The sequence below is a fragment of the Streptomyces virginiae genome (assembly GCF_000720455.1).
In the GTDB taxonomy this organism is placed as follows: domain Bacteria; phylum Actinomycetota; class Actinomycetes; order Streptomycetales; family Streptomycetaceae; genus Streptomyces; species Streptomyces virginiae.
The window spans coordinates 447841-503798 of sequence record NZ_JOAK01000003.1 but is presented as its reverse complement, the minus strand read 5'-3'; the positions used below and the strand labels follow the sequence as shown (position 1 = coordinate 503798).

The 55958-nt window shown below is 72.6% G+C and carries 51 protein-coding genes (2 of these 51 only partly in view); 18 read left to right on the top strand and 33 right to left on the bottom strand.

What is annotated here, in order from left to right; genetic code table 11:
- On the bottom strand, positions 1-693 hold the 5' portion of the coding sequence (locus tag IG86_RS0107665) for a L,D-transpeptidase (RefSeq protein WP_234349128.1). The gene continues 768 nt to the left of window position 1, outside the view; 693 of the gene's 1461 nt are visible here — the first part of the coding sequence; the start codon lies at positions 691-693; the stop codon falls past the left edge of the window.
- A gap of 159 nt (positions 694-852) precedes the next feature.
- On the opposite strand from IG86_RS0107665, the gene IG86_RS0107660 reads away from it, so the two are divergent.
- Positions 853-1359, top strand: coding sequence for a GNAT family N-acetyltransferase (locus IG86_RS0107660; protein ID WP_030817917.1), 507 nt, complete (start codon positions 853-855; stop codon positions 1357-1359).
- Positions 1360-1437: 78 nt separating this feature from the next.
- Positions 1438-2427 carry an NAD-dependent epimerase/dehydratase family protein gene (locus tag IG86_RS0107655; protein ID WP_030895736.1) on the top strand — a complete coding sequence of 330 codons (990 nt, stop codon included), beginning with the start codon at positions 1438-1440 and terminating at the stop codon, positions 2425-2427.
- A 24-nt stretch (positions 2428-2451) separates the two neighbouring features.
- Here IG86_RS0107655 and IG86_RS0107650 read toward each other — a convergent pair whose 3' ends face one another.
- From IG86_RS0107650 to IG86_RS0107620, 7 genes are all read right to left on the bottom strand, one after another.
- Positions 2452-3237 carry a class I SAM-dependent methyltransferase gene (locus IG86_RS0107650; protein WP_030817924.1) on the bottom strand — a complete coding sequence of 262 codons (786 nt, stop codon included), beginning with the start codon at positions 3235-3237 and terminating at the stop codon, positions 2452-2454.
- A 174-nt stretch (positions 3238-3411) separates the two neighbouring features.
- Positions 3412-4260, bottom strand: a complete 849-nt coding sequence (locus tag IG86_RS0107645; RefSeq protein ID WP_030895733.1) for an ABC transporter ATP-binding protein — start codon at positions 4258-4260, stop codon at positions 3412-3414.
- Positions 4257-5276, bottom strand: coding sequence for an ABC transporter ATP-binding protein (locus IG86_RS0107640; RefSeq protein WP_045936804.1), 1020 nt, complete (start codon positions 5274-5276; stop codon positions 4257-4259). Before IG86_RS0107640 ends, IG86_RS0107645 begins: the two co-directional genes overlap by 4 nt.
- Positions 5276-6154: an ABC transporter permease gene (locus IG86_RS0107635; RefSeq protein WP_030817933.1), complete on the bottom strand. Its 879-nt coding sequence runs from the start codon at positions 6152-6154 to the stop codon at positions 5276-5278. The genes IG86_RS0107640 and IG86_RS0107635 overlap by 1 nt, the downstream gene beginning before the upstream one ends.
- Positions 6151-7119, bottom strand: coding sequence for an ABC transporter permease (locus tag IG86_RS0107630; protein ID WP_030817935.1), 969 nt, complete (start codon positions 7117-7119; stop codon positions 6151-6153). Before IG86_RS0107630 ends, IG86_RS0107635 begins: the two co-directional genes overlap by 4 nt.
- Positions 7116-8792 (bottom strand): ABC transporter substrate-binding protein, encoded by a 1677-nt coding sequence (locus IG86_RS0107625; RefSeq protein WP_078905829.1) that lies wholly within the window; start codon positions 8790-8792, stop codon positions 7116-7118. The genes IG86_RS0107630 and IG86_RS0107625 overlap by 4 nt, the downstream gene beginning before the upstream one ends.
- 91 nt (positions 8793-8883) lie before the next feature.
- Entirely contained in the window at positions 8884-10566 is a 1683-nt protein-coding gene (locus IG86_RS0107620; protein ID WP_030817941.1) for an amidohydrolase, read from the bottom strand.
- A gap of 128 nt (positions 10567-10694) precedes the next feature.
- Here IG86_RS0107620 and IG86_RS0107615 point away from each other — a divergent pair, with 128 nt between their 5' ends.
- The 3 genes from IG86_RS0107615 to IG86_RS0107605 all read left to right on the top strand — a co-directional run bounded on the left by IG86_RS0107615 (position 10695) and on the right by IG86_RS0107605 (position 14787).
- Positions 10695-11390: a TetR/AcrR family transcriptional regulator gene (locus tag IG86_RS0107615; protein WP_030743921.1), complete on the top strand. Its 696-nt coding sequence runs from the start codon at positions 10695-10697 to the stop codon at positions 11388-11390.
- A 138-nt stretch (positions 11391-11528) separates the two neighbouring features.
- A complete protein-coding gene (locus tag IG86_RS0107610; protein WP_030895728.1) occupies positions 11529-13379 on the top strand; it encodes a glycoside hydrolase family 15 protein in 1851 nt (616 codons plus the stop codon).
- Positions 13372-14787 carry an MFS transporter gene (locus tag IG86_RS0107605; protein WP_037941989.1) on the top strand — a complete coding sequence of 472 codons (1416 nt, stop codon included), beginning with the start codon at positions 13372-13374 and terminating at the stop codon, positions 14785-14787. The genes IG86_RS0107610 and IG86_RS0107605 overlap by 8 nt, the downstream gene beginning before the upstream one ends.
- A gap of 39 nt (positions 14788-14826) precedes the next feature.
- On the opposite strand, the gene IG86_RS0107600 is transcribed toward IG86_RS0107605, so the two are convergent.
- Positions 14827-16851 (bottom strand): prolyl oligopeptidase family serine peptidase, encoded by a 2025-nt coding sequence (locus tag IG86_RS0107600; protein ID WP_030895722.1) that lies wholly within the window; start codon positions 16849-16851, stop codon positions 14827-14829.
- Complete coding sequence (locus IG86_RS0107595; RefSeq protein ID WP_030817956.1) at positions 16841-17908, bottom strand: AI-2E family transporter; 1068 nt, start codon at positions 17906-17908, stop codon at positions 16841-16843. Before IG86_RS0107595 ends, IG86_RS0107600 begins: the two co-directional genes overlap by 11 nt.
- Positions 17909-18087: 179 nt before the next feature.
- Between IG86_RS0107595 and IG86_RS0107590 the strand changes: the two genes are divergently transcribed.
- Entirely contained in the window at positions 18088-19368 is a 1281-nt protein-coding gene (locus tag IG86_RS0107590) for an MFS transporter (RefSeq protein WP_030895717.1), read from the top strand.
- Between the two features lie 209 nt (positions 19369-19577).
- On the opposite strand, the gene IG86_RS42895 is transcribed toward IG86_RS0107590, so the two are convergent.
- The 4 genes from IG86_RS42895 to IG86_RS0107570 form a co-directional block, all read right to left on the bottom strand.
- Positions 19578-19751 (bottom strand): hypothetical protein, encoded by a 174-nt coding sequence (locus tag IG86_RS42895; RefSeq protein WP_157854783.1) that lies wholly within the window; start codon positions 19749-19751, stop codon positions 19578-19580.
- Positions 19752-19984: 233 nt separating this feature from the next.
- The gene (locus IG86_RS0107580; RefSeq protein ID WP_030817962.1) at positions 19985-20791 is read right to left on the bottom strand and encodes an MBL fold metallo-hydrolase; all 807 of its coding nucleotides are present in this window, start codon (positions 20789-20791) and stop codon (positions 19985-19987) included.
- A gap of 109 nt (positions 20792-20900) precedes the next feature.
- Positions 20901-22412 carry an alpha/beta hydrolase gene (locus IG86_RS0107575; RefSeq protein WP_030895714.1) on the bottom strand — a complete coding sequence of 504 codons (1512 nt, stop codon included), beginning with the start codon at positions 22410-22412 and terminating at the stop codon, positions 20901-20903.
- A 124-nt stretch (positions 22413-22536) separates the two neighbouring features.
- Positions 22537-23478, bottom strand: coding sequence for an aldo/keto reductase (locus tag IG86_RS0107570; RefSeq protein ID WP_030895711.1), 942 nt, complete (start codon positions 23476-23478; stop codon positions 22537-22539).
- 82 nt (positions 23479-23560) lie between these two features.
- Between IG86_RS0107570 and IG86_RS0107565 the strand changes: the two genes are divergently transcribed.
- The 4 genes from IG86_RS0107565 (at position 23561) to IG86_RS0107550 (ending at position 27470) form a co-directional block, all read left to right on the top strand.
- Positions 23561-24523: a MerR family transcriptional regulator gene (locus IG86_RS0107565; RefSeq protein WP_030895709.1), complete on the top strand. Its 963-nt coding sequence runs from the start codon at positions 23561-23563 to the stop codon at positions 24521-24523.
- Positions 24520-24855 carry a hypothetical protein gene (locus IG86_RS0107560; protein ID WP_030817973.1) on the top strand — a complete coding sequence of 112 codons (336 nt, stop codon included), beginning with the start codon at positions 24520-24522 and terminating at the stop codon, positions 24853-24855. Before IG86_RS0107565 ends, IG86_RS0107560 begins: the two co-directional genes overlap by 4 nt.
- A gap of 191 nt (positions 24856-25046) precedes the next feature.
- Entirely contained in the window at positions 25047-26447 is a 1401-nt protein-coding gene (locus IG86_RS0107555; protein ID WP_037941984.1) for an AMP-binding protein, read from the top strand.
- 63 nt (positions 26448-26510) lie between these two features.
- Positions 26511-27470 carry an endonuclease/exonuclease/phosphatase family protein gene (locus IG86_RS0107550; protein ID WP_051785017.1) on the top strand — a complete coding sequence of 320 codons (960 nt, stop codon included), beginning with the start codon at positions 26511-26513 and terminating at the stop codon, positions 27468-27470.
- On the opposite strand, the gene IG86_RS0107545 is transcribed toward IG86_RS0107550, so the two are convergent.
- From IG86_RS0107545 to IG86_RS0107535, 3 genes are all read right to left on the bottom strand, one after another.
- Positions 27454-28956 carry an Ig-like domain-containing protein gene (locus tag IG86_RS0107545; protein ID WP_030817982.1) on the bottom strand — a complete coding sequence of 501 codons (1503 nt, stop codon included), beginning with the start codon at positions 28954-28956 and terminating at the stop codon, positions 27454-27456. The genes IG86_RS0107550 and IG86_RS0107545 overlap by 17 nt on opposite strands.
- Entirely contained in the window at positions 28949-32833 is a 3885-nt protein-coding gene (locus IG86_RS0107540) for a bifunctional glycosyltransferase/CDP-glycerol:glycerophosphate glycerophosphotransferase (protein ID WP_078848345.1), read from the bottom strand. Before IG86_RS0107540 ends, IG86_RS0107545 begins: the two co-directional genes overlap by 8 nt.
- 357 nt (positions 32834-33190) lie before the next feature.
- A complete protein-coding gene (locus IG86_RS0107535) occupies positions 33191-34345 on the bottom strand; it encodes a hypothetical protein (RefSeq protein WP_051785016.1) in 1155 nt (384 codons plus the stop codon).
- 287 nt (positions 34346-34632) lie between these two features.
- On the opposite strand from IG86_RS0107535, the gene IG86_RS0107530 reads away from it, so the two are divergent.
- From IG86_RS0107530 to IG86_RS0107520, 3 genes are all read left to right on the top strand, one after another.
- Positions 34633-35838, top strand: coding sequence for a sensor histidine kinase (locus tag IG86_RS0107530; protein WP_037941982.1), 1206 nt, complete (start codon positions 34633-34635; stop codon positions 35836-35838).
- Complete coding sequence (locus IG86_RS0107525) at positions 35835-36500, top strand: response regulator (protein ID WP_030817992.1); 666 nt, start codon at positions 35835-35837, stop codon at positions 36498-36500. The genes IG86_RS0107530 and IG86_RS0107525 overlap by 4 nt, the downstream gene beginning before the upstream one ends.
- Before the next feature lie 157 nt (positions 36501-36657).
- Complete coding sequence (locus IG86_RS0107520; protein ID WP_030817995.1) at positions 36658-36948, top strand: SHOCT domain-containing protein; 291 nt, start codon at positions 36658-36660, stop codon at positions 36946-36948.
- 11 nt (positions 36949-36959) lie between these two features.
- On the opposite strand, the gene IG86_RS0107515 is transcribed toward IG86_RS0107520, so the two are convergent.
- From IG86_RS0107515 to IG86_RS0107505, 3 genes are all read right to left on the bottom strand, one after another.
- Entirely contained in the window at positions 36960-37466 is a 507-nt protein-coding gene (locus IG86_RS0107515; protein ID WP_051785015.1) for an SRPBCC family protein, read from the bottom strand.
- Between the two features lie 72 nt (positions 37467-37538).
- Positions 37539-37787, bottom strand: coding sequence for a hypothetical protein (locus IG86_RS0107510; RefSeq protein ID WP_030818001.1), 249 nt, complete (start codon positions 37785-37787; stop codon positions 37539-37541).
- A 43-nt stretch (positions 37788-37830) separates the two neighbouring features.
- Positions 37831-38343: a hypothetical protein gene (locus IG86_RS0107505; RefSeq protein ID WP_030818004.1), complete on the bottom strand. Its 513-nt coding sequence runs from the start codon at positions 38341-38343 to the stop codon at positions 37831-37833.
- Between the two features lie 184 nt (positions 38344-38527).
- Here IG86_RS0107505 and IG86_RS0107500 point away from each other — a divergent pair, with 184 nt between their 5' ends.
- A complete protein-coding gene (locus IG86_RS0107500) occupies positions 38528-38902 on the top strand; it encodes a hypothetical protein (protein ID WP_030029734.1) in 375 nt (124 codons plus the stop codon).
- A 27-nt stretch (positions 38903-38929) separates the two neighbouring features.
- Here the strand turns inward: IG86_RS0107500 and IG86_RS0107495 are convergent, their stop codons facing one another.
- From IG86_RS0107495 to IG86_RS0107450, 10 genes are all read right to left on the bottom strand, one after another.
- Positions 38930-39301 (bottom strand): hypothetical protein, encoded by a 372-nt coding sequence (locus tag IG86_RS0107495; RefSeq protein ID WP_234316126.1) that lies wholly within the window; start codon positions 39299-39301, stop codon positions 38930-38932.
- A gap of 353 nt (positions 39302-39654) precedes the next feature.
- Entirely contained in the window at positions 39655-40575 is a 921-nt protein-coding gene (locus tag IG86_RS0107490; protein WP_030654469.1) for a MurR/RpiR family transcriptional regulator, read from the bottom strand.
- A gap of 64 nt (positions 40576-40639) precedes the next feature.
- The gene (locus IG86_RS0107485; RefSeq protein ID WP_078905827.1) at positions 40640-41347 is read right to left on the bottom strand and encodes an NADPH-dependent FMN reductase; all 708 of its coding nucleotides are present in this window, start codon (positions 41345-41347) and stop codon (positions 40640-40642) included.
- 137 nt (positions 41348-41484) lie between these two features.
- Complete coding sequence (locus IG86_RS0107480) at positions 41485-41826, bottom strand: TcmI family type II polyketide cyclase (RefSeq protein WP_030818014.1); 342 nt, start codon at positions 41824-41826, stop codon at positions 41485-41487.
- A 38-nt stretch (positions 41827-41864) separates the two neighbouring features.
- Positions 41865-42344: an SRPBCC family protein gene (locus IG86_RS0107475; protein WP_030818017.1), complete on the bottom strand. Its 480-nt coding sequence runs from the start codon at positions 42342-42344 to the stop codon at positions 41865-41867.
- Between the two features lies 1 nt (position 42345).
- Positions 42346-42600 carry an acyl carrier protein gene (locus tag IG86_RS0107470; protein ID WP_030654461.1) on the bottom strand — a complete coding sequence of 85 codons (255 nt, stop codon included), beginning with the start codon at positions 42598-42600 and terminating at the stop codon, positions 42346-42348.
- A gap of 43 nt (positions 42601-42643) precedes the next feature.
- Positions 42644-43882, bottom strand: coding sequence for a beta-ketoacyl synthase N-terminal-like domain-containing protein (locus tag IG86_RS0107465; RefSeq protein WP_030895697.1), 1239 nt, complete (start codon positions 43880-43882; stop codon positions 42644-42646).
- Positions 43879-45150 carry a beta-ketoacyl-[acyl-carrier-protein] synthase family protein gene (locus IG86_RS0107460; RefSeq protein WP_030818022.1) on the bottom strand — a complete coding sequence of 424 codons (1272 nt, stop codon included), beginning with the start codon at positions 45148-45150 and terminating at the stop codon, positions 43879-43881. The genes IG86_RS0107465 and IG86_RS0107460 overlap by 4 nt, the downstream gene beginning before the upstream one ends.
- Complete coding sequence (locus IG86_RS0107455) at positions 45147-45590, bottom strand: cupin domain-containing protein (RefSeq protein ID WP_030654455.1); 444 nt, start codon at positions 45588-45590, stop codon at positions 45147-45149. Before IG86_RS0107455 ends, IG86_RS0107460 begins: the two co-directional genes overlap by 4 nt.
- A gap of 117 nt (positions 45591-45707) precedes the next feature.
- Positions 45708-46805 (bottom strand): SchA/CurD-like domain-containing protein, encoded by a 1098-nt coding sequence (locus IG86_RS0107450; RefSeq protein ID WP_030818025.1) that lies wholly within the window; start codon positions 46803-46805, stop codon positions 45708-45710.
- 273 nt (positions 46806-47078) lie between these two features.
- Between IG86_RS0107450 and IG86_RS0107445 the strand changes: the two genes are divergently transcribed.
- Positions 47079-48713, top strand: coding sequence for an FAD-dependent oxidoreductase (locus IG86_RS0107445; protein WP_030895688.1), 1635 nt, complete (start codon positions 47079-47081; stop codon positions 48711-48713).
- A gap of 50 nt (positions 48714-48763) precedes the next feature.
- Here IG86_RS0107445 and IG86_RS42890 read toward each other — a convergent pair whose 3' ends face one another.
- The gene (locus tag IG86_RS42890) at positions 48764-49009 is read right to left on the bottom strand and encodes an acyl-CoA carboxylase epsilon subunit (protein ID WP_157854782.1); all 246 of its coding nucleotides are present in this window, start codon (positions 49007-49009) and stop codon (positions 48764-48766) included.
- A gap of 239 nt (positions 49010-49248) precedes the next feature.
- Between IG86_RS42890 and IG86_RS42885 the strand changes: the two genes are divergently transcribed.
- A complete protein-coding gene (locus IG86_RS42885) occupies positions 49249-49467 on the top strand; it encodes a hypothetical protein (RefSeq protein WP_030818030.1) in 219 nt (72 codons plus the stop codon).
- Positions 49468-49781: 314 nt separating this feature from the next.
- On the opposite strand, the gene IG86_RS0107430 is transcribed toward IG86_RS42885, so the two are convergent.
- Complete coding sequence (locus IG86_RS0107430; protein WP_234350413.1) at positions 49782-50312, bottom strand: GNAT family N-acetyltransferase; 531 nt, start codon at positions 50310-50312, stop codon at positions 49782-49784.
- Positions 50313-50444: 132 nt separating this feature from the next.
- Entirely contained in the window at positions 50445-50990 is a 546-nt protein-coding gene (locus IG86_RS0107425) for a MepB family protein (protein ID WP_234348984.1), read from the bottom strand.
- A 214-nt stretch (positions 50991-51204) separates the two neighbouring features.
- Between IG86_RS0107425 and IG86_RS39745 the strand changes: the two genes are divergently transcribed.
- Together IG86_RS39745 and IG86_RS0107415 are read left to right on the top strand one after the other, a co-directional pair.
- Entirely contained in the window at positions 51205-54513 is a 3309-nt protein-coding gene (locus IG86_RS39745) for a hypothetical protein (protein ID WP_030895681.1), read from the top strand.
- 212 nt (positions 54514-54725) lie between these two features.
- Positions 54726-55958: the 5' portion of a glycoside hydrolase family 16 protein gene (locus IG86_RS0107415; protein WP_030895679.1), read on the top strand. Its footprint extends 189 nt past the window's final position; only the first 1233 of its 1422 coding nucleotides appear in the window; it begins with the start codon at positions 54726-54728; its stop codon lies off the right edge, out of view.

Sequence of the window (55958 nt, the reverse complement as noted above, 5' to 3'; positions counted from 1 at the left end):
CGGAACGGGCCTGCTGAGGGCGGCCGTCACGATCTCGCCGGCTCCGTACGTGCCGGGGCCCGGCCCGAACTCGACGGTCAGCCTGCCCCCGTCCGCGGGCGGCGCGGTCCGGAACGCCATGGTCACGCCGACCGGGCTGCCGGCCGCGTCCTGCGCGCCGACCTGCACGGTGTACGTCTCCCCCGCGCGCAGCGACTCGGTGTTCAGCCAGCGGTCGCCGTGCGGTCCGAGCGCCCCGGCCAGGTGGCGGCCGCGCCCGTCGCGGACGGTCACGTCCGTGATGCGGCCCGGTTCGGTGAGGGTGATTTCGAGGGGCCCGCCGGAGTCGGTGGCCAGTACCTGCGCCCGGGCGTCGCGGGCGGCGCGGGCGGCGTCGGCGAGGGCCGGCTCCTTCAGTACGGATCCCACCCCGCCCGTGGTGGCCCGTACCCGCTGCTCCTGCCAGCCGCTGCACAGCCCGGGCCGGAACACCCGGGCCGCGCACCGGCCTTCGCCGGCGCCGTGGGCCCCTTCCAGCACTCGGCCCACCAGCAGGGTGAGCGCCGCTTCCCGCGGCGGCCCCGCGGATTTCGCGTCCGCGGAGGTCTCGTCGGGCGCCCGGCCCGGTGCTGCGGCGACGACCAGCATGGCCCCCGTCACCGCGGCCAGGGCGCCCCACGCCTTGGTCGGTCGTGTCCGTCGCATTCGTGGCATAGCCGTATCAAACCGATGGATCGCCAACATGATGATCATGCGCTCGGCGCTGGGGCCGAACGGGCACCCGAAGTGAACTCGGACGGAGCACAGAGCGCGGCGGCCGGGCCGCGGAAAAACCCGCGTGCCCCGGACGGCTTCGCGGCGGACAATGCCGCCATGCCTGTACGCGCGGTACACCCCGACGAACTGACGGTCCTCCAGGACATCGAGAGGGCGGCCGGGCGCTGCTTCCGGGACATCGGCATGCCGGAGATCGCCGACGACGAGCCGCTGACGCTCGACGAGCTCGCCCCCTACCGGGAGGCCGGGCTCGCCTGGGTGGCGGTGGACGGCGCCGACGCCCCGGTCGCCTACCTGATCGCCGAGCGCGTCGAGGGCAGCCTCCACGTGGAGCAGGTGTCCGTGCACCCGGACCACGCCCGCCGGGGCGTCGGCCGGTCCCTGCTGGAGCACCTGGCGCAGGTCGCCGTACGTGAGGGCGCGCCCGCGCTGACGCTCACCACTTTCACGGAGGTGCCGTGGAACGCCCCGTACTACGCCCGTTGCGGCTTCCGCCGCCTCGGCGAGGACGCGCTCACTCCCGGCCTGCGGGAGATCCGCGCGCGCGAGGCGGCACACGGCCTGGACCGGTGGCCGCGCGTGTGCATGCGGCGGGACCTCTGAGGCCGGAGCGGATGCCCTTCCCTTCGCCGACCGCGAACCGGGGTCCCGTTCGCGTCGGCGGTGTGCTGAGGTGGGCTGATGGATCTTCTGATACTGGGCGGAACCGCGTGGCTGGGCCGTGAGATCACCCGGCAGGCGGTGGAGCTCGGGCACGCGGTGACGTGCCTGGCGCGCGGTGAGAGTGGCGAAGTCGCCCCCGGTGCAAGGCTGGTGGCGGCGGACCGAAGGGACGCGGACGCCTACGCCGGGCTCCTCGACCGCGACTGGGACGCGGTGGTGGAGGTGTCGTGGCAGCCGGCGTTCGTCCGCGACGCGCTCGTGGCGCTGGCGGAGCGGACCCGGCACTGGACGTACGTCTCGTCGGTGAGCGCCTACGCCGATCACGGCACGGCCGGCGCCGACGAGTCGGCGGCGCTCCTGGCGCCCACGGAGCAGCAGTACGTGGGGCGGGAGGAGTACGGGCAGGCCAAGGTCGCCTGTGAGGCGGCCGTGCGCGCGGCCGTCGGGGACCGTCTCGCGATCGCGCGGGCCGGCCTGATCGGCGGCCCCGGAGACCACTCCGGGCGCTCGGGGTACTGGGTGGCCCGCGCCGCCCGCACGGTGGACCAGCCCATGCTCGTACCGCACTCCCCCGGCCTGCCGACGCAGGTGGTGGACGTACGGGATCTCGCGGGCTGGCTGCTGGACCTCGCGCGGGAGGGCACGTCCGGGACCTTCGACGCCGTGGGGCCCGTCGTGCCGTTCGACGAGTGGGTCGAGCTGTCGCGACGCGTGGCGGGCCACACCGGGGAGGTCGCGGCGGCGGACCCGAAGTGGGTCCTGGACCAGGGGGTCGGGCCGTTCATGGGCCCGGAGTCGATGGCCATGTGGATGCCGGAGCCGGGCTGGGAGGGCTTCTGCGCCCGCAGCGGAGCCGCGGCGCGTGCGGCCGGGCTGCGGCACCGGCCGCGTACGGAGCTGCTGGCGGACCTGCTGGAGTGGGAGCGCGCCGAGGGCGTGGACCGCTCCCGCCGGGCCGGCCTGAGCACCGCGCGCGAACGCGAACTGCTCACCGCGCTCGGCGGCTGAGGTCCCCGGCGCGGCCGGGTGCGGTCAGCGTCGCGGCCTCGTCGCGACGGCGGCCCCGATCCGCAGGGTCCGGTCGTAGGTGCCCCGGGAGTCGTGGTCGAGCAGGGCCCGGCGCAGTTGCGCCGCGAAGGCGGTCATGCGCTCGCCCAGCACGGCCGGGCTGGTGGCGGGGAGGGAGAGCTGCAGGCCGATCACCTCGTCCACGGTGTGGCGGACGGGCTGGTCCCACCGGTGGGTCTCGACGCGGGAGAGCGGTGACTTCGCGAGGCGCTCGACCAGATCGTCCCAGTCGGCCCCCTCGTCCGCCGGACGCGCCCCGGGCCCGAGGAATCGGTCGCGCACCTCCTCGACGACGGTCAGCCAGGCCGGCCGCGGATCACCCGGCCGGTGCAGGGAGGTGACGACGGCGACGCCGCCCCGTGGCGCGAGCACCTCGTCCAGGTCGGCCGGCACCCGCCCGCGGTCCATCCGGTGGAAGGCCCTGCCGATGACGCACAGGTCGATCCGGGGCAGGCACAGCCGGGTGACGGCGGTGTCGTCGCCGCGCAGCCACGAGATGTTCGTGAGGCCGCGCTCCTCGGCCAGCCGGGCCCCCTCGGCGAGCATCGCCGGCTCCGGGTCGACGGCGTACACGTGGTCGGCCAGGGGGGCCAGGGGCAGGCTGAGCGTGCCGGGGCCGGCGCCGAGGTCCAGGACGGTCTGGGAGCCGTCGAGCGCGAAGCGGTCCGCGAGCAGGGTGTGGAACTCCCGCGGGTACGGGGGCCGGTAGCGGGCGTAGTAGGGGGCGGCGGACGCGAACGGGGTGCTCATGGGGTCCTCCCTCCGGTGGTGCACCCGCCGATCGTGGAGCACGGAAGCGGATTCGGCGGCGACTGGCGCCCCGAATCCCCCGAACGGATGTCTGCGCGGCGCCCCCGGGACGCCTTTCTCCCGTCATCCGGTGTTTCCTTGGTGTTCGTTCGTCGTTTGCCCCGCGCGGGACTCCTACGCCGGGAGGCCCTTCGGGTCCAGGCTCCGCCGGCGCGAGCTGATCGAGTCGGGGTCCCAGCCCGGACGGGGTACGGACGCCAGCAGCAGCCGGGTGTAGGGGTCCCGGGGCGCCGCGAGGAGCTCGGCGACGGGGCGGTGCTCCAGAGTCCGCCCCCGGTACAGGACCAGCGCCTCGTCGCAGACGTAGCGGACCACCGCCAGGTCGTGGCTGACGAAGACCAGCCCGATGCCGGTGTCGCGCCGGATGTCCGACAGCAGGTTGAGGACCTGTGCCTGCACGGACACGTCGAGGGCGGACACCGCCTCGTCGAGCACCAGGACGGCGGGTTCGACCGCGAGCGCCCGGGCGATGGCGGCGCGCTGGCGCTGCCCGCCGGAGAGGTGGCGGGGCAGGGCGGCCGCCTCCCGGTCGCCCAGGCCCACTTGGGCCAGCAGCTCCCGAACCCGAGCCGCCCGGGCGGCCGGGTCGCGGAGGCCGTGCAGCCTCAGTGCGCCGTCGATCGTCGCGCCGATGCCCATCCGGGCGTCCAGGGAGAGGTAGGGGTCCTGGAAGACGATCTGGACGGCCTTGGCCCGGGCCAGCCGCGCCGCCCTCCCGCGTACGAAGTCGGCCAACGGCTCGCCCTGTACGAGGATCCGGCCGGCGTCGGGGCGTTCCAGACCGATGAGCATCCGGGCGGTGGTGGTCTTGCCGGACCCGGATTCGCCGACGATGCCGAGGGCGGCGCCGGGCCGCAGGGTGAAGGAGAGGTCGTCGACCGCGACGACCTCGGCGCCTCCCGTGCGGTAGGTCTTGCGCAGGCCGCTGACCTGGAGCAGTGCGGGGGTGGGGTCGGTGGTCAACTGTCCTCCTTGCCGGACGCGTGGAAGGCCGCGGGCGCCGGTGCGTTCGCCGCCGGCGCGGTCAGTTCGGCGGTGCGGTGGCAGGCGACCTCGGCGGGGCCGTGCCGCTCCGGCGGGGGCGGGGACTGGTCGCAGCGTCCCGGCTCGGCGAAGTGGCAGCGGGGTGCGAAGGCGCAGCCGGGGGCGGACTCCAGGAGGCCCATGGGGGCGCCGGGTATGGGGGTGAGGCGGGCGAGCGGGCCGTGCAGGGGCGGAGAGGAGCCGAGCAGGCCGGCGGTGTACGGGTGGCGGGGTGCGGCGAAGAGATCCGCGACGGGTGCCGCTTCGACGATGCGGCCCGCGTACATGACGTGGATCCGGTCGCTGACGGCGGCCGCGAGTTCGATGTCGTGGGTGATCAGGAGGAGGCCGAGGCCGCGCTCGCGCTGGAGGCGGCCCAGGACGGCGAGGATCTCGGCCTGGGTGCTGACGTCGAGGGCTGTGGTGGGTTCGTCGCAGAGCAGCAGCCGTGGTTCGGTGGTGAGGGCTGCGGCGATCACCACGCGTTGGAGCATGCCGCCGGACAGCTCGTGCGGGTACTGGTTCAGGTGCCGGCCGGGGTCGGGCAGGCCGACCGCGGCGAGCAGCTCGGCCGCCCGGGCCGCGGCCCGGTTCCTGGACCAGCCGTGGGCCAGCCGCAGCGGCTCGGTGAGGAAGTCCCCCACGCGGCGTACGGGGTTGAGGGCGGCGCGGGGGTCCTGGTAGATCATCGCGGCCCTGTTGGTGCGTACGTCGCGCAGGCTCGCGGCGTCGGCGCCGACGAGGCCGGTGCCGGCGACGCGGACCTGGCCGGTGATGTCGGCGCCCGCGGGGAACAGGCCGAGGGCGGCTCGGGCGGTGACCGACTTGCCGGAGCCGGACTCGCCGACGAGGGCGACGACCTCGCCGGCGCCGACGTGCAGGTCGATGCCGTCCAGGATCGGCCGGGCCGTGCCGGGCAGGGTGACGCCGAGCGCGTCGTATTCGAGCAGCGGCATCAGGAGTCCCTCCCGGCGAGCCGGTCGCCGAGGCTCTCCCCGACGACGTTGAAGGCGACGACCACCAGGACGACCGCGACGGCCGGGGCGATCGCGGACAGCGGCTGCCCCTGGAGCACGGCGGCCTGCCCTTGGTTGATCATGGCGCCCCAGTCGGGGGTCGGCGGCTGGACGCCGAGCCCGAGGAAGGAGAGGGCGGCGAGGTCGAGCAGGGCGTATCCGAAGTTCACCGTCGACTGGGCGAGCAGGGTCGGGGCGATGTTGGGGAGCATCCTGCGGACCGTGATGAACGGGGCGGAGTGTCCCTGGACCCGGTAGGCGGCGATGTAGGGCCGGGCCTTCTCCTGTACCGCCAGGCCGCGCACGAGTCGTGCGGTGTACGGCGTGTAGGCGATGGCCATGGCGATGACGGGCGCGGTCATGCCCTTGCCGAAGAGGGCCACCGCGAGGATCGCGAGGAGCAGCGCGGGGAAGGCGAACACGATGTCGAGGGCCCGGCCGGCCATGGCGTCGATCCATCCGCCGCGCCAGGCGGTGAACAGGCCGACGGCCGTGCCCAGGAGGGTGGAGAAGACCACGACGCCGAGGGGTCCGGCGAGGCTGGTGCGGGTGCCGGCGATCAGCGCCGAGAGGGTGTCGCGGCCGCCCTGGTCGGTGCCCAGCCAGTGGTCGGCGCCCGGGCCCAGGAGGGTGTCGCCGAGCTTGCCGAACGTCGGGTCGTGCGGGGTGAGCCACGGCGCCAGCAGTGCCACCAGGACGAACAGGGTCAGGAGTGCCAGGCAGGCCCGCCGGAGGCGGCCGCCGCCGAGGACGCGCAGGCGGGCCAGGGGACGGCGGGCCCCGGCCGCCAGTGCGGGGTGTGCGGGGTGTGCGCTCATCGTGCGCTCCCCGCTGCCGCCGTGCGCGGATCGATCAGCGGGTGCACCAGGTCCACGAGGGCGTTGACCACCACGAAGGCGGCGACGACCAGCAGCACGATCGCCTGGACGACCTGGAAGTCCAGCTGGTCCACCGACTGCACGAGGAGCGAGCCCACTCCGGACATCCCGAAGGCGGTCTCGACGATCGCGGTGCTGACGAGCATGCCGGACACCAGGAGGGCGGAGACCGTCACGATCGGTCCCAGCGCGTTGCGCAGGACGTGGCGCCGGATGACGGTCCGGCGGGGTGTGCCGCGGCTCAGGGCGACCTCGACGTGCTCGCGCCGCAGTTCGTCGAGCATCGCGGAGCGGGTCACCCGGGTCACCAGCGCCACGAAGGTCACGGACAGGGCGGCGGCCGGGAGGACGACGTGGTGGAGCCGGTCGAGGAGGCCGGTGCCGTTGCCGATGGTCGGGAACCAGCCCAGTTGCACGCCCAGTACCGATCGGAGCAGGAGGGCCGCGACGAAGGCGGGGGCGGCGGCGCCCACCGTCACCAACAGCATCAGGGAGCGGTCGGTGCGCGATCCGCGGCGCAGCGCGCCGACGACGCCGGAGCCGATGCCCACCACGGCGATCATCAGGGCCGAGACGCCGATCAGCAGCAGGGACGCGGGCAGCCGCGACCAGATGACCGAGGCGACGTCCTGGTGCAGGAGGTGGGAGCGGCCGAGGTCGCCGTGCAGGACGCCCTCCAGCCAGTGCCAGTACCGGACGAGGAACGGCTCGTCGAAGCCGTACTGGCGGCGGATCTCGGCGAGTTCCGCCGGGCCGGCGCTGCGCCCCTTCACCAGGAAGGAGGCCGGGTCGCCCGGTGCCAGGAACAGCGAGGAGAAGACGAGGAAGGAGGTGACGAGCAGGGTCGCCGCCATGGCGGCCAGTCTGCGCAGTACGCGTGCGGCCCGTGCCGCGACGGCCGTCATCCGCCGGCTCCGATCTCGGCGGCCCACGGGTGGTACAGGTAGGCGATGGAAGGCTGGACTCCGGTGATCCGCTTGCCGAGGAAGACGCTCACGGGCTGGGTGTAGAGGGGCAGCCAGGGCAGTTCGCGCAGGGCGATGCGCTGGGCCTCGGCGTTGGCGCCGGTGTGCTCGACCGGGTCGTGGCTCGCGACGGCGCGGTCGACGGCCGCGTCGAAGGCGGGGTCGGACCAGCCGCCGTAGTTGCTGAACGCGTCGGTCCGCAGGACCCCGTACATGTCCAGGGGGTCGGTGATGGAGGTGTTCCAGAAGGTGAGGAAGAGGTCGATGCCTTCGCGGGCGGCCGGGTCGGTGAAGAGCGTCGAGTACTTCTCGGCGGAGACGGAGTCGATCTGCGGCTTCAGGCCGATGGCCGTGGCGGCCTGGGCGACGGCCTGGGTGATGATGGTCGTCTGGGAGTCCAGCGGGCTGGTCGCGATCACGATCTTCTGGCCGTTCACTCCGGCCTCGGCCGCGAGCGCCCTGGCCCTGGCCGGGTCGTAGGGGTAGCGGGGAAGGTCCCGCTGGATCGCCTCTCGGGTCGCGGCGGGCGCGTCGCTCCAGAGGTTGTCGGTGACGAGCGAGTGGGCGACCTCCCCCACGCCTCCGACGCCGGCCTTGAGGATGCCCTCGCGGTCGATGGCCATGAGGAGGGCCTGGCGCACCCGGGCGTCGCCGAGCGGACCCTTGAGGTTGCTGACCACCTCGTCGGCGACGGTGGTGTTGCGGCCGAAGTAGAGCGTTCCGGCCCCGGTGTCGCGCAGTTGGGCGTAGGCGTCCGGCGGGACCATCCAGCCGCCGTCGACCTCGCCGCTCTGGAAGGCGTTGACGCGGGTGGTGGCGTCCGGGAGGAAGACGAACTTCACCTGGCCGGCCCGGGCCTTGAGCGCGGGGTTCCAGTAGTCGTCGAAGCGCTTGACGGTGAGGGACTGTCCGGAGGTCCACGAGCCGAAGGAGAAGGGGCCGGTGCAGTTCACGCCGGTCTGCGGATTGCCGTAGTCGTTGCCGGACTTGGCGAGGGTGGCGGCGGACTCCACGGTGCCGGGGCCGGCGGCGAGGTACTTGTTGAAGGTGGAGTCGGGCTGCGTGAGGGTGACGGTGACCTCCAACGGGCCGGTGCGGTCGACCGTTTTGACGTTGCGGAAGGGGTTGGCCCAGACGCTTGCCGTCTTCGGGTCGAGGTGGCGGCGCAGGGAGGCCACGACGTCGTCGGCGGTGAGGGTCGTCCCGTCGTGGAAGCGGACGCCGGGGCGGATCTGGTAGACCCAGGTGGTGGGGGTGGGGTTGGTGTACGAGGTGGCGAGGTTCGGGGAGGTCGTCAGGTCGGGGTTCCAGCGCAGCAGGCTCTCGCAGACGTTGGCGAGGATCTGGTTGGGCGGGAAGTCGTAGGCGTGGGCGTAGTCGACGGTGGTCGGTTCCGCGTAGATCGACCAGGTGAAGGAGTCCACGTCGCCGGCGGGGGCGGGGGTCCTGTCGGTGAGCTGGAAGGCGGTGGCGGCTCCCTTGCCCTGGCCGGTGGTGCCGGTGCCGCTGCAGGCGGTGGCGACGAGCAGCGCGGCCGCGGCGAGGGCGGCCGCCGCGGCGTTGCGCATCGCGCCGCGGCGGCGCGGCGGGGTGAGCGATGTGGCTGGTGACATCGTCTGGCTCCCTGAGGGGTGAGCGTGGTGGGGTGGGTGGTGCGCGACCGGGGGCGGTCCGGTCGCCGGCTGCCCGGTGGGTGCGCCGCGTTCAGTCGTTCGCGGTGAAGACGGGCTCGCCGTCGAGGTAGGTCCGCAGCACTCGGGTGTCGGCGATCTCCTCGCCGGGGTGGGCGAAGGGATCGCGGTCGAGGACGACGAGGTCCGCGTACTTGCCGGCCTCGACGGTGCCGGTGACGTCGTCGAGGTGGTTCACCCAGGCGCTGCCCGCGGTGTAGGCGGTCAGGGCCTGCGCGAGGGTGAGGGCCTGCTCCGGATGGAACGGCGGCAGGGGTCCGGTCGTCCGGGCGGGGTCGAGGTCCTCGACGGGGACGGCGCGGTTGACGGCCACGTGGATGCCCCACAGGGGGTTCGGGCTGCTGACGGACCAGTCGCTGCCGGCGACGAGGCGGGCGCCCGCGCGCCGCAGGTCCCCGAAGGGGTACTGGAGGGCGGCCCGTTCGGGTCCGAGGAAGGGGATCGTGAGCTCGTCCATCTGTGGTTCGTGGGCGGCCCACAGCGCCTGGATGTTGGCGGCGGCGCCCAGGGCGGCGAACCGCCCGATGTCGTCGGGGTGGACGAGCTGCAGGTGGGCCAGGTGGTGGCGGTTGTCGTTGGCCCCGTTGGCGCTGCGGGCGGCGGCGAGCGCGTCGAGCACCTCGCGCACGGCGCGGTCGCCGAGCGCGTGGAAGTGGAGCTGGAAGCCGGCGCGGTCGAGCCGGGCCACGGCCTCGGTGAGCAGTGCGGGGTCGATGAAGCTCAGGCCGGAGTTGGCGGTGGCGCAGCCGCAGCGGTCGAGGTAGGGCTCCAGCAGACCGGCGGTGAAGTTCTCCGCGATGCCGTCCTGCATGATCTTGACGCTGGTGGCGCCGAAGCGGCCGACCCGTCCGGTGCGTCGGCGTTCCTCCAGTTCGGGGATCTGCTCCAGGCCGCGTTCGCGGTCCCACCACAGGGCGCCGACGACGCGTGCGCGCAGCGAGCCCTCGCGGGCGGCGCGCAGGTAGACGCCGTAGTTGTCGGGGTTGCCGGGGAAGGCGCCGATCATGGCGTCCTGCCAGCTGGTCACGCCGAGGGAGAAGAGGTGTTCCTGCGCGGCGAGGAGGCCGGCGTGCGCCTCGTCCGGCGTGGCCATGGGCATGTGGCGGGCGACGAGTTCCACGGCGCCCTCCTGGAGGGTGCCGGCCGGGGTTCCGTCGGGCTCGCGCTCGATCCGGCCGTCGGCCGGGTCGGGCGTGGTGCGGTCGAGGCCGGAGAGTTCGAACGCCCGGGTGTTGGCCCAGGCTCCGTGTCCGTCCCGGTTGGTGAGCAGGACGGGCCGGTCCGCCACCACCGCGTCGAGCATGGCGCGCGTCGGCGTGCCTCCGGGGAAGACGTCCATGGACCAGCCGCCGCCGCGGATCCAGGCCGAGCCGGGGTGCCGTTCGGCGTACGAGGCCACGACCGCGAGGTAGCCGTCGATGCCGCGCTCCGCGCTCAGGTCGCAGCCGAGCATCTGCGTGCCGGCCACGACCGGGTGGACGTGCGCGTCCTGGAACCCGGGGGCGAGCAGTCCGCCGCGCAGGTCGACCACCTCGGTGTGCGCGTCGGCGAGGGAGCGCACCTCGCTCTCGTCGGCGACGGCGAGGATCCGTGCGCCGCTCACGGCGACGGCGGCGTCGACGGGGCCGGGACCGGTCCCGGTGAACACCCTTCCGCCCACGAATACGGTGTCGGCCCGCTGTCTGTTCTTGGACATCGACGCATCCTCCGGCTCGGCGGGCGGACCCGCACGGCGTGTTTGTTGAGGAGGAGTGAACGGGAGCGCAACACTGTTGTCAACGGTGTTGCGCCAACGCCGCCGCACATCGATACACTGACCGCACCATGCCGAAGCCATCCGACACCCCCGCCCGGTCCAAGCGCGCGGGCAGCCAGCTCACACCGGACGCGATCATCGAGGCGAGCCTGCGCATCGCGGCCCGCGGCAGCGAGGACGCCTTCACCGTCCGCCGTCTCGGCGAGGAGCTGGGCGCCGACCCGACGGCGATCTACCGGCACTTCCGCGACAAGGACGAGCTCCTGCTGTCCGTCGCCGACCGCACGCTGGGCGAGGTCCTCGACAGCATCCCCGAGGGCCTGGACTGGAAGGGCCGGCTGCGGGCGCTCGCGGACGGTTCGCTGGAGGTGGCGCTGAAGTACCCGGTGGTCGGATCGACCATGGCCAGCCGGACCACCCGGCGGCCCAACGAGTTCCGGGTGGTCGAGCTCATCCTTGGCGCCGTCATGGAGGCCGGGCTCGACGGCGCCGAGGCGGCCGTGTACTACCGCATGGTCGGCGACTCGCTCCTCGCGTACGTCGGCCAGCGTGCCGCCTACCTGCTGTTCGACCCGGACATCAGGGCGGCCGACGAGGCATCCTGGAGCCGCGAGTACCGCCTGGTCGACGCCGAGGGGTTCCCGAACATCACCCGACTGAGCACGCAGTTGGCCGAGGTGACGGACGACGAGATCTTCCTGGCCAGGGTCGAGGCTCTGATCACCGCGATCGAGAAACGGGTCGAGACGCTCCGCACGGCTTAGGGGGTGTGCGTACGCGGCTGCGGCCGCCCCCCGTCCGGAGTGCGGTGGTCACGGGCGCGGTGCACCCTTTAGGGACACTGGCCGGGACGGCGCCGTCCCGGCTTCGCTCCGGATCACGGTTCGAGCGAGGGAGCCCTCGTGGACGCCTACCCGCCGATCGCCGACCACGGTATGGTCGGCGACCTCCAGACCGCCGCGCTGGTGTCGTCGCAGGGCACGGTCGACTGGTGGTGCACACCGCGCTTCGACTCCCCCAGCGTGTTCGCGTCCCTCCTCGACAGCGAGCGCGGCGGCTACTGCCGGCTCTCCGCCGACCTCGCCCACGAGCCCGGGGCCGTGGTCCGGCAGCTCTACCAGGCGGACACGGCCGTGCTGGTCACCCGTTACATGGGCCCCGGAGGGGTCGGTGAGGTCGCCGACTTCATGGTCCCGCTGAACACCACGACGGCGACGCAGCGCCACCGGCTGGTGCGCGTGGTGCGCGTGGTGCGGGGCAGCCTGGACTTCGAACTCGAATGCCGCCCGCGGTTCGACTACGGGCGCGCCCCCCACACCTTCGAGCAGACCGACGCGACGACGGTGGTCTTCCGCGGCCCGGGCACGCGGCTGCACCTCCAGGCCGCCGGGGCGTCCGGTCCCCTCGCGCTGCGGCGCGACGGCGACGACGCCACCGCCCGCTTCACCCTCACCGCCGGGAACGTGGCCGCCGTGGTACTGACCAGCGACGCGGACGACGCCCCCGCGCCGCCCCCGCTGTCGGCCGAGGCGATCAGCGCCGAACTGCAGGCCTGCCGCACCTTCTGGCACGCCTGGCTGCGCTCCTGCACCTACCGCGGTCGCTGGCGTGACATCGTCCACCGCTCGGCGATCACCCTCAAGCTGCTCACCTACGCCCCCACGGGCGCGCCCATCGCCGCGCTCACCATGGGGCTGCCCGAACAGGTCGGCGGCGAGCGCAACTGGGACTACCGGTTCACGTGGATCCGCGACGCCTCCCTCTCCGTCAAGGCCCTGATCGACCTCGGATTCGTCGAGGAGGCCGCCGCGTTCCGCCGCTGGCTGCTCGACCGCCTCGCCGCCGGCGGCACCGCCTCCGGCGAGCCGCTCCAGATCATGTACCGCATCGACGGCGAAGCCCAGCTGACCGAGGTGGTCCTGGACCACCTCGACGGCTACGCCGGGTCCAGACCGGTACGCGCCGGCAACGCGGCCGCCGACCAGATCCAGCTCGACATCTACGGCGAGGCCTCCGACGCCCTGGCCCAGACCCGGGACATGGGCGGGATCAAGGGTTGGCGGGCGTACGCCGCCGTCCTCGACTGGCTCGCCGACCACTGGGACCGTCCCGACGAGGGCATCTGGGAGACCCGCGGCGGTCGCCAGGACTTCACCTTCAGCCGCCTCATGACGTGGGTTGCCTTCGAGCGGGGCATCCGCCTGGCCAGTACGTTCGCCCGACCGGCCGACACCGACCGGTGGCGCAGGGTCCGCGACACCGTCTTCGCCCAGATCGTCGAGCGCGGCTGGAACGCGGACAAGCAGGCCTTCGTCCAGCACTACGCCACCGACGTGCTCGACGCCTCGCTGCTGCTCATGCCCCGGGTCGGCTTCCTCTCCCCCACCGACCCGCAATGGCTGAGCACCCTCGACGCCATGGACCGGGAACTGGTCAGCGACAGCCTGGTCTACCGCTACAACCCGGAGGCCTCCCCGGACGGGCTGCGCGGTTCCGAAGGCACCTTCAACCTGTGCAGCTTCCTCTACGTGGAGGCGCTGGCCCGCGCCGGCAAGCCGCAGCAAGCCCGCTACGCCTTCGACAAGATGCTGACCTACGCCAACCACGTCGGCCTGTTCGCCGAGGAGATCGGCCCCTCCGGTGAGCAACTGGGCAACTTCCCGCAGGCGTTCACCCACCTCGCGCTGATCGCCGCGGCGCTCGCCCTGGACGAGCAGCTCGACCGGACGGAGGGGAGCGGCGCCGATGGCTGAAGCCGACGCCCGCACGGGTACGCCGAACGGGCTGCGCGGCGTGCTGGCCCCGCTCGCCCTCGCACAGTTCATCTGCAGCTTCGCCGGTTCCAACATGAACGTGATGATCAACGACATCAGCACAGACCTGGACACCACCGTGCAGGGGGTGCAGATCACGATCACGATCTTCCTGCTGGTGATGGCCGCGCTGATGATCCCGGGAGGCAAGCTGACCGACCGTTACGGCCGCAAGCGCTGCTTCCTGGCCGGTCTGACCGTCTACGGCGTCGGCGCCCTGCTGAGCGCGGCCGCCCCCGGTCTGGGCGTCCTCATCCTCGGCAACTCGATCCTCGAGGGCGTCGGCACGGCGCTGCTCATCCCGCCCGTCTACATCCTCACGACGCTGCTCTTCACCGACATGGCCTCGCGCGCCCGCGCGTTCGGAACCATCATGGCGCTCGGCGGCGTCGGCGCCGCCGCCGGGCCGCTGATCGGTGGACTCATCACCTCGGCCGTCGGCTGGCGGGCGGCCTTCGTCTTCCAGGCCCTGGTGATCGCCGTGATCATCCTGCTGAGCCGCCGGATCGAGGACCCGCTGCCACCGGATCCCGCTCGTCCCTTCGACACCGGCGGAGCGGTCCTGTCGGCCGTAGGCCTCATCCTCCTCGTCATGGGGATCCTGGCGGCCGACGACAACGTGTGGCTGATGGCGAGTCTGCTCGTCCTCGGCGCACTCGTGCTGCTGTGGTTCTTCCGGTGGGTACGCGCCAAGGAGCGGGCCGGCGAGGAGCCGCTGCTGTCGACGAGCCTGTTCCGCAACCGCACTTCCAACCTCGGCCTCGTCACCCAGAACATCCAGTGGCTGCTGCTCATGGGGACGTCTTTCACCGTGGCGGCCTACCTCCAGGTCGTGCGCGGATACGACGCGATCCGGACCGGTGTGATCTTCACGGCCGCCACCCTCGGTCTGCTCGCGACGTCGCTGGCCGCCGAACGTCTGGCGCAGCGGTTCACGCAGCGCGCCCTGATCATGACGGGCTTCGTCGTGACGATCGCGGGGGTGGCCCTCCTGCTGGCCCTGGTGAGCGGCTCGCCGGACGCGTGGGCCTTCGCCCCCGGGCTCCTGCTGATCGGCCTGGGCCTCGGCGTGATGCTGACCCCGTCGGTCAACGTCGTGCAGTCGAGCTTCCCCGAGGAGCGCCAGGGCGAGATCTCCGGCCTCTCGCGCAGCGTGTCGAACCTCGGCTCCTCGCTCGGCACCGCGGTCGCCGGCACCATCCTCGTCGCCGGGCTCACCACCCGCGCCTACGGCGCCGCCATGCTCACCCTGGCGGTCCTGGGGCTCGCCGGTCTCGCCGCGGCGGCCCTCCTGCCCCGGGGCCGGACCCCGGACACCGCCGCCGCGTCGCCGCGCGGTCCCGCGTGAGACGGGCCGGGCGCGCGGCGCGCGTGCCCGGCCCGCCGCTCACTTCGACGGGGTCAGCCGCTCCCACAGGAAGGTGTGGACGAGGGCCTCGTTGAAGGCCGTCTGCCGGTGGTCGGTGGCTCCCGCGTGGCCGCCGCCGATGTGCTCGTGGAAGAGCACGGGATGCCCGGCCTCGCGCAGCCGCGCGGCCATCTTGCGGGCGTGTCCCGGATGGACCCGGTCGTCACGGGTGGAGGTGAGCAGGAGCAGCGGCGGGTACGCGGGCCCGTCCGTCCGGATCCGGTGGTAGGGGGAGATGTCCTCCAGGTGGGGCCGGTCCGCCGGGTCGTCGGGGTCGCCGTACTCGGCGATCCAGCTGGCGCCGGCGAGCAGCTTGTGGAAGCGGAGCATGTCCAGGAGCGGCACGTGCGCGACGACCGCGCCGAACAGTTCCGGTTCGCGGGTGAGCATGGCGCCCATCAGGAGGCCACCGTTGCTGCCGCCCTCGATGCCCAGCTGGGCCGCGGTGGTGATGTCCCGGGCGACGAGGTCCCGGGCGACGGCCGCGAAGTCCTCGTACGCCCGGACCCGGTTCGCGCCGAGCGCCGCCCGGTGCCAGCCGGGCCCGTACTCGTGGCCGCCGCGGATGCCGGCGACGACGTAGGTGCCGCCGCGCGCGAGCCAGGCGCGGCCGGTGACCGCGCTGTAGGAGGGGACCATGGAGACCTCGAAGCCGCCGTACCCGTAGAGCAGGGTGGGGCCGGGGCCGGAACGCTCCTGGGGTCCGACGACGAAGTAGGGCACCCGGGTGCCGTCGGCGGAGGCCGCGAAGAACTGGCTCACGGTGAGACCGGCGGTGTCGAAGAGCGCCGGGCCCTGCTTGACGGGCTCGCTGTCGTCCTCGCCGCCCGCCGTGCCCCGGTAGAGGGTGGAGGGCTGGAGGAAGCCGGAGACGTGGTGGAAGTACTCGTCGCCGACGTCCGGGTCGGTGCAGGTGACCGAGGCGGTGGACAGGGGCGGCAGGCCCGGCAGCGGTGCGCGGCTCCAGCCGTCCGGGCCGGGGGTGAGCAGCTCCATGGCCGAGGAGACGTCGGCGCGGGTGCTGAGGATGAGGTGGTTGCGGGTCCAGCTGTGTCCGGCGAGCGCGGTGCGCTCGTCCGGGGTGAACAGCACCTCGGCGTCCCGCGACCCCGCCTGGAAGGCGGCGAAGTCGAAGGCGAGCAGGCTGCCCGCGGGGTGGCCGAGCCACGGCGTCTTGGTGGTGACGGTCAGCCACTCCCGGTGGACGGAGGCGCCGGCGTCGTCCGGTACGTCGATCTTCGCGGGCGGGCCGGCGGCGTCCTCGGGCAGGAGGAACAGCTGCTGGTTCCAGAAGTCGATCTGGCGGTGGACGAAGTCCCGCTCGAAGCCGGGGGTGTCGTCGTGCCAGCCGGAGGCGGACAGGTCCGAGGGGCGGCCCTCGTAGACGAGCTCGGCGTCTTCGAGGGGCGTGCCGCGGCGCCAGCGGCGGACCTGGAGCGGGTAGCCGGAGGTGGACATCGAGCCGGGGCCGAAGTCCGTCCCGATCCAGACCCGGTCGTGGTCGATCCACCCGATCCGCGTCTTGGCCTCGGCGACCGTGAACCCGGCCGGGACGAACTCCAGGGTCTCCAGGTCGAACTCGCGCACGACGCAGGCGTCGGCGCCGTCCCTGGAGAGCAGGACCAGGGCGTGCCGGTGCTCGGGCGCCAGGACCCGGCTGCCGGCCCAGGCCCACTTCTCCCCTTCGGCGTCGGCCAGCGCGTCGAGGTCCAGGAGCACCTCCCAGGCCGGGCGGTCCGTGCGGTATTCCTCCAGGGTGGTCCGCCGCCACAGGCCGCGTACGTGGTCGGCGTCCTGCCAGAAGTTGTAGAGGTGGCGGCCCCGGCGGAAGACGTACGGGATCCGTCCGTCGTCGTCGAGGACCTCGCGCATCTCCTGTTCGAGCACCTTGAAGCCGGGGTCGCCGGTCAGCGCGTCCACGGTCTCGGCGTTGCGCTCCCGCACCCAGGCGAGGGCGGTCTCGCCGGATACGTCTTCCAGCCACAGGTAGGGGTCATCGCTCATCAGGCGATTGTGCAGGAAGCGACCGGCGGTCGTCGCGCAGGGCCGAGTGGACCGACCAGACGACGGAGACCAGCGGGACCGCGACCACGGCGCCGACGACGCCGGCGGCGATCGCGCCCGCGACCACCGAGATCGCGACGACCAGCGGGTGCAGGCGGACCGCCCGGCTCATCACCAGCGGGTGCAGCAGATGGCCCTCGATCTGGCCGATGATCACGATCAGCGCGACGACGATCGCGGCGACGACCGGCCCCTTCGCGGCCAGGGCGACGACCGCGGCGACCGCCAGCGCGACCGGTGACCCGATGAGGGGGATGAAGGCCGCGAAGAACTCCAACAGTGCCAGCGGAACGGCCAGCGGGACCCCGAGGAAGTACAGCGCCAGCCCGACGAGGACCGCGTTCGTCGCGGCGACCACCACGATCCCGTGGGTGTAGCCGGTGAAGGTGCGCCAGCCCGCGCGCCCGGCGATCGTCACGCGTTCCCGCGCGGTCTCGGGCAGCTGGTCGCAGAACCACGCCCACTGCCGGTCGCCGCCGTGGAGGAAGAAGAAGGAGCAGAAGACCGCGAGGGCGAGGACGGTGAGGACGTGGACGAGCCGGCCGGCTCCGCTGACCGCCTGGCTGAGGACGGTGGAGCGGTGGGTGGAGAGGTACTCGCCGATCCGGGACTGGACGTCGGAGAGCGCCTGCGGGTTCAGCCGGAAGGGCGGCCTCTCCAGCCACGTCTCGATGCTGGCGAGTCCCTCGCGGAACTCCCGGGCCAGCGTCGTGCTCTCCCCCGCCACCGCCTCGCCGACCAGGGTCAGCACGCCCAGCAGGAGCAGCGCGCTGCCGAGGAGGGTCAGGGCGACGGCGATCGTGCGGGGCACGGCCGTGGCGAGTCGCCGGGTGGGCGCCCACAGCAGCGCGGTGACGACGAGGCCGAGGAAGACCGCGACGGCGATCTCGTGGAACCGGCCCAGCAGGGCGAAGACCACGTAGACGGCGGCGCCGACGACCAGCAGGCGCCAGGCGTACGACGCGGCCGTACGCAGGAAGGGTGACACCGGCGGCATGCTCCATGGGTGCCACGGCGGGCGCGCGATGCCACGCGCCGCGCCCCGGATTCGCCCGTCCGGGGCGGATGGCCCGTGGACGGGTCCGGCGGGTCCGGCGCGGGTCCGGCGCGGGTCCGGCGCGGGTCCGGAAAAAACCCTTTGCCGGGATCGGGGGCTGCCGCGCACGATGGCCTCCCGTGAGCACCTCCCGATGGACCGCCGTACTGCCCGACCTCGCCCCGTGGCGTTCCAGCCGCGACTTCCGGCTCCTGTTCTACCAGGGGACCGTGACGTACTTCGGGTCCTTCATGGCGATGATCGCCCTGCCGCTGCAGATCAAGCACCTGACGGACTCGCCGCTGGCCGTCGGCGCGATGGGCGCGGTGGAGCTGGTCCCGCTGGTCGTCTTCGGACTGTACGGGGGCGCGCTCGCGGACGCGGTCGACCGGCGGCGGATGATCCTGCTGACCGAAGCGGGGCTCGGGGTGCTGGCCATGGTGCTCCTGGTGAACGCGCTGCTGCCGGACCCGCTGCTGTGGCCGCTGTACGTGGTCGCGGCGGGGGTGTCGGCCCTGGCCGGGCTGCAGCGGCCGGCCCTGGACTCGCTGATGGCGCGGATCGTGCCGCACGACCAGCTGACCGCCGCCGCGGCGCTCAACGGGCTGCGCTACCAGTTCGGCGCGATCGTCGGTCCGGCGCTGGCCGGCCTGGTCGTCGCCTACGCCGGTCACGCCTCGGCCTATGCCGTCACCGTGGCGGGTTTCCTCGGCTCCGTGGTGCTGTGCTCGCGGCTCAGCCCGGCCCCGCCGGTCGAGGGCGCCGAGCGTCCGTCGCTGCGCGGGATCGCCGAGGGCGCGCGCTACGCGTGGAGCCGGCCGGTGCTGCTGGGCACGTACGCGGTGGACCTCGCGGCGATGTTCTTCGCCTTTCCGAACACGATCTTCCCCTTCCTCGCGGACGAGCTGGACGCCGTGTGGGCGCTCGGTCTGATGTACGCGGCCGGGGCGGTGGGCTCGATGGTGCTGGGGCTGACCAGCGGCTGGGTGTCCCGGGTGCGCCGGCACGGGCTGCTGGTGGTCCTCGGGGCCACGGTCTGGGGTCTGGCGATCGCGGCGGCCGGCGTGTCGCCCGGCATCTGGGCGGTGCTGCTCTGCCTCGCCGTGGCGGGCGCGGCCGACATGCTGAGCGGGCTGGGCCGCGCCACGATCTGGAACCAGACGATCCCCGAGGAACTGCGCGGCCGGCTCGCGGGCATCGAGGTGCTCTCGTACAGCGTGGGCCCGCAGCTCGGCCAGGTCCGGGCGGGCACCATGGCCGGCTGGACGGGAACCCGGCCGGCCTTCTGGAGCGGTGGTCTGGCCTGCGTGGCCTCGGTGGCGGTGCTGGCCGCGCTGCTGCCGAAGTTGATCTCGTACGACGCGGACACCGACGAGGACGCGCTGCGCCGCCGGGCCGCGCGCGAGGCGGAGCCGGTGTAGCGCTAGGGAGTGTCCGCAAAGTAGCGTCGCCGCCCGGAGGGCGGGCGCGGCGGGGTCCGGTGCGTGCGATCGCAAGGCGGACAGGGAGCCGATGCGGAGCATCGGCGACCGACGACAACGCGGCAAGCGCGCGTGCCGGACCCCGCCGCGCAGGCGGGACTTCGCGGACACGACCCAGGGCGTGTCTTTCGGATCTTGCCGGGCCCGCCCTAGCCCTCCTTCTCGGCGAGGATCCGGTCGGCCGCGTAGTGCGGGCAGTTCAGGGCGTGCCAGGTCACCGAGAGGGAGCTCGCCCCCGTCCGCAGCGTGCGCACCACGCCGTCGGCGGCGGTGGCCTTGCAGAAGGGGCACATGACGGTCTCCGGGCGTAGTAGATCGAACATGCCCTGTCCTTCCCGCAGGTTTCTCACACCGGACCTGTCCAGAACTATCAAATCCGGCGCCATTCGGCCGCAGTACCCACAAGTACGGATGGGTATTGGATGACGTGACCGCGCGGGAAGCGCGGTGGAACGGCGACGGGGACCCGCCCCCGGGCGGCCGCCGTCACCCCGCAGGGGGCCACGACGTCGTACGGGTTGTGCAGCGCCACCGTGCTGACGGGCGGCCCCGCGCGTCAACCGCCTCCGGGCTCGAAGGTCGCGAGCATCTGGGCCAGGGCCGCCTGGTCCGGTCCTGTGAACGGGTCGAGGCCGGGGACCGCGGCGATGGTGTCGAGGAGCTGCGGGGTGAGGCCCACCGCCGGTGGGAGGTGGGTGCACAGGACGGTCTGGGGGTCCATCGACCGCAGCGGATCCACCGTGGCCAGGAAGCGGTCCGGGTCCACCACCTGCACCCAGGGGCTGTCCACGCTCGCCCACAGCCGCTGGGACGCCCTCAGCTCCTCCGCCGGCAGCTGCGCGACGTCCGTGCTCACCGCCAGGTCCGCCGTGGGCATGGGCCCGCCGAAGCAGTCGGAGCTGAAACAGGTCCGGGAACGGTCGTCGTAGAAACCGACGGTCGCCGGGTTGTCGAACAGCGGCGGCCGGAAGGCGTGGAGCGTACGGTCGCCCACGTCCAGGCTCTGGCCGGGGTTGAGGAAGTACAGCCGGTCCATGGGCAGCGGCCGCTCGGTGGCCATGATCCCGGCGCCGAGGAACGTCGTCACCAGGCGGGCCTCGGGAGCGGCTTCGAGCAGGGCGAACAGTCCCCCGGTGTGGTCGCGGTCGGGATGGGTCAGCCAGATCCACCGCACGTCGGCCGGATCGAGCACCGAACCGAGCACGTCGAGGAAGTCCCGGTCGGGCAGGCCGAGGCCGGTGTCCACGACCACCGGCTGCTCGGCGTGCAGCACGAACGCGTTGACCGGGAGGAATCCGATGCCCGGAACCTCGATGCAGTCCGCGAGGACGGTGGTCTCGGGTCCCACCTTGTGCGTGCTCATGGCGATCTCCACAGTTCTGCGGGGTTCGGGTCCTGCCTCCATCGTGGCGCCGTCCGGCTGCCCCCGCGCGCGGGCGGCGGCGCCGGCCCCGCTCCGGCCGGCGGTGGGCTCAGTTCGCGCAGTACGCGTCCCGGGCGGGGCGCCGCCCCGTGGTGAGGTACGCGGTGACGGCCCGGTCACCGCACGCGTTGCCGTTGCCCAGGTAAAGCCCGTGCCCGCCCTGCTCGACGGTCACCATGCGGGCGCGGTCGCCCAGGGCCTCGCGCATCTTCAGGGCTCCGGACAGCGGCGTCGCCGGATCCCGGCGGCTCTGGAGCATGAGGACCTCGGACGGCACGTCGTCGGTGATCGGAGCGGGCGCCTGCGCGGGCGCGGTCTTCCAGAAGGAGCAGGGCAGCACGTTGACGGGCATGCCGGCCGTGAGCGGGTACCGGGCGCGGTCCTGCGCCACCGCGGCCCGGTGGGCGTCCGTGGACCTACCCGGCCAGGCGACGTCGTTGCAGATGACGCCCACCATGACGGCGGCGTCCTCGTCCCGGATCGGCCGCGCCAGCTCGGGCGGGAGCGCGGGGGTTCCGGCCGGGTCCTGGACGGCCTTGACCAGCCGGGCGAAGGCGGGGAAGGCGGCGTCGGCGTAGAGGGCGTTCTGGAGGGCCTGGCGCAGCCCGTTGCCGGTGAGCGGCACCCCGGGGGTGGTCGACGGGCGCGGTTCCCCGTCGAGCCGGGCCCCGAGTGCGACGACCAGCGGCTCGACGTCCTGCGGCCGTGCTGCCAGACGCAGGCCGTCCCCGTCCCGGTCGGGATGGGCCGCCCACGCCGCGAAGTCGGGGAAGCGGTCGTCGGCGCCGCGCGACATGTTGGCCAGCCAGCCGCGGGCGACCCGCTCGGGGTCGGGGTCGCCGCTGCTGTCGAGGACCCAGCGGTCGGTGCGCCGGGGGTACTTCTGCGCGTACTCGGCCGCCACGTACGTCCCGTACGAGGTCGCCCAGGCGGACAGCCTGCGTTCGCCGAGGGCCTCGCGGAGGCGGTCCAGGTCCCGGACCTGGTTGGCGGTGGTGAAACTGCGCAGTTCGGGGCCGCCGTTGCGGTCGCAGGCCTCGGCGATGCGCCGGGAGCGCTCGACGTTCTCCGTGATCTCCCCGTCCGGGCCCGGCCAGGACCGCAGGCTGGTCAGGTACCGGTCCTCGGGGGCGAGTCCGCAGCTCGCGGTGGTGCTGGCGCCCACCCCGCGCGGGTCGAAGGCGACGAGGTCGTAGGCGCCGGCCAGCTCCCGCTGGAGGGCGGCGCCCTTCTGGGTCAGGCGCTGCACGCCGGAACCGCCCGGACCGCCGGGTATCACGACGAGCGTGCCGCGGCGGGCCGCAGGGCGGTCGCTGCGGACGCGGGAGACGGCGACGTGTATCTGCCGGCCGCCGGGATCTGCGTAGTCGAGCGGGACGGGCAGCACGGCGCACTCCTGGGCGGCGGGGCCGCCCGGTTGGGCGCAGGGCTTCCAGTCGGGCTCGGGCACTGCGGCGCCGGCCGGCCGGGCGGCGGCCGGGCCGGCGGTCGCGGTCAGGCCCGCGGCGACGGTGGCCGCGGCGAGTGCGAGGAGCAGGGCCTTCTTCGGGTGGGTCGTCATGGCGCAAGCCTCGTCGCTCCCGCGCCGGGGCCCCATCCGGCAGGCCGGTCGGGTCGTGGTGGGGTCAACCCCCTTGCCGCGGCCCCGGCTTGCCGGTGTGGCGGGTGCCGGTGGCGGGTGCCGCTCAGGGGAGGGGGACGCCGCGGGCCGTGACCCACAGCTCGTACCACTCCTCGTGCGTGAGGTCGGGTTCGCGCACGGCGGCGTCCCGGCAGGCACGGATCCGGTCGGGGCGGGCGGTGCCGATGACGGGCGCGATCCGCGACGGGTGCCGCATGAGCCACCACAGCAGGACCGTTTCCGGCGTCGTCCCCTTGCGCCGGGCCAGCTCGGCCAGCAGCCCGGCGGTGGCCCGCTCGGCCGGCGTCCGCTGGCGGCCGGTGAAGCGGCCCTGCGCCAGCGCGCCCCAGGCCTGGAGTCGGACGCCGTGGTCGCGGCAGTGTTCCAGAGTGCCGAACGGGAAGCCGCCCGCCGCGGACGCGGGGGTGTTGAGGAGGACCCCGGCCTCGACCCAGTCGCGGCTGTGCAGGCTCATCTCCAGCTGGTTGGCGACGAGCGGCTGGTCCAGCCGTGCCTGGAGGTGGGCGATCTGCGCGGCGCCCATGTTGGACACGCCGAAGCGCCGTACGAGGCCCTGCCGGTGCAGGGAGGTCAGCGCCGACGCGATGGAGTCCACGTCCGCCAGGGGGTCGGGGCGGTGCAGCAGCAGGACGTCGATCACATCGGTCCGCAGCCGGGTGAGGCTCTCCTCCACCCGTCGCGTGATGGTCTGCCCGCGCAGGTCGTACATGCCCGGGCGGTCCTCGGCGCCGAGCCGGATCCCGCACTTGGTCTGGAGCGTGATGCGTTCGCGCAGGCCGGGCGTCCGCGCGAGGACCTCGCCGAAGACGGCCTCGGACTTGCCGTGCCGGTAGATGTCGGCGTGGTCGAAGGCGGTGATCCCGCTGTCGAGGGCGGCCTCGACGGCCGCCGCTGCGGCGTCGATGTCGGCGGGCCCGTACGGTTCGGGGTCCCAGCTCCCGCCGAGGCCCATGCATCCGTACAGCACCCGGTCGTCGTCAGCCATGCCCACACCCTCGTTCGTCACCGCACCACCCTATGGGTTACCGCTTGCGTCTCCCGTGGGGGGAGACTCCAAGCTGGGGGGCATGGACAGCGACGCGCTCCGTTCCATCGGAGAACTAGCCCGCCGGACCGGTCTGACGGTGAAGACCATCCGGTTCTATTCGGACCAGGGCATCGTCCCGCCGACCGACCGGAGCCCGGCCGGCTACCGGCTCTACGGCCCCGACGCCCTCGCACGCCTGCGGCTGGCCCGCACGCTGCGTGATCTCGGGCTCGATCTGGCGACCGTACGCAGGGTGCTGGACCGGGAGGCGTCCCTGGCCGAAGTCACCGAAGCACACGCCAACGCCCTGGACGTACAGATACGTACCCTTCGCCTGCGCCGGGCGGTGCTCCGCGCAGTCGCCCGGAGCGGCCCCACCACCATGGAAATGGACCTCATGCACCGACTCGCCACGCTCTCCGAGGCCGAACGACGCCGCCTGGTCGCCGACTTCCTCGACGGCGCCTTCGAAGGTCTCGACACCAACCCCGAGTTCGTGGCGCTGATGCGCTCCGCGGTGCCCGACCTCCCCGACGATCCCACGCCCGATCAGGTCGAGGCCTGGGTGGAACTCGCCGGGCTCTGCCAGGACCCGGACTTCCGTGTCACGATGCGCCGCACGGCCGAGGAGCAGGCGGCGGAGCCGTCCCGGCAGGACGTCGGCGCGCTGCACGACGCCCTCAACCGGGCGATGGGCGAACGCATCGACGAAGCCGTGACCGCCGGCCTGCTGCCGGCCTCCGCCGAGGGTGCGTCCCGTTCCGATGCGCTGGGATCCCTCTACGCGGACGCGTTCGCACGCGCCGACGAGGGCGGCCTGCGCCGCTGGCTCCTGGCCCGCCTCGGGACGGCCGCCGAGCCGGATGCCGGGCGCTACTGGCGGCTCGTCGCGACGGTCAACGGATGGCCCGCGTCCCCCACGCTCGCTCCCCTCCACTCCTGGTTCACCACCGCCGCCCCCGCCCACAGCGGTGGCAGCCGTGGCGAAGGAGCGGTGCGATGAGGGGGCGACGCCTGAGGCTCGGTCTGTACGCGGACGAGCAGGGGCTGGCCTGGGTCCAGGGCCTCGTCGAGGACGCCGTCGGCTCCCGGAACGCCCGGATCGTCGAGGGGAACGTCACACACAGGGCCGACGACTCGCTGGACTTCCTGGCCGAGCAGTGGACCATCGAACATCCGGATCAGAGCCCCGGATCACGGCAACCCGTGGAGCTGGAGGTCCACTTGGGGTGTTCCCTGCGGACCTGGCGGGCGATCCGCAAGGCCGTACTGACCGCCCTGTGTCCGGAGGGATCGGCTCCGCACACCTGCCGGGTGCCCTGGACGGTGGGCTGAAACGCCACCGTCACCACGCCGGCCCGGGCTCTTCCGGCTGGTCAGCCGTGTTCGTTGGGCTTTCCGCCGAGGGCCCGGGGCGCCCCTGGTTCGTACAGCGCATTGTGTGCGCCCGTGCTGCCGGTTTGGCTTCGAACAGGCCGGCGCCGTGCCGGCACGTCGCGTCACGTCACCGGTACAGAAGGAAGCGCATGACATCCATGCTCGACGGCTGCACGCCCTGGCCCGAGGGGTTCGTCGACCGCTACTGGGCGGCCGGCCACTGGCGCGGCACCACGCTGGACAGCCTGCTGCGCGGCTGGGCCCTGCAGTACGGGCCGCGCACCGCCCTCGTGTCCGGCGGCACGCGCATCACGTACGCGGCCCTGAACCGGCGCGTGGACCGCATGGCGGCGGGCCTGCGGCTGCTCGCCCTGCGGCCCGGGCAGCGGGTCGTCGTCCAGCTGCCGAACGTTGCCGAGTTCGTCGTCACCGTCTTCGCGCTGATGCGCGCCGGAGCGGTCCCCGTGCTGTGCCCGCTCTCGCACCGCGGGCCCGAGGTCTCGCACCTCGTCCAGGTCACCCAGGCCGCCGGCTACGTCGGCCCCTCGACGTACGAGGGCTTCGACCACACGGCGATGGCGGCGGACATCGCGGCCCGCGGACCCTTCCTGCGCCGGGTGTTCACCCTGGAGGCGCCGGGCGCCTCGTCCCCCTACGGCGGCTACACGACCGACCCGTCGGGCTGTCACTACTTCCCGCTGGACTCTCTCGACGCCCCGCCCGCGCCGGCGCTCCCCCTGAGCGCGGGCCAGGTGGCCTTCCTCCTGCTCTCCTCCGCGAGCGGCGCCGCCGGTGCGGCCGCGCCGCCCCTGCTCGTGCCGCGCACCCACAACGACTACGCCTACCAGGCGGGGGCGGCCGCCGAGGCGGTGTCGCTCACCGAGGACGACGTGTACCTCGCCGCGCTGCCCGCCTCGTCCGACTTCACCCTCGGCGGCCCCGGCATCGTCGGCACCCTCTCGATGGGCGGCACCGTCGTCCTGGCCGAGGACCCGGGACCCGAGGCGTGCCTCGCGGCCATCGCCCGGGAGCGGGTCACCGTCACCTCGGTGGTACCCGCCGTCGCCCGGCGCTGGCTCGACGCGCTCGCGGCCGCGGACGCGAACGCGGACGCGCCCACCGGCCTGGGCAGTCTGCGTCTGGTGCAGGTCGGCGGCGCGCCGCCGGACCGGGCGCTCACCGACCGGCTCGCGTCCGTACTGGGCTGCCGCCCGCAGCAGGTCTTCGGGATGGCCGAGGGGCTGTTCACCCTCACCCGGCCCGCGGACCCGGACGAGACCGTGCTCGCCACTCAGGGCCGTCCGCTCTCCCCCGACGACGAGATCCGCATCGTCGACGCCGACGGCCGGGACGTGCCCGACGGGGAGCCGGGTGAACTCCTCGCCCGCGGGCCGTACACCGTGCGCGGCTACTACCGGGCGCCCGAGCACAACGCCCGTTCCTTCACCGGCGACGGCTACTTCCGCACCGGCACCCTCGCCCGCCGCACCCCCGGAGGCCACCTGGTCGTGACGGGCTCGGCGCCGGACGGGGGCCGGCTCGGGCGGTGATCCGCAAGCGTCCGGACCGGGGGCGATTGGGCGGCTGACCGGCGGATACCCAATGATGTCGGAATGCAGAAGCACAAGGAGACCGGCCGGCGGTCCGTCCGCCGCCGGTTCGGCCGCACGGCGACGGTCCTCGGCCTGTTGACGTCGGTGGCCTGTACGTCCGCCCAGGCGCCCGCCTCGATCTCCGGCGCCGGTTCCGGCCCGGGCAAGCCGGACGAGGTCTCCGTCGCGACCTGGAACATGTGCGGGGTGCGGCAGTGGAGCTGTGAGCGCACGGGCAGCCCGAAGGACAAGTTCCAGCAGCTGCGCGACCTGATCGGCGACTCCGGCGTACGCGTGCTGCTCCTGCAGGAGGTGTGCTCGGACGACCTGTCGTCCTCGGCCCTGCGCCTGGGCCCGGAATGGCAGTCGGTCTTCGAGCCGTACGCGAACGTGGACGCGGCGGGCGCCCGTACCGCGATCCAGTGCACCGACGACGGACGCGGGCGGGCCGGCTTCGCGCTGCTGGCCGCCTCCCGGCTGACGGACGTGGAGGTGATCCCGACCGAGCAGCCGACGGTGGGACTGCACCGCGGCATCCTGTGCGCCCGTGTCCCGGCCCAGGGACTGCGGGTGTGCAACGCGCACCTCTCGTTGCGGGACAGCGACGACGAGCACCCGGACTGGGACTTCCGCGACGACCAGCTGAGCTCGCTGTTCGCCGCCGCCTCGACGGACGTCCGTACGGTCGTCGGCGGGGACTTCAACTCCCCGCCGCCGGTGGGCCAGGCGAACACCTCCGCCTGGATCTGGCCGTCGGAGGCGTACACCACCTACCGCGAGTGCGACCAGAAGGGCGAATCCCGCAAGGGGCACCCCACCCACACGGACGGCACGAAGATCGACTACCTCTTCACCGCGCTCCCCCGCACCGGCTGCGAGGTGGTCGACACCAAGGCGTCGGACCACCGGCCCCTGGTGATGAGGGTGAGCCGCCCCACGGAGTCGGCCCCCGCCACCCCCGGGGTCAGTACGCCGAGTTGAAGTAGACGCCCTGGGCGGGGACGGGGTACGCGCCCAGCTTGGTGAAGGGGACGCCCGCCCAGGGGGACACGTTGCCGACGGCGTCCACGGCGATGGCCTCGACGAAGTGGTCGCCGTCGTTCCAGGGCCAGCCCGGCTCCCACATCCAGCTGCCGTCCGGCCGCACCTCGCAGGCGCCCAGGGCCGCTCCGCCCTCGTGGAAGTCCACACGGACGGCGCCGGGAGCGTACCCGGCGAAACCGACGGCGGGACCGGGTACCTGCTGGTGTGCGGCGGGTGCGGTCACCGTCAGCGCGAGGTGCTGCGCCGGCATCGACGGCTGGGGGGCCGGCTCGTACTCGGGCGTGGCGACGTACACGTGCTCGACGGCGGTGAAGGTGACTTCGGAGCGCTTGGTCTGGTAGTTGTTCGCGTCCGCGGCGAAGAGCCGGACGACGTGCTTGCCCTTGGGCCAGGGGTCGGTGCGCTCCCAGATCCACGTGCCGTCGGGAGCGACGGGCGCGGTGCCGCGGTACTTGCCGTCCTCCCAGAAGCTGACGCGCACGGCACCGACCGCGGTGCCGGTGAAGCGGACGGTGTTCGCCGGTACCCGTTCGCCGGACGCAGGCGTGTGGACGACCGGCTTGGGGAAGGAGTCGCCCCGCACCTGGGAGGTCTGCGTGAGGTAGGTGTCGATGGCGGACGTGTCCCGCTTCGGCTGTTCGAAGCCGTTGCGCACCATCCCGATCCGTGGGGCGATTCCGTCGACGAGGAGGTTCAGCAGCCCCATGAGGGCGGGGAGGTTGTGCCGCGTGACCTTCCCCGCGTCGGTGATGAGGGGGGACTCGTTGTAGACGAAGTTGAAGTTCTCGCGTCCCTGGAAGTGCCCGAGGAACGGTTCCACCTGCTGCTGGTACTGCGCGTCCCGGGGGGACGTCAGGACGTAGATGTTGGCCGAGGGGTTGGCACCGCCGGCCACGAGGTCGGGCAGGACGGAGTCGAGGATGTGGACGTACTGGTCCGTCGGCTCCCCCATCATCACCCGTGCCGCTTCGGGGTTGCTCTCCCTGACGCGGGTGCCGATGCGGAACTGCGGCGTGCCGGCCACGATGTTCCTGAAGCCGTACTTCAGTCCGAAGAACAGTGCCGCGCTGCCCCCTTCGGAGGTGCCGAACACGGTCACCTGGTCCGGCGAGAGGGCCAGTGCGTTCATGACGCGCGAGACGAGCCCGGCGACGGACTGCTCCAGGGAGAAGTCCATGCCCCTGCACAGGTGGTAGGTGTTCCCCCCGTCGAGCAGGTCCCGCACCCACAGGATGTTCGACCGCAGGTCCTCCAGCTGTCCGTTCGCCCAGCCGTATCCGCCGGGCGCATGGCGGTTCGCGAAGACGACGACCAGGTGGCGGTTGCCGCCCCGCGCGTGGGAGAACTTGTACTCGACGGGCACCGACCCCGAGCAGTCCACGCCGCTGAAGACGCGGCGCGTTTTCTGGGCTGCCTCAGACATGCTCGGAATCCATTCTTCTCACAGGCTGGCGCGGGACCTGGCCGAGGGTGCCTCCGTTCCAGGGGCCGGCCTGGCCCGCGGGGTGGCCCGCCTGGCCCGGGTGACCGCCGTGGCCCGGGTGGCCCTGGTGACCTGCATGACCCGGGTAGCCCTGGTGGCCCTGGTGACCTGCATGACCCGGGTGGCCCTGGTGACCTGCATGACCCGGGTGGCCCGGCGCGCGGACGCCGGCCATGCCCACGGCGGGTGCCTGGGCCCGGGCCGGGTCGAGGTCCCCGCCCGCGACGAGGATGCGGTCGGTCAGCCTGGCCGAGGCGTAGCCGTCGTCGAGGTCGCAGAACTCCTGCTGGAACCAGCGGTAGCGGGCGGCGTAGCCGTGCTGGATGCTGTCGATGTTGCGGATCGCCCCGATCAGTTCGGGGGACGTGAACACCAGCGGGCCCGGCGCCGACTGCTCGAAGTCGAAGTAGAAGCCGCGCAGGGTGTCCCGGTAGTGGTCCAGGTCGTAGGTGAAGAACAGGATCGGCCGCCCGGTGTTGACGAAGTCGAACATCAGGGACGAGTAGTCCGTGATCATCACGTCGGCGATGAGGGACAGGTCCGCCATGTCGGGGTAGTCGGACACGTCGAAGACGAAGCCGTCGCCGGCGCCCGGCACCGGGTCCACCACGTTGGGGTGGCGCCGCACGAGCAGGACGTGGTCCTGGCCGAGGCGCGCCCGGGCGTCGTCGAGGTCGATGCGGAAGTCGAGCTTGTACTTGCCGGGGGCGTAGAACTGGTCGTCGCGCCAGGTCGGCGCGTACATGATGACCTTCTTGCCCGGCGGCAGGCCGATGCGGCGGCGGACCTCCGCGGCCCGTCCGGTGTCCGCCCGGCGCAGGATGTCGTTGCGCGGGTAGCCGCTCTCGACCATCTCGCCCGGAAACTGGAAGGCCCGCTTCAGGATCGGGGTGCTGAAGCTGTTCGGGGACACCAGCATGTCCCAGTTCTGCACCTCCTTCTCCACGCGCTCCAGGTACCGCTTGTCGGCGAAGTGCACGGCCTCGATGTCGTGGCCGATGCGCTTGAGCGGGGTGCCGTGCCAGGTCTGGACGACGACCTGCCCGTCGCGCTTCTCGAACCAGTCGGGCAGGTGGTTGTTGGCGACGATGTACTTCGCCCGGCCCATGGCCTCGTACCAGTCGGGGGACCACATGCGGACGGGGCGGGCGGTGGGCGGGACGGCGACCTGGTCGTCGCGCACCACCCACAGGTGCTCCAGGTCCGTGCCGCGGCGGACCATCTCCTCGTGGAGGGCGCGCGGGCTGTCGGAGTACTGGGTGCCCTTGAAGGCGTCGAAGAGGACGGCGGCGGTGACCGGCTTGCGCCGGGCCTCGGGGTAGGTCTTGGTGCGCATCAGCTTCTGCCGGTACGGGCCGCGGGCCTCGTCCGGCATCGCCGAGTGGACCAGGAGCGAGAGCCGGTCGTAGGCCTCCGACTGGAGTTCGTAGCGCCGCTCGTTGCTGCTCATGTCGCGGGGCAGAGTGGGGATCAGGTCCTGCGTCATCTTGACCATGAGGTCGCCGGAGCGGTCCTCCGGGTCGACGGCGGAAGGGTCCTGGCGGCGCAGGAAGAAGTCCCAGCGGCCGGCGGCGAGCGGTATGTCGCCGGCCAGGGTGCGCATCGCGGCGGGGGTGACGACGAAGCTGAAGTCGTTGCCCTGCCAGGTGATGGGGACGACGCGCTCGGCACCGTGGGCACGGGAGCGTACGACGACGTGCGCCGTGGCGTACTCGGACGCGTCGAGCCTGTCCTGCGCGGCGTAGCCGACGACGACTTCGAGCGAGCCGTCCTGGCGCCAGGTCGCTGACTTGGCCAGCGGCAGGGTGTCGCGTTCGAACAGCACCACGTAGCCGGAGCCGTTGCGGTGCACGACGACCTCGCGGTCCCCGCCCTCGGTCTGGAGCCGGGCGGGCACCCGGTAGTGGCCGTCGGTGGCCTCTTCCGCCATGACGGGGTAGATGGGGGCCTTGCGTCCCTCGACGTGCAGGGTGGTCTTCCAGCCGTTGGCTCCGGTGTTCCAGGTCTCCGGGACACCGTCGGAGGAGTTCGTACGGTGGCCCGGGACGAGGGCCTTGGCCGGGATGCGGGTCACGAAGCCGTACCAGCCCTCGCCGCCCTGCTGGAACTGCACCCACGCGTCGTGCCGGCCGGCGCCTCCCATGCTGGCCACGCGGAACTTGCCCCATTCGGGGAGCTTGGGACCGAGGTAGACCCCGCGGAGTTCGAGGTGGTCGCCGACCATACGGTGCTGGGTGATGCGGCAACGGACCCGCTCGACGCGGAGTTTGAGCTTCCCCTGGATGAAGAGGGGCACCACACGGGTGTTCTTCTCCACGTACCGGTAGGGCGGGTTGGCGGCGCTTCCGGCTCCGCCCCGGACGAGCCCCTTGTAGCGGAACAGGCCGCGGCTCAGCACGCCGGCCGCCACGTCCCAGGTCCCCTCGACCCATTCCCCCTTCCGCTTGAGGCGGGCCGGGTCGAAGCGGACCTCGAAGCCGGACCAGTCGTAGCAGTAGCGGCTCTGGTTCGAGTACTCGGTGGCCTGCGGGTAGTAGGTGGTCTTCGCCCTGGCGACGACCACCCGGCTCTGCTTCTTGTTGCGCAGCGCGATGGCCTTCATCGACATGTGCCGCTTGTGCACGTTGATGAAGCGGACGTACGCGGACCCTTCGAGGATCAGGTGGTCGGAGTCGTCCCACTGCGCGCCGCTCAGCGAGCCGTGCAGCGAGAGCTCCTTGTCCAGTCGGTAGGCGCTCTTGTCGATGCCCACCGACCGGTCCCCGAGATAGGGGTAGTTGAGGTAGCGGTGGAGGCGGCGCTGGACGGGCATCGGCCCGCCCTTGCGCTCGAACTCGACCACGTCCAGCAGTTCCTTGAGGCGGCCCTCGCGTACGAGCAGCCACTTGACGCGGGCGTCGGCGGGCAGCTCGTGGATGATGTCGGCGTCGGCCTCGTCCAGGAAGTCGTTCGCCCACCGCATGAAGGCGTCGCGGTACTCCTCGTCGGCGTCGGGGAGCACCTTCAGGTGCAGCATCAAGTCCGACTTCAGGCAGGCGAGATCGTACTTGCGCTTGTGGTCGGAGTAGGACCTCGCGCGGTGGCCGGCGAGGAAGCGGCTGACCGACTGCACGGCGGAGACGCGGTCCTGGAGGTTGCTGAACTCGGTGTGCCGCTGGGTGATGGAGGGTGCGGCGCCGCCCTCGCGGCGGCGCCAGAAGTAGACGATGTCCGTGAGGATGTCGACCTTGGCGGCCCGGAAGTGGGCGAACATGTTGACCCAGGAGTCCTCGTACATGACGCCTTCGGGGAAGGCGATGTAGTGGTAGTCCCAGAAGGACCGCCGGAACAGCTTGTTCCACACCGTGCGGTCGTAGATGAGGTCGGGCAGCTTGGTGATGTGCGTGCCGCGCTTGCTGGCCCGCATGGGCGCCTTGTGCAGCGGGGACTGCCACCTCTTGGTGGAGTTCATCATCTGCACGTTGCCGGAGACGAAGTCGGAGCCGGAGGCTTCGAGGGTCCGCACGAGCAACTCGTAGGCGTATTCGGGTATGACGTCGTCGCCGTCGACGAACGCGAGGAACTCCGCCTGGGGGTGGGCGGCGCGGATGCCGACGTTCCGGGCGTGGCCGGGGCCCATCGACTGCTGTCGCAGCAGCCGGAAGCGCGGGTCCCGGCGGGCGAAGTCGGCGGCTATCGCGGTCGAGGAGTCGGTCGAGCCGTCGTCGACCATGATCACCTCAAGGTCGCGGAACGTCTGCCTGGCTATCGATTCCAGGCACTCCTGGAGGTAGATCTCGACGTCCTGGAAGGGCACGACGACGCTCAGGCGGGGCATACCTGCCACTCAGCAAACTCCTCGGTAGACACACTTCTCACGGCGCGTTGGGAGTTGCTGCGGCATGCCGCCAGACCCGCCCCAGAATCTGGTCACCACCGCTCCCCGCACGCTCGACCCTCCCCCACAGCCTGTGACCGCACACTTATATGACCTTCACAGGGTGTGCGCAGCGTAGGCCAACTGTTCAACGCCGAGCAACTATTCACAAGCGCTCAAGCCGCCCAAACCTTCACGCAAGCGAACGAGTGATGACATCCGACCTGTGCTGGACGCGTCAACTACCCGCCGGTTGGGGCGGCCTATGCGGGGGAAGAGGTTCCGGCGCTGGAGCGCCTCTGCGCACGGTGAGGTAGGTCACCCCACGTGACACCAGGGTCCGAAGGAGAGGCCCGCGTCCGTCAGGTCCTGCCGGGCGATCCGCAGTCCGCCGTCCGTGTCGAGCATCGCAATCGTGACTGCACCGCGGGCGTCACGGGCGATTGCCGGCAGCCCCGCGCAGCGGTCCCCCACCGGCGCCCACCACGCGCCGTACTGCTCACCCTCCGTAGGGTAGGCGGCGATTTCGGGGTGCCCCTCGGCGCCCCGCTGGAGGAGGACCGTGCAGTCGTAGCCGTTGATGCGGGTACGGGTGACCCCCACGGGGCCGACGCCGCCGGCGCCGCCCAGCGGCATGAGCATGGGCGGGGCCCCGGCGGGGGCCTGCGGGCGGTAGGCGATGACACCGCCGTCCGCGGGGTGGCGCCAGAAGTAGGTGCCGGACCCGGGGCTCGTCTCGTAGGAGCTGTAGGTCCCCTCGACCGCGTCGGCCTCCATGCGCCCGAGCCACTTGAAACCGGCTCCCGGCCCGCCCTGGCCCCAGTACGACGCACCGCCGCGGAACGGCGCGAGGAATTCGGCGCGCCCCTGGGCCGTCACGAGGGGGGCTATCGGCCCGCGCACCCACTTGCCCTGGTATTCCTGCCAATTGTCCCAAATGCCGTCCGCGCGACGCGTTCGGCCCCGCACCCCGATGCCGAAGCGGGTGGCGAGCACGTGGAGCGCGCCGGCGCCGTCGGGGACCACGATCGGGTCGCCGTACGGAGACTGGGGCTCCTCCTCCTTCTCCGGGAACGGGTTGCCCACCGCCCGCCAGTCCCCGAGCGGCCGGCCGGTCTGGTACTGGGCCGCCAGGACCAGCTCTCGACCGTTCGGCGCCCCCTCGCGGTAGCGGGTGCCGGCGAACCAGACGAAACCGCCCGAGTCCTGGGTGAGCGTGAACCGGCCGGCCCACCCCTCCACGGGGAAGAGGTCGGGCCCGTGCCACACGTCCGAGCCGGGCGCCGACTCGGTCCAGCGCACCAGCCCTTCGGCGCAGCTCGCGTAGGCGGTCAGCCGCCCGTCCCGTCCCAGGAGCAGCCAACCCGGGGCCAGGTGCCCGGCGTCGGCCGCCGCGGCTATCTCGGGGCCGGGGACGGCGGGCTCGACGGAGGTGACTCCGCGGTCCGCTCCGTCACGTCCGCGTCGCGCCATGTCCTGGCCACTCCTGCCCACACTCGCCCTATTTGTCCGTCCCGGCCCAGCGGGCCGTTGGACAATGTACGTCAGTGCGCCAACGCGTCGGCGCCAGGGACGGAATATCCGGTTCCTCCCCGCCGCCCCGGTGCCTGCGGCACTGATGGACGCAGGTCGACGCCGGTCGACGCCTGTCGAAGCCGGTCGAAGCCGAGAGACGTCATACGGGTACTACGTGGGGAGTACGCCGGAAACGCTACGCGGGGGTGACGCGGGTGACGGCGGGTGCGGCATAGCGTGGCCGTATGGAAGAGCTGCGCGAGCGCCCGGGTCCCCCATGGCGGCACTGGGTGGAGCGGGCCGGGCGGGGCCCGGCCTGGCGCTCCGCGCTGCTCGTCGCGGTCTTCACGCAAATCGGCGCCGGGTGGGCCGCGCACGCCCAGAGCGGGCGGGTGGCCCTGGACGGGTTCGCGCGGCTCCTGCTGCTCGTCGGGCCCGCCCTGCTCGTGGTGCGGCACCGGTATCCGACGGCCGTGGCCTATGGCGTCAGCGTCGTCACCCTGGTCTACGTCGCCTGCGGCTATCCCTACGGTCCCGTGTTCCTCAGCCTCGCCCTGGCCTGCTTCGCCGCCGTGGTCGCCGGGCGGCGCCGGGCCGCGTGGGGAGCCGTCGGGCTGCTCTGGGCCGGGCATCTGCTCATCGGCCACTGGCTGTACCGGTGGCTCCCGCCGCCCGGGGACGGGCCGACGCCCTGGGCGCAGGAGGTGGGCGTCACGGCATGGGTGCTCGCGGTGCTGGCCGTCTCCGAGCTGGTCCGCGTACGCCGGGAGCAGTGGGCCCGCGAGCGCTCCGAGCGGGCGGCGGCCGCCAGGCGCCGGGTGGACGAGGAGCGGCTGCGCATCGCCCGCGAGCTGCACGACGTACTGGCCCACAGCATCTCGCTGATCAACGTCCAGGCGGGTGTGGGCCTGGCCCTGCTGGACTCCGATCCCGAGCAGGCCCGGAGCGCGCTGTCCACCATCAAGGCGGCCAGCAAGGAGGCGCTGGGCGAGGTCCGGCAGGTCCTCGACACCCTCCGCTCCCCCGGCGAGGCTCCCCGGACGCCCGCGCCCGGGCTCGACCGGCTCCCCGAGCTCGTCGAGCAGGCGGAGGCGGCCGGGCTCCGGGTGGAGGTCACGGCCGAGGGGCGGGCGTCGGCGCTGCCTCCCGGGGTGGACCTCGCAGCCTTCCGCATCCTTCAGGAGGCGCTGACCAACGTCATGCGGCACTCCGCGGCGCGCACCGCCCGGGTCCGCCTCGGATGGCGGCCGCGCCTGCTGGAGTTGTGCGTGGACGACGACGGCCCGGCCACCGGTGGCGGCTCGGACGGCAGCGGCAGCGGCCTCGTCGGCATGCGCGAGCGGGCGGCGGCCCTGGGCGGCACGGTGGAGGCCGGTCCCCGCCCGGAGGGCGGCTTCCGGGTGACGGCCACCCTCCCGGTGAAGGCCGCCGCTCCCGGGGAGGCGCCGTGATCCGTGTGGTGCTCGCCGACGACCAGCTGCTGGTGCGGGCCGGGTTCCGCGCCCTGCTGGAGGCGCAGCCCGACATCGAGGTGGCGGGTGAGGCGGGCGACGGCGACGAGGCGGCGCGGCTGGTGCGGCGGCTGCGGCCCGACGTCGTGCTCATGGACATCCGGATGCCGGTCCTGGACGGGCTCGCCGCGACCCGCAGGATCACCGAGGACGAGGCGCTCGGCGGGGTAAGGGTGGTCATGCTGACCACCTTCGAGCTCGACGAGTACGTCTTCGAGGCGATCCGGTCCGGGGCCTCGGGGTTCCTGGTGAAGGACACCGAGCCGGAGGAGCTGCTCCGGGCGGTCCGGGCGGTGGTGAAAGGGGACGCACTGCTGTCCCCCGGCGTCACCCGGCGCCTGATCGCGGAGTTCGCCGCCCGTTCCAAGCGGCCGGCCGCGGCGGCGGGGCTGGAGCGGCTCACCGAGCGGGAACGGGAGGTGATGGCCCTGGTGGGCATGGGCCTGTCCAACGAGGAGATCGCCCGCCGTCTGGTGGTCAGCCCGCTCACCGCGAAGACGCACGTGAGCCGGGCCATGGTCAAACTCGGCGCCCGGGACCGAGCCCAGCTGGTGGTGCTGGCCTACGAGTCCGGGCTGGTGCGCCCCGGCTGGCTCGGCTGAGGCACACCCGCCCGCGCCCGCCGATCCCCCCGCGCCCCCGATCCGTACTCCGGCGGAAGTACCTGCGGTGCCTCCGGCCGGACGACGCCCCGGCGCTCCTCCCGGGCCACTCTCGAAGCAGGACGAAACCGCCTTGCTCGATGAGGAGATGACCGGGATGAACACCTTCACCACCCTCGCGTACGACGGGCCCGGCCCGTGGATCCTGTTCGTCCCGCTGGTCTGGGCGGCGGTGGTCGTCGGCGTCGTGACCGTGCTGCGCCGCACCGTGTGGCGCGGACGCCGGGGACCGTGGCAGGCGCGCGCGGCGGCGTACGGCGAGAACTCCCCGATCGCGGTCCTGGGGCGGCGCTTCGCCTCCGGCGAGATCGACGAGGACGAGTACTGGCGGCGGCTGTCCGTCCTGGACGAGCAGTTCGGCCGCCCCCTCAAGGACGGCACGGCCTGACCGGTCCCCGGTCAGGCTCTGCTGCGGTCCCAACCGGCCGCGAGACGGGCCAGCGTGGTGCGCATCCCGGCCCGGTTGACCTCGATGCGGCGTTGCGGGGAGGTACCCGCGAACACCGTGCCGAGCAGCTCGGTCAGCCGGGATCCGCGGCCGGTGCGCAGGTCCTGCCAGGTTTCCGTGACGCGGGTGCCGGCGCCCTCCGCCTCGCAGCGGTATCCCCACCGGGCGATGGGCAGCCCGAAGACGCCGACGTCGAAGGTGAATTCACCCGATCCGTCCGATGCCTCGGGGGCGCGCAGCACCTTGATCCGGCCCACGGTGAACCAGATGAAGGGCCCCCTGCGGTTGAGCCCCACGAACCGGCTTCCGGGGCGGGCCGGTGGCCGCGGCACCCACACCCGCCGGCATTCGGGGCTCCAGCGGCCCATGTTGCGCAGGTCGGCCACCACGCGGTGGACGTCCGCGGGGGCGGCGTCCACCACGATGTGTTCCTCCAGGCTCCACCGGCGCTCGCCCACTGTTCCCCCTCCGGGTGATCGTCTCCACTCGCCGGAGGGAGTGTAGGCACCGGGCGCCACGGGGCGACAGGTTCAGGGGAGGTCCTCGGTCGGCGGGTCGGCCTCGTAGACGTGCGGGGTGTCCGACTCCCACTCCACCAGTTCGGTGCTGCCGAGGACGACGTCGTCGGGGTCCGGCATGCCCGCCCGTCGCAGGAACTCGATGAGGTCCGCGTCCGAGCGGGCCAGGCCGAGGGGCTCCTCCCGGTTGGCGGTCCGCAGGGTCACCTGCCGGCCTCCCGACGGGAAGATGCGGTGCACGACGACGGGCGCATGATGCATACCCCCAGCCTCGCCGGACCGGCCCGGTCCGGCATCCCGGGAGTCAGCGCGTTCGGCCGACGGTGGCGGCGCGGTCGGCCGACGCGCGGATGCGGAACGTGGAGGGGTCGGGGTAGGTCGCCTTCTCGGCCCGGACGACCTCCTCTATCTCGGCCTTGAAGGCGGGCTCGAAGAAGTCGACGCCGAGGAGCAGCTCCAGGCCCCGCAGCGTGGGGTCGAGCAGCGGGCGCGCCATCCGCGCCCCACCGCCGCCGATGCCGGCGAATCCGGCGCGGGCGATCGCCGGCCGGGCGGCCACGCGGTCCTCGACGCCCGCGGTCGCGTAGCCGAGGATCAGCGCGAGTTCGGCGAGGAACTTGCGGGTGCCCAGGGCCATCTCCTCGGCGCCCTGAAGTGTCTGCACGGTGCCGCCCGCCACCTTGAAATCGTCGCTGGTGCGCTTGAGGCCGCGCGTCTCGTACACGGCGAGCGCCTCCTCGAAGAGCCGCCCCGCCTCGTCGACCGCCTGCATCGCCGTCACCAGCTGGTCGATGTCGATGTCGATCTCGCGCTTCACGCTGCCTCCTGGTCCCGGAACTGTGCTGCACAGACCGTAGGAGGCAAAGTCCCGCTGCGGAACCTCTCTGCGCGGTCCTATCTCGCGGGCACGCGCTCCGGCGCGGCCCTACGGACGCCTCCGCCCTCGACCGCCCGTTCCGAAAAGCCCCACGGCCGGCTCCGGGACGGGGATACTCGGACGCGTGGAACTGCACATCGATCACCGCTGGTTGCTGGAGCGGCAGGAGGCGCTGTTCAAGGACGTGGAGGTGGCCGACCACTCCGCCCTGGTCGCCGCCGTGGCCCGGCACCGGGTCAACACGCCCAGCCTGGAAGTGGACGCCCCCGACGCCTACTGGCGCGCGGCCGCCCTGCTCGACGCGATCGTGCTGCTCCGGCCGCTGCCCACCTCGAACGAGTACTTCGCCTACGGGGTCGCCGTCGCCTACATCGAGGCCTCCGGGAAGGCGGTGGAGGCCTCCTACGAGCAGTGGCGCGACCTGGTCACCGACATCCGCATGCTGCGCGTCAGCGTCTTCGACGTCGCCGCCCGGCTGCGCTCGTGGCAGCCGGCCTGAGGGTCCGCGGGCTCCCCGTGCCGCCGGTCAGCGCCGGCGCTGTGCGGGGGTGCCCACCAGGAGCGCGTCCGAGACGAGCCGTACGCCACGGGCGAGGCGGCTCAGCTGCTCGAGCTCCAGGGCGTACATCCTGATCGAGTTCTCGATGACCGACTCGGCGATGCCCATCATGGGCAGCTCGGCGCGGCTGGTCTGCAGGGCCGCCCGTACCGCCCGCATCTCGTGCTGGAGCTGGAGCTGGACGTGCCGGGCGAGGAGTGCGTGGTGACGGGTCAGCGTCAGGTACCCGCCGTAGCGGGCCGGGAGCAGGTCCCGCAGCCATCGGGTGGCCGTCCGCTCCCAGTCGTGCGTACCGGGCGCCTTGACCTGCATGGGCCAGTCCGGGCTGAGCGTAAACATGGCCGTCTGGGGCATTCTCGTCACTTCCGAGGGGTGTCGAAGCTCTGATCGAGACGTTCTGTCGAGACGTATGAGGGGCGGCCTCGGCCCAGGGGTTGACCGAGGCCGCCAAGGGCGCTCTGCAGGATCCGAAAGCCTGGACTCGACCCGCGGTCGCGACGTGAGGAGGAGGTTCGTCGTACCGCGGTGCGTTCGAGAGGACGTGGGGTCGTCCTCCTTGGCATCTTGGTGGATCAGGAGCGCCGTCGTCAGTAAACATATATACCGTCGAGTAAGCAAGGGTATGAAAAATTTCATGCACCTCGAAGGCTGAATATCGCCTGGTGAAGTCGGCGGGCAGCCTCTAGGAAGCGCTACAGGAAGAAGCCGTGCTGGTCCGCCACGTGCTCGTAGTCCTCCAGACGGGCCTGGGTCCGCTCGGGATCCGCGTCCGCCATCGCCTGCAGCAGGGCCGCCGACAGCATCCCGGGGGCCGCGTAGGAGTCGAACACCAGGCGGGAACCGGTCGCCGCCGTCAGGGCCACGTCGGCCTCGTCCACCAGGGGCCCGAGGGTGGGATCCGTGATCAGGACCACGCGCAGTCCCGTGCTGCGGGCGGCCCGGACGGCGGACAGGGTCTCCTTGGCGTGCCGCGGCATGGCGAACGCCAGGACCCAGGTCCCGCCGGCCGCCCTGGACTGGAGCAGCGCGTCGAAGGCGACGCTGCCGCCGCGCGTCACCAGGCGGACGTCGGGGTGGATGCGTCGGGCGGCGTAGGCGAAGTACTCCGCCAGGGAGACCGAGATCCGCAGCCCGAGGACGGTCAGCGGCACCGAGGCGGCCAGCTCGCGGCCGATGTCCAGGACCTGGTTGGTGTCGGCGAGCAGCCGGCGCACGTTCTCCAGGTTCTCGATCTCCGCGTCGACGGCCGCCTGGAGCTCGTTGCGGCGGATCTGCTCACGGGTGTCCGGCGCGCCTGCCACGGCGCTGAGCGCGATCGGCTGGAGCACGTCGCGCAGGGCCGGGTAGCCGCTGAAGCCGAGGGAGGACGCGAAGCGGGTCACGGAGGGCTGGCTGACACCCACCCGTTCGGCGAGTTCGGTGATCGAGAGGAAAGCGGCCTCGGTGAGGTGGTCGATCAGGTACTGCGCGATGCGCCGCTGGCCCGGGGACAGGCGGCGGCCGTCGAAGAGCGCGAGGAGCCGGTCGGCCGGAGGTCGGACCGGCTCCTCGGCCGACTGACCGCTCGGCGTGATCGCAGCCGCTTGTGCGCGTGCCTGCTGCCCCGATGACACCGGAGGGCCTCCTTCTCACGTCACTCGCGCTCAAACATAGCTCACCCCTCGTGGCCGATGATGATCAGTCCTGGGCGCGCGAGGTGACCGGGGCGTCGGTGCGATCACCCAGGAACTCGTACCACCGGCGCTGGAGGCACAGGTAGCGCGTGTCCGCCTCGACGAGGTCGAGGAACGAGCCGATCGTCGCCGACAGCCGTTCGGCGAGACCCGGGTCGGAGAGGGTGCCGTCCTCGGCGAAGGCCTGGTGGGCGCCCGCCAGGCTGAACATGTCGGGGTAGACGCGGGCGCCGAGGTGTTCGAGGGGCACGCGCAGGGCCCACAGTCCGCGGTTGCCGCCCACCATCGAGGGCGAGGCCGACACCAGCAGGGTCTGCTTGTCCTTGAAGGGCTGCGGCCGGTAGCGGGACACCCAGTCGACGGCGTTCTTCAGGACGCCCGGCACGGAGGCGTTGTACTCGGGCGAGGCGATGATCAGCGCCTGTGCGGCCTCGATCCGGCGGCACAGAGCCAGCGCGCCCTCGGGCAGCCCTTCGCCGGCTTCGGCGTCGCCGTCGTACGGGGGCATGGGGAAGTCGCGGAGGGTGACGGGTTCCGCCACGGCCCCGGCCTCGCGCACCATCGCGGTGACGAGGGCCGCGAGCCGGACGTTGACCGAGCCGGTCCGGGAGGACCCGGACAGGACGAGCACGCGCAACGAGGTACGGGGGTGCTCCCCGTCCTGCGGACGGCCCGGATCCGTCGGGAAGTGGTCGGGGTCTGTCGGGTTCATGCCGTCTCCTGCTCTCGGCTCTCGGCTTCGGCTCTCGGCTTCGGTTCTCGGCTCCCGGGCCCGCGGTCGCACCGGGGCGGACGACGCGCGGCGGGACCCGCACACGCCGGTGTGCGGGTCCCGTCCGGGCCGCCGGGTCACTTCGCGCGGGGGTTCTCCCAGCGGTAGAACTCGTGGGCCATGGCGTCCTTCGGGCTACGCCAGGTCTCCGGGTCGTGCGGGCTGATGTACGCCGTGAGCCGGTCGCTCAGCCTGCGGAACTCCGGGTGGTCGGTGACCTGGGCGATGGCCGGACCGGGCGCCCGGTCCGCCTCGATGAAGTGCATGTAGACGTCGCCGAACTGGAAGAGGCTCCGGCGTGTGACCCCTACCAGGTGCGGCAGTTCACCCGCGTCCGAGTCCGCGAAGAGCTCGGCGATGTCGGGGCCCGATCCCGGCGCCATGCGGGCGACGATGAGAGCGCGGTGCGTGTCGTTCATCCGACTGCTTGCCTTTCGTTGCAGAGACGTCGGAGACGTCAGAGACGGCTGACGGCGGGGGCGTGGCTCTCGCGTTCGCGCTGCTCGATCTTGTCCCGGATGAGCGCCATCTGGATCGGGGAGTTGCGGTTGATGTTGTCGGTCATCCAGGCGTCGTCCACGGGCGCGTCGGGCTTCATCGCGAAGTCCTGGGTCCACTTCATCCGGGTGCCGCCGGGCACCTTGAAGTACTGCCAGTGGATGTCCATGTGGGCGAAGGGGCCCGTCTCCACCCGCCGGGCGCGGACCGTGAGGCCCTTGCGGTCGACGGTCCGCTCCGAGACCCAGCTCCACACCTTGCCGTTCTCGTCGGGGTGCATGGTCAGGCGGAAGGTGGTCGTGTCACCCTTCTGCTCCAGGATCTCCAGCGAGGCGTACTCGCTGAACAGCTGGGGCCAGCTGGGAAGGTCGTTGGTCATCTCCCAGACGAGCTCCACGGGCGCGTTGACGGTGATCTCGTTCTCGGTGTGTCCTGCCATGTCAGGCTCCGGTCATCAGGCTGTTGTTGACGAGGTCGAGGAATTCCCCGGGGGTCTTGCAGCGGTCGGCGTCGGTGGGCAGGGCCCGTCCGCGCCGGTTCTCCAGCTCACCGACGATGCCGAGCAGGCCCAGCGAATCGAGGCCGTACTCGTCGAAGGACGAGTCCGGACGGCTCGCCATCTCGAGCGGATCGACGGTGATTCCGGCGGTCTTCATCAGGGCCGCCAGCTCCTCCACGGTCAGTCGGTCGGACATGTGGATGCTCTTTTCCTTGGGGGGACCGCTCGGGTCCTGCGGACTACGAGTCCGCCGGGGAGCCCTTGCGGACGACGAGCGCGGAGTTCGACCCCATCCGGCCGCGGCTGAGCACGAGCGCCGTGCGCAGCTCCGCCGGCCGGGCGCTGCCCGTCACCACGTCGAGGTCGTGGCACACGTCGTAGACGTTCGGGGTCGGCGGGACGACGCCGTGTTCCAGCGCGAGGACCGCCGCCGCGGTGTCGAGGGCGGGCGCGGCGCAGTACGCCCGGCCGGTACCGGACTTGGGCGCCGTGACCGGCACCTTGTGCCCGTGGTCGCCCAGGGCGTGGACGATCGCGGCCGCTTCGGCCGCGTCGGCCTCCGGGGTCCCGAGGGCGTCGGCGAAGACCACGTCGATGTCCTCGGGGGCGCAGCGGGCCTCCCGGAGGGCGCCGCGGACAGCCTGGGCCAGCCCCTCGCCGGCCTCGTCCCGCCGCCGGGTGCCGCTGAAGGTCGCGGCGTGGCCCGCCAGTACGGCGCGTACGGTGGCGCCGCGGCGGCGTGCTTCGGCCTCGTCCTCGACGACGAACATGGCACCGCCCTCGGCGGGGACGTAGCCGCAGGCCTGGTCGGTGAACGGCCGGTAGGCGCGCTCCGGGTCGTCGCGCGTGCTCAGTCCCTCGTACTCCAGCTGGCAGACGATGGAGTACGGCGCGAGGGGCGCCTCCGTCGCTCCGACCAGCATGGCCCGGCTGCCCTGGCGGATCGCCCGGACGGCGTGCGCGAAGGCGTCGAGCCCGCCCGCCTCGTCGCTGCAGACGACCCCGCAAGGCCCCTTCAGCCCGCGGCGGATGGAGATCTGGCCGGTGCTCGCGGCGTAGAACCAGGCGATCGACTGGTACGGGCCCACGAACCGCGGCCCCTGCTCCCAGAGGTGCTGCAGTTCGCGCTGGCCGAACTCGCCGCCGCCGGAGCCGGCGGCGGTGACGACGCCGAAGGAGAAGGGGTCGGCCTCGTAGTCGGCACGGCCGAGCCGGGCGTCCTCCAGGGCGAGGTCGGCCGCGGCGAGGGCGTGGTGGGTGAACCGGTCGGTCTGGACGAGGAAGCGGTCCTCGACCAGCGCGCCGGGGTCGAAGCCCCTGACCTCGCCCGCGACCCGCAGCGGCAGGTGCTCGCAGCCCGCCCTGGTGACGCGGTCCAGGACGCTGACGCCGGACTGGGTCGCCTTCCAGAAGGCGTCGGTGCCGACGCCGTTGGGGGCGACGACCCCGATGCCCGTGATGACCGTACGGCTGGTCACGAGACCTCCTCCTTCGGCCGGGTCATGACCACGGCGGACTGGAAGCCGCCGAAGCCGCTGCCCACGGAGAGCACGCTGCGCAGCTTCCGGTCCCGGGCGACCTTGGGCACGTAGTCCAGGTCGCATTCGGGGTCGGGCGTCTCGTAGTTGGCGGTCGGCGGGACCACCTGGTGGACCATGGCGAGGACGCAGGCCGCGAGTTCGATGGCCCCGATGGCGCCGAGGGAGTGCCCCACCATGGATTTGATGGAGGTCATCGGCGTCTTGTAGGCGTGCTCGCCCAGGACCTTCTTGACCGCCGCGGTCTCGTGGCGGTCGTTCTGCTTGGTGCCGGAGCCGTGCGCGTTGACGTAGTCGATCTCGTCGGCGGCGATCCCGGCCTGGGCGAGGGCGGTTTCGATGGCCCGGGCCATCTCCAGGCCCTCGGTGGTCAGCCCGGTCATGTGGTGGGCGTTGCCGAAGGTGGCGTAGCCGCCGATCTCGCAGTAGACGGTCGCGCCGCGGGCGCGGGCGCGTTCCAGCTCTTCGAGCACGAGCACGGCGCCGCCCTCGCCGAGGACGAACCCGTCCCGGTCGGCGTCGAACGGCCGGGAGGCGTGGGCCGGGTCGTCGTTGTTCGGAGAGGTCGCCTTGATGGCGTCGAAGCAGGCGACGGTGATCGGCGATATCGGCGAGTCCGAGGCTCCGGCGATGCAGACGTCCATCCGGCCCTCCGCGATGGCGTGCACGGCGTACCCGATGGCGTCGAGTCCCGAGGTGCAGCCGGTGGAGACGGTCTGGACGGGTCCGCGTGCTCCCGTCTGCTCCGCGACGGCGGAGGCGAGGGTGGCCGGCGTGAACGCCCGGTTCAGGTGCGGGCCGGCCAGCTTGTGGTCGACGTCCCACCAGGACCCGGACTGGCTCACGGCGACGTAGTCGTGCTCCAGACGGGTGGTGCCGCCGACGGCGGTGCCGAGGGAGACACCGGTCCGCCAGGCCTCGTCCGCGGTGAGGTCGAGTCCGGCGTCGCGCACCGCCTCGCGGGCGGCGACCAGGGCGAACTGGATGTACCGGTCCGCGCGGGCCGCCTCCTCCTCGTCGAGGCCGTGCTCGGCGGGGTCGAAGTCGACCTCGGCGGCTATCCGGGAGCGGAATCCCGTCGGGTCGAAGAGGCTGATGGCCCGTGTCGCCGTACGCCCGTTGGCCAGCAGGTCCCAGAAGTCGCGGACGCCGATGCCGCCGGGCGCGACGACGCCCACTCCGGTGACGGCCACCCGCCGGCGGGTCACGAGACCGCTCCTGTACGGTCCGGCGGCTGCTCCCATGCGGTTCCCTCCGGGTGCGGGGCCTGCTCGGTGTCGACGTGTCCCAGTTCGGGGCGCGGGGCGAGGGGGCCGAGGTGGAAGACCATGCGGGCTTCGGTGTCCCCGACGTTGCGGAAGCGGTGGCGCGTGTTCAGGGGCACGAGCAGCCCCTGGTCGGTGCGCAGCGGGTGGGGTTCCCCGTCGAGGTCGACCTCCAGCCGGCCGCTGACGACGTACACGAACTCCTCGGAGTACGGGTGGTAGTGCTCGGCGATCGACTCTCCGGGGGCCATGATGGCCAGGCCCATGAAGCCGCTGGTCGAACCCACCGAGGTCGGGGTGAGAACGGCCCTCAGGTCGCCGCCGCGCCGGCGGTTGGGCGGCGTCTCGCTCAGGTCCACGATGCGTGGGCGCTGTTGGGTCATGGTGGGTGCCTCCTGGCGTGTGGGGAGAGCCTCGACGGAGATCGGGGTGGGGGTGTGGTCGGTGGGGGCCGGGGTGGGGCCGCTGTGGGCCGGCCGGAAGGACGGCCCCGGGGAGGGTCAGGACTGCGCGGGTGCCCGGCGGTCGGTGATCAGGTTCATGGTGTGGTGCGCGGCGCGGCCCCGCCCGCCGGGAGCGAGCGTCAGCCGGTCGAGCACCGCGGCCTTGCGGGGGCCCGAGATGCCGTAGACGGTCTCGGGGTCGGCCTCCAGCGGGCCGCGCACGTCGATCAGCCGGACGACGATGTCGTCGCGCTGGAAGATGCTGCTGCTCCGAACGGGGCTCTTGGGCCGGCGCGCGGCCGCCTCGTCCTGCCCGGCCAGGAACCTGGCGAGTGCCTGGCCGCAGCCGGGCTTCGCCGGGTAGAAGACCGCGTGCCGCTGCACCTCGGCGGACTCGGGCTCCGGTGCGGCGATGTGGTGGACGGCCGGGACGGCGGCGCGCATGAAGAACATGCGGGCCGATTCCGGGTCGCCGAGGTCGCGGTCCTGTTCGAGGTAGGGGTTGATGGCTTCCTCGACGGCGCGCACCTCGGGCTGTTCCGAGACGTGCCGCAGGGCCGCCATCAGGTCGCCCTGGACCTCGACCGTCCGTACCACCCGGTTGCCGTGCATGAACAGCGAGGTGCGGCACAGGCGGGTGTGGTCGTCGACGCGGGCCGCCGGGGAGGCGTAGCTGGAGAGGATGGACGCGACGTCCTTCTCGCTGCCCGGCTTGACCGTGAAGGTGAGGGCGTGGCGCACGATGCCGGCGCCCAGCCGGGGCGTGGACTGCAGGCGCGCCGTGGACGGGCGGGCCGCCTGGTCGTAGCCCCGCCCGGTCTCGCGCAGGACGGTGAACTTGAGCGGGCGCATGGAGCGCGCGCACGCGCCCAGCGGCCGCACCTGTTCGGCGTGGTGCTCGCTGTTGACCCAGGCGAGGTACTGCGGGGCGCTCTCCCACTCGCTCGTGATCAGCCACTGCGAGGGGTTCTCGAAGGACTGGCAGAGCTGGTCGCTGATGTGGCCCGGGACCGACGCGATGTCGTTGCGGAGCTTTTCGTACGCCTCGAAGAACTGCTGCTGGGTCCCCTCGTGGAGATCCATCAGAAGGACGACCCGGAGCATGGAGCCGTCGAAGGCTGACTGCGACACCCGTTCGGACAGGGTGGTTGTCATCTACTCACTCCTTCATGAGGGGGTGGAGATCCATCGCGTACGGACCCCTCGTCCGTCACCGGTGGCGTCCGCCCGGGCCGGCGGCCGTCTCTGGGGAACGACAGGCCGGCGCGTCTCAGGGGGAGCCGCTGTCGCTCATCGTCATCCGGGTAGGGGCGTACCGCTACATGTCGGGATCAAGCGGGTGACAACCGGCGAATCAACTGGGCCTCATCGCGGATCGGGGGCATAAAGAGTCCACTCCCCCACACAGAAAACAGGAGCCCGCAGCTGATGGAAGACAACGCCGATGTTCGCGTACCGGTTCTCGTCGTGGGCGGCTCCCTCGTGGGCCTGTCCACCTCGCTTTTCCTGAGCCGCCACGGAGTGAGGCACCTGCTGGTCGAGAAGCACTCCGGTACCTCCGCGCACCCGCGCGGCCGCGGCATCAACGCCCGGACGATGGAGCTTTTCCGCACGGCAGGGGCGGAGCACGCGATCCGCCGGGCGGCGTCCGTACTGGAGGGCATTCAGGGCATTCTGCAGGCGCGGTCGCTGACGGACACCGCCGACCACAACTGGCTGATCAAGTCGATCGACCCGTCCGGCGCGCTGGCGCGTTTCAGCCCGACGCAGTGGTGCCTGTGCAGCCAGAACAACATCGAGCCCGTGCTGGCCGAGCAGAGCCGGGCGCAGGGCGCCGACATCCGCTTCGGCAACGAGCTGATGAGCTTCGACCAGGACTCCACCGGGGTGAACGCCGTGGTGAAGAACCGTACGACGGGCGAGCACATCACGGTGCGCGCGGACTTCCTGATCGCGGCGGACGGACCGCGCAGCCCCGTCCGCGAGCAGCTGCGGATCCCCCAGACGGGTAACGGCGAGCTGTTCCACAACGTGAGCGTCACCTTCCGCTCGGAACGGCTCGTGAAGGTGCTCGGCGACCTGCGCTTCATCGTCTGTTACCTGATGCGCCCGGGAGCCGACGGGGCGCTGCTGCCGGTGGACAACGACACGCAGTGGGTCTTCCACGCCCCCTGGCACCCCGACCAGGGCGAGACCCTGGAGGACTTCACCGACGAGCGGTGCGTGGACCAGATCCGCGAGGCGGTCGGCGTACCCGACCTGGACGTGGAGATCGGCGGCAAGGCGCCGTGGCACGCGGCCGAACGGGTGGCCGAGCGGTATTCGTCCGGTCGGGTGTTCCTGGCCGGGGACGCCGCCCACGAGATGTCGCCCACCGGGGCCTTCGGCTCCAACACCGGCATCCAGGACGCGCACAACCTGGCGTGGAAGATCGCCGCGGTGCTGGACGGGTCGGCGGGCATCGAGCTGCTCGACACCTATCAGGCCGAGCGGCTTCCGGTGGCCAGGGCCACGAGCGAGCGGGCGTCCGCCCGTTCGGCCGAACACAGCCACCCGGGGTACGCGCCTCCGCCCACCATGGGCGGCGGACCGGGCAGCGGTGTCCTCACGACGGCGATGGCCTACTGCTACACGCAGGGCGCGCTCGTCGGCGGCGACCCGGCGCGGCCGGTCATCCCGGAGACGCTGCAGTCGATGGGCGACACCGGGACCCGGGCCCCGCACATGTGGCTGACCAGGGCAGGTGAGCGGATCTCCACCCTGGACCTGTACGAGCGTTCCTTCGTGCTGCTCAGCGGCGCGGGTACGCCGTGGCAGGCGGCCGCGGAGCAGGCGGCCCGGCAGCTGGGGATGCGGCTGGACGCGTACGCGATCGGCTCCGGGCCGGGTGCGGACCTGGTCCCGGAGGGCGGCGCGCCGTGGACCGAGGTCCACCACCTGGGCGCGGACGGCGCCGTGCTCGTACGCCCGGACGGGTTCGTGGCATGGCGCTCGGAAGGCGCCGTGACCGACCCCGCGTCGGTGCTGCGCGAGGTCCTCTCGACGGTGCTGCGCCGGGCGTGACCACCCACTCCCCCCGTCCGCCGGCCGTGCGCGCGGCCGGCGGACGGGGTTCAGCGGCAGGTCCAGCAGCCTGCCCAGCAGCCGGCGTGGGGCTGGACGGTACGGCGGCGGCCGGAGCCGCTGCCGGGCCCCTTCCCGGCGCCGCCCGTCGCGCCGCGGTCACGGTCACGCTCACGCTCGAGGGAGGTCCGGTGCGCGTAACAGGCAACGACGACCGCGATCGCGGCCACTTCCTCCGGGGCGGCGACGCCCTTCTCCACACGCAGCAGGCTCGCTATCGGAACATCGTTCGACATCGGCACGGCCTCTCTCACGGGGGCTGCGCGTGCGCCCTGTCGCGTCGCGAGGGGCGGACCGGCTCGGCGTCGACGCGGGCGGCACACGGGTGGCTCGGCGCGCTGACGGGACGTGTTCCGCATGCGCGAACCGGCCGGTGGGGTCCTCCTGTCGGATCTGGAGGACTCCTGTCGCGACCGACGGTACAAGCGCCCGGCGGCCGCGGCACGCCGGGACTCCGGCACCCGGCGGGGCGCTCGTGAAGGGCCACCAGCCCCTGCTCTGCCGGGGGTGCGCCGGCCACCTGTACGCCGTCTGCACGACGGACCACACCGGCGGGAACAAGGTCGGGCAGTGGGAGGTCGACCACGAGATGCCCGTGTCGTGCCCGCTGGCGGGCCTGCTGCCGCTGACCGGCAGGGGCGTCTCCGTCCACGACCTGCCCGGCGCCGAGGAGGTACTCGGCCCACCGCGCTGAAACGGACGGCGCATTGGGCCGACCGGGTGAGCCCGTCCACCGCGCGGACCGCCGCGGCGGACGGGCCGGGAACGGGCGGAGGCCGGCGGTTCGGGTCCGTCGGCGCGGCCGTCGACGGGGTGCGCGGTGACGAGACCGTCGGCGATCTCGCAGTGACGGCCTTCGGGCTCCGGCCGGACGCACCACACGTTCCCGTCCGTCCGACGGTGGGCCGGGCTCCGGTTGTGCCCGCCGGCGCGTTCGAAGTGGTGGCGGAGCCCGTCGATGTGGCGCACGAAGGTGAAGGACTCAAGTGCCGTCACGGCAAAGGAACTTCACGGCGATCGCCGGGCGGCGGTCTCGGCCGCCCGCTGCGTCCGCCACTGCTCCGCCGTCGTCCGCCAGATGACGTCGATCCCCGATTCGCCGGGGGTGAGCGGGCCTTCGGGCGCCCGTACGCGCTCGACCTCGGTGAATCCCAGGCGTCGGGCGACGGCCCCGCTGGCGTGGTTGGCGGCGTCGTGGTGGATCTCGATCCGGTCGATGCCCGGCAGTCGGAAACCCTGGGCGACGAGCGCCGTGCAGGCCATGGTGACCAGGCCCCGTCCGGTCCAGGCCGGGTGGAGCCAGTAGCCGACCTCCAGTCCGCCCTCTCCGATCCTGCGCATGAGCACGCAGGTGCCGATGACTTCGGCGTCCGAGGTGATCGCGTAGCCGTAGGCCTCCCCGGTCTCCCACTTCTGCCGCATCCCGGTGAGGAATTCCTCGGTCTGCCGTCGGCCGGGGTCGGACGCCCAGGGCATCCACGGCACCAGATGGTCGAGCGACTCATGGATCGCCCGTTCGAGGGCGTCGAGATGGCTCATGCGCCATCGGTGCAGGTCGACCTGGTCTGAACTGAGGCTTTCGGCGGGCGATTCCATGCACCGGATGCTCTCCCGGCCCGGCTGCTCGCGACAACGCATTAAGCGGTTACGGCCGTCCGCCGCGAGACCCGGTCAGCGCCGCGCGGGGTGATAGAGCGCGTGCACACGGGCCAGGTCCACCGGCTCCTCCCCGGACAGCCGGAGGAAGTGTTCCACCTGCCAGGCCTGCGTACTGCGCGGCTGTCGGCCGGTCGTGGCCACCCACGGCGGATAGACGCGGAACGCCCGCTTCCCGCCGGAGCCGGCCGTCGACACGACGCCCCGTTCGCGCAGCACGTCCCTCGGGAACACGAACTGCCCGAACCGCTCGCCCTCGCAGGTGCTGATGACGAACAGGTCGACGGGATCCGCGGCGTCGAAGGGCTGGATCGGGCCGCCCGCGGACCTCTTCCACACCGTAACGAACTGGCCGGCCTTCGTCGGGGTCGTCCGGGCCACCCGGAACCTGACCGTGAGGCCGTCCACGGTGAATCCGCACGCTCCGTAGTCGGCGCTCTCCGCCTCGGGCACCGGCCGTGAGCACGTGAGCCCACCCGGGTCGTACGCCAGCGTCTTCGCCCGTCGCAGGTCACCGGGGATCCCCGGCCCACTCGGCCAGGCCTCGCGTTCCATCGCCATGTTCCCATCCTGCCAGGTTTCGAACGCATGACCGAATTTGGCCGAGAAGCATCCTGGAACTCATGTGCGAGCACGTGATCACCGTTGGTATGCTCCGACACGATCGGAGGGGGGCCGATCACGAAGAGTCAGGCCGACCGGCCCGCGACAGCGGCTGCCCGGGGCCGGCTCGATGGTGTCCCCCTCTCCCGTGTTCGCCCATGAGAGGGTGCTTGTGGACCCAACCGTAAGACGATCGTCGCGCCTGCACCGAGGGCTGGGAGCGGCCACCCTGGCCCTGCTCACCGGCGCCGCGCTGCTGAACGTGGCCACGCCCGCGGCGGTCGCCGCCCCGGCCGCCGACGCCCCGGGCGAACTGGTGCTGCCCGCCGCCCCGCGCGGACTCCCGGCCCGGGACCGGCTGTTCGTGGCCGGCGACACCGGCCTCCTGCACGCCCGTGAGGGCGGCGACCGGCTGCTGTGGACCCGGTACGACACCGGCGCCACCACCGACACCGGGCTGCGGCTGCCCGCCCCGGTCGACGGCGGCCTGGACCAGGGCCGCCCTTCGCGCGGCTACTCGGGCGCCGAGGACCACCGCTACGGAACCTCCTCCGACTCCGTGGCCGTACCCGTGGCGGCCACCGCGCAGACTCCCGCCAAGGTCGACCTGTACGACCTGGCCACCGGCAGGCCGGTCGCGCTCGGCACCGTCACCGTGCCCGCCGGGCAGAGCTACTACGGGACGTACGGGCGGACCGTGCTGACCTTCGAGGGCAGCGACTCCGCCGTCACCGGCTGGTTCCTGAACCGGCTGGACGGCGCCTCCACGGTCCGCACAAAGGTGGTGCTGCCCGCCGGCGCGGCCCTCGCGTCCTCGGTGCACGACGGCGACCAGCACTCGCTGGTCCTGCGCCACCGCCAGGACGACCTCAGCCACTCCGTCCTCGTGGACGTCGTGACGGGACAGACCACCGCGCTGCCCGACGAGGGCGCATACGACTTCTCGCACACCTTCCGGCTGGCCAAGGGCAAGGTACTGCGCACCGGCGACCAGAACACGGTCGACGTACTGGACCGGGCGCAGCCGCAGACCGTGCTGAGCTCCACCTACCTCAACCCGGTCTCGGGCGGACTGCGTCTGCTCGGCGACTGGCTGATCGGCACCGATTCCGTTCACGGAACCTCCGGCGACAACCGGGGCCGTCCACTGCACTTCACGCCGATCGGTTCGACCTCCGGCACCGTCGAGTACCTGCTGGAGCTCGCCGACAGCCAGCTGCTGGCCGCACCGGACGGCTCGCTGATCGCGGTCGGCAGCCCCAAGGCCCCCGCGTACGGCGAGCAGCCCGTGGTCGCCCTCCAGCGGATCACGGCGGCCGGCCCGGCCAAGCCGCAGGCCGCCAAGCTCGCGGACGTCCCGCCGGCACCGGCCACGGTCTTCGGCCTGTCGATCGGCGGCGGCGTGCTCACCACCGCGTCGGACACCGTGCACTTCCAGCCGGGAGACATCACCGGCGCGTTCCGCAGCTACCGGATCTCGAACGACCCGACCCCGGTCAAGACCTTCGAGTACCTCGACGGAACCCACCGCATCAGCGACTGCTCCAGCCACGGCGCCGGCTGCGTCGGCCTGCGGTCCACCGGTGACGGCCGGTACCTGGAGTACGACCCGGTGACGTGGCAGGCGGCCGCCATCCGCCAGGCCGGCAACCGCGACTGGGCCGGCAAGATCCCCACCGGGAACGTCGACGGCCTGCGGACCGCGGACGCCGCGGGGCGCTACGTCGCGCTCGCGCAGACCGCGTACGGCAACTTGACGTCCAACCACCCGGTCATCATCGGGGATCTCGACGCCCGCGCCCAGGTGTTCCAGACGCAGGCGACCGGCGTCGCGATCCAGGGCGACACGCTCTGGCTCTCCCGGCAGGACGACAAGACCGTCTACGCCAGTGACATGAAGGGCGAGGCGGACCGGGGTACCTTCACCACGCCCTGCCCGGCCACGCTGCTGGAGGCCGTCGGCCGCTACGTCTCCTGGGCCTGCCAGGACAGTCAGGGCACGGTGCGCACCAGCGGGGTGTACGACACCTCGACCCGCCAGACCCTTTCGGTGCCGATCATGAGCACCGGCTGGACCAACAGCATCTGGGGCCGGGAGTCGCTGCTCGGTGACGGCTACCTGGTGCGCCAGGACCTGGCCACCGGACGCCTGCTGCTGCTCGACTTCCACGAAGGCATCAAGACGTCGGGCAACGAGAGCACCGTGCGGGTCCGCACCCTCGCCCAGGGCGAGGAGTGGAAGGGCCAGCGCCACGCGAACCGCTCCTGGGCGGTGGACCGCACCGGGTCGAACATCGTGTGGACCGACGCCGACGGGCAGCGCATCCACGTCGCCAACAACGGGATCGCGGCCCCGAAGGCCGGTGACCGCTTCACCACGCTCTCCCCGACCCGGTTGCTCGACACCCGGGCCGGCCTCGGCCGGACCGGGACCGAGCCGGTGCAGGCCGGCGGCGAAGTGTCGCTGCAGGTCGCGGGCCGGGCCGGAGTGCCCCAGTCCGGTGTCAAGGCGGTCGTGCTGAACGTGACCGTCACCGACCCCAAGTCCGACGGCCACCTGACCGTCTGGCCCTCGGGCACCGCCCGGCCGGACTCCTCCAACCTCAACTGGACGACCGGACGGACGGTACCGAACCAGGTCGTGGTGCCGGTCGGCGCCGACGGCAAGGTCAACCTGCGCAACGCGGGCTGGGGCACGGCGCACCTGATCGCCGACGTCTTCGGTTACTACTCCGCGGACGCCTCGGGCAGCACCTTCACCGCGGCGGGCCCGGCCCGTCTGCTGGACTCCCGTGCGGGAGTGGGCCGTCCGGGCACCACTGCGGTGGCCGCCCGCAGCGAGGTGTCTCTGCAGGTCGCGGGCCGCGGCGGCGTTCCGCAGTCGGGCGTCAAGGCCGTGGTCCTGAACGTGACGGCGACGGACACGAAGGACGCCGGGCACCTGACGGTGTGGCCGTCGGGCAGCGCCCGTCCCGACTCCTCCAGCCTCAACTGGACGGCGGGCCAGACCGTTCCCAACCACGTGGTGGTCCCGGTCGGCGCCGACGGGACGGTGAAGCTGTTCAACGCGAGCTGGGGCACCGCCCACCTGATCGCCGACGTCTTCGGCTACTACTCCGACGACCAGGCCGGCGCCACCTTCCACGCCGCCGGCCCCCGGCGCGTCCTCGACACCCGGACCACCGGCGCGGTCCCCGCGCGCGGCAACACCGTGCTCGACCTGTCCGCAAGCGGCGACGTCGGCCGGGCCAAGGCCGTCGTGCTGAACGTGACGGTCACCGACCCGAAGTCCGACGGTCACCTGACCGTCTGGCCCTCCGGCACCACCCGCCCCGACTCCTCCAACCTCAACTGGACGACCGGGCGCACCGTGGCCAACCTGGTGACGGTGCCGGTGGGCGCCGACGGCAAGGTGGAGATCGCCAACCTCGGCTGGGGCTCCGCCCACGTCGTCGTCGACCTCTTCGGCCACCTCGGCTGACCGGGCGCCGGCTCCCCGTCCCGTACCGATTCGGCGGGGAGCCGGCGCCGGCAAGTCCGTTGCCTGACAAGCCTCTTGACGGTGGCGACCCTTGACGGTCGCGGGGGCACGGAGCACAGTGGCCAGCGTTCTGAGAGCGCTCTCAGAGCGCTGGACCCGGCTCTACTTCCCCCCGCACCCGCGCCTCACCGCGCGCTTCAGAGAGGGCACCCATGCGCGAGACATCCGGCAGGAAACGGGCGACCGTACGGCGGGCCGTGCTGGCCGCGATCGGCACGACGGCCCTGGTGGCGGCCGCCGCCACGGGCGTCGTGCTGCCCGCGAACGCCGCGGCTCCCCCCGCCCCGGCAGGCTGGACCCAGGTGTTCCTGGAGGAGTTCGACGGGGCCACCGGCTCCGGGATCGACACCGCCGACTGGCAGTACACCACCGGCACCAGCTACCCGGGCGGACCCGCCAATTTCGGCACCGGCGAGATCGAGACGATGACCGCCGACCCCTCCAACGTCTCCCTCGACGGCGCGGGCCACCTGCGCATCACGCCCCGACGGGACGCGGCGGGCCGGTGGACCTCCGGCCGCGTCGAGACCCGGCGGGGCGACTTCCAGCCCCCGGCGGGCGGTACGCTCCGCGCCGAGGCGCGCATCCAGATGCCGAACGTCACCGGACCCGCCGCCAAGGGCTACTGGCCCGCCTTCTGGATGCTCGGCACCCCGTACCGCGGCAACTGGTGGAACTGGCCGGGGGTCGGCGAGATCGACATCATGGAGAACGTCCAGGGGCTCAACACCGTCTGGGCGACCGTGCACTGCGGCACGAGCCCGGGCGGCCCCTGCAACGAGACGTCCGGCATCGGCGGCCAGCGCGCCTGCCCCGGGGCCACCTGCCAGGCAGGCTTCCACACCTACGCGGTCGAGTGGGACCGCTCGACGGCGGTCGAGCAGATGCGGTTCTACGTCGACGGGTCCGACTTCCACACCGTGCGCGCCGATCAGGTGGACGCGACGACCTGGGCCAACGCCACGAACCACGGCTACTTCATCATCCTGAACGTCGCGATGGGCGGCGGCTTCCCCGACGCCTTCGGGGGCGGGCCCGACGCAGGCACCGAGCCGGGCCACGCCATGGTCGTCGACTACGTGTCCGTCCTGCGGTCGACGGGAGGCACGACACCGCCCACCACTCCCCCGACCACGCCGCCCACCACCCCGCCGTCCGGCAACCGCGACGCGTACGCCACGATCCAGGCCGAGTCGTACGACGGCCAGTCGGGCGTGGCCACCGAGCCCTCCACGGACTCGGGCGGCGGCCGCAACCTCGCGGGCCTCGGCAACGGCGACTGGGCCCTGTTCCGGGGCGTCGACTTCGGCTCCGCGCCGGCGCGGCAGTTCCACGGCCGGGTCGCGAGCGGCGCCGCCGCCGGGGTGAGCGGGCTCGTCGAGGTA

What these genes read in the sequence shown, in the direction of transcription:
- IG86_RS0107445 (WP_030895688.1), top strand. Translation starts at nt 47,079, where the DNA reads ATGGAAGACAACGCCGATGTTCGCGTACCGGTTCTCGTCGTGGGCGGC.
- IG86_RS0107455 (WP_030654455.1), bottom strand. Translation starts at nt 45,590, where the DNA reads ATGACCCAACAGCGCCCACGCATCGTGGACCTGAGCGAGACGCCGCCC.
- IG86_RS42895 (WP_157854783.1), bottom strand. Translation starts at nt 19,751, where the DNA reads ATGTTCGATCTACTACGCCCGGAGACCGTCATGTGCCCCTTCTGCAAG.
- IG86_RS0107600 (WP_030895722.1), bottom strand. Translation starts at nt 16,851, where the DNA reads ATGAGCGATGACCCCTACCTGTGGCTGGAAGACGTATCCGGCGAGACC.
- IG86_RS0107485 (WP_078905827.1), bottom strand. Translation starts at nt 41,347, where the DNA reads ATGAACCCGACAGACCCCGACCACTTCCCGACGGATCCGGGCCGTCCG.
- IG86_RS0107480 (WP_030818014.1), bottom strand. Translation starts at nt 41,826, where the DNA reads ATGAACGACACGCACCGCGCTCTCATCGTCGCCCGCATGGCGCCGGGA.
- IG86_RS0107615 (WP_030743921.1), top strand. Translation starts at nt 10,695, where the DNA reads ATGCCGAAGCCATCCGACACCCCCGCCCGGTCCAAGCGCGCGGGCAGC.
- IG86_RS0107425 (WP_234348984.1), bottom strand. Translation starts at nt 50,990, where the DNA reads ATGGCGATGGAACGCGAGGCCTGGCCGAGTGGGCCGGGGATCCCCGGT.
- IG86_RS0107640 (WP_045936804.1), bottom strand. Translation starts at nt 5,276, where the DNA reads ATGCCGCTGCTCGAATACGACGCGCTCGGCGTCACCCTGCCCGGCACG.
- IG86_RS42890 (WP_157854782.1), bottom strand. Translation starts at nt 49,009, where the DNA reads ATGTCGAACGATGTTCCGATAGCGAGCCTGCTGCGTGTGGAGAAGGGC.
- IG86_RS0107535 (WP_051785016.1), bottom strand. Translation starts at nt 34,345, where the DNA reads ATGGCGCGACGCGGACGTGACGGAGCGGACCGCGGAGTCACCTCCGTC.
- IG86_RS0107625 (WP_078905829.1), bottom strand. Translation starts at nt 8,792, where the DNA reads ATGTCACCAGCCACATCGCTCACCCCGCCGCGCCGCCGCGGCGCGATG.
- IG86_RS0107475 (WP_030818017.1), bottom strand. Translation starts at nt 42,344, where the DNA reads ATGGCAGGACACACCGAGAACGAGATCACCGTCAACGCGCCCGTGGAG.
- IG86_RS0107550 (WP_051785017.1), top strand. Translation starts at nt 26,511, where the DNA reads ATGCAGAAGCACAAGGAGACCGGCCGGCGGTCCGTCCGCCGCCGGTTC.
- IG86_RS0107595 (WP_030817956.1), bottom strand. Translation starts at nt 17,908, where the DNA reads ATGCCGCCGGTGTCACCCTTCCTGCGTACGGCCGCGTCGTACGCCTGG.
- IG86_RS0107470 (WP_030654461.1), bottom strand. Translation starts at nt 42,600, where the DNA reads ATGTCCGACCGACTGACCGTGGAGGAGCTGGCGGCCCTGATGAAGACC.
- IG86_RS0107560 (WP_030817973.1), top strand. Translation starts at nt 24,520, where the DNA reads ATGAGGGGGCGACGCCTGAGGCTCGGTCTGTACGCGGACGAGCAGGGG.
- IG86_RS0107655 (WP_030895736.1), top strand. Translation starts at nt 1,438, where the DNA reads ATGGATCTTCTGATACTGGGCGGAACCGCGTGGCTGGGCCGTGAGATC.
- IG86_RS0107660 (WP_030817917.1), top strand. Translation starts at nt 853, where the DNA reads ATGCCTGTACGCGCGGTACACCCCGACGAACTGACGGTCCTCCAGGAC.
- IG86_RS0107650 (WP_030817924.1), bottom strand. Translation starts at nt 3,237, where the DNA reads ATGAGCACCCCGTTCGCGTCCGCCGCCCCCTACTACGCCCGCTACCGG.
- IG86_RS0107530 (WP_037941982.1), top strand. Translation starts at nt 34,633, where the DNA reads ATGGAAGAGCTGCGCGAGCGCCCGGGTCCCCCATGGCGGCACTGGGTG.
- IG86_RS0107555 (WP_037941984.1), top strand. Translation starts at nt 25,047, where the DNA reads ATGACATCCATGCTCGACGGCTGCACGCCCTGGCCCGAGGGGTTCGTC.
- IG86_RS0107510 (WP_030818001.1), bottom strand. Translation starts at nt 37,787, where the DNA reads ATGCATCATGCGCCCGTCGTCGTGCACCGCATCTTCCCGTCGGGAGGC.
- IG86_RS0107545 (WP_030817982.1), bottom strand. Translation starts at nt 28,956, where the DNA reads ATGTCTGAGGCAGCCCAGAAAACGCGCCGCGTCTTCAGCGGCGTGGAC.
- IG86_RS0107540 (WP_078848345.1), bottom strand. Translation starts at nt 32,833, where the DNA reads ATGCCCCGCCTGAGCGTCGTCGTGCCCTTCCAGGACGTCGAGATCTAC.
- IG86_RS0107630 (WP_030817935.1), bottom strand. Translation starts at nt 7,119, where the DNA reads ATGACGGCCGTCGCGGCACGGGCCGCACGCGTACTGCGCAGACTGGCC.
- IG86_RS0107575 (WP_030895714.1), bottom strand. Translation starts at nt 22,412, where the DNA reads ATGACGACCCACCCGAAGAAGGCCCTGCTCCTCGCACTCGCCGCGGCC.
- IG86_RS0107635 (WP_030817933.1), bottom strand. Translation starts at nt 6,154, where the DNA reads ATGAGCGCACACCCCGCACACCCCGCACTGGCGGCCGGGGCCCGCCGT.
- IG86_RS0107580 (WP_030817962.1), bottom strand. Translation starts at nt 20,791, where the DNA reads ATGAGCACGCACAAGGTGGGACCCGAGACCACCGTCCTCGCGGACTGC.
- IG86_RS0107605 (WP_037941989.1), top strand. Translation starts at nt 13,372, where the DNA reads ATGGCTGAAGCCGACGCCCGCACGGGTACGCCGAACGGGCTGCGCGGC.
- IG86_RS0107565 (WP_030895709.1), top strand. Translation starts at nt 23,561, where the DNA reads ATGGACAGCGACGCGCTCCGTTCCATCGGAGAACTAGCCCGCCGGACC.
- IG86_RS0107570 (WP_030895711.1), bottom strand. Translation starts at nt 23,478, where the DNA reads ATGGCTGACGACGACCGGGTGCTGTACGGATGCATGGGCCTCGGCGGG.
- IG86_RS0107495 (WP_234316126.1), bottom strand. Translation starts at nt 39,301, where the DNA reads ATGTTTACGCTCAGCCCGGACTGGCCCATGCAGGTCAAGGCGCCCGGT.
- IG86_RS0107620 (WP_030817941.1), bottom strand. Translation starts at nt 10,566, where the DNA reads ATGTCCAAGAACAGACAGCGGGCCGACACCGTATTCGTGGGCGGAAGG.
- IG86_RS0107430 (WP_234350413.1), bottom strand. Translation starts at nt 50,312, where the DNA reads ATGAGCCATCTCGACGCCCTCGAACGGGCGATCCATGAGTCGCTCGAC.
- IG86_RS0107520 (WP_030817995.1), top strand. Translation starts at nt 36,658, where the DNA reads ATGAACACCTTCACCACCCTCGCGTACGACGGGCCCGGCCCGTGGATC.
- IG86_RS0107450 (WP_030818025.1), bottom strand. Translation starts at nt 46,805, where the DNA reads ATGACAACCACCCTGTCCGAACGGGTGTCGCAGTCAGCCTTCGACGGC.